The organism is Mesorhizobium sp. WSM4884, assembly GCF_029625675.1.
GTDB lineage: Bacteria > Pseudomonadota > Alphaproteobacteria > Rhizobiales > Rhizobiaceae > Mesorhizobium.
This window is the reverse complement of record NZ_JARTVO010000008.1, coordinates 212,142-267,658: the sequence shown is the minus strand read 5'-3', so window position 1 is coordinate 267,658 and position 55,517 is coordinate 212,142. Positions and strand designations below refer to the sequence as shown.

Sequence of the window (55,517 nt, the reverse complement as noted above, 5' to 3'; positions counted from 1 at the left end):
ACTGAAGGGAGCTGCCTGATGTGCCTCGCCATGCCCGCCCGCGTGGTGGAACTCCTGGACAACGACATGGCGGTCGTCGCCTTCGACACGGTGAGGAAGCGCATCTCGCTCGCGCTGGTCGAGGATGTGGCGATCGGCGATTTCGTGCTCGTCCATGTCGGCTACGCGCTGCACAAAGTAAGCATCGAGGAGGCGGAGCGCACGTTGAGGATGATGGCGGAAGCCGGTGTGCTGGAGGAGGAGCTGGAGGAGATTTCGGCATGAAATTTGTCGACGAATATCGCGATCAGGAACTCGCGCGCACCGTTGCGGCCGCGATCGCGGCCGAGGCCGACCCGGAAAGGAACTACCATTTCATGGAGTTCTGCGGCGGCCACACGCATGCGATCTTCCGCTACGGCGTGCAGGACCTGATGCCCGAAAACGTGCATTTCGTGCACGGCCCCGGCTGTCCGGTCTGCGTGCTGCCGGTCTCCCGGCTCGACGATGCGGTCGAGCTTGCCGAACGGCACGGCGTGATCCTCTGCACCTATGGCGACATGATGCGCGTGCCGGGCACCAAGCAGCGGAGCCTTATCCGGGCGAAGGCCGACGGGGCCGACGTGCGCATGGTCTATTCGACCCTCGACGCGCTCAAGATCGCACGCGAGAATCCGGGCCGGCAGGTCGTCTTCTTCGCCATCGGCTTCGAGACCACCACGCCGCCGACCGCGGTTGCGCTCAAGGCGGCCGAGGCCGAAGGGCTCAGGAATTTCAGCGTCTTCTGCAACCATGTGCTGACCCCGTCGGCGATCAGCCACATCCTGGAGTCGCCCGAGGTACGCGACCTCGGCATCGTCAAGATCGACGGCTTTCTCGGACCCTCGCACGTCTCTTCCGTGATCGGTTCGCAGCCCTACGAATTCTTCGCGGAAGAGTTCCAGAAGCCGGTCGTTATCGCCGGCTTCGAGCCGCTCGACGTGATGCAGTCGGTGCTGATGCTGATCCGCCAGGTCAACGAGGGCCGGCACGAGGTCGAGAACGAATACACCCGCGTCGTAACCGAAGAAGGCAACGTCAAGGCGCAGGCGCTGGTGAGCGAGGTCTTCGAGTTGCGCAAGAGCTTCGCCTGGCGCGGATTGGGCACGGTGCCCTACAGCGCGCTCCGCATCCGCGACGCCTATGCCGATTTCGACGCCGAGAAGCGGTTCGAGCTGTCGGTCAAGGCTTCGCGCGAGGCGAAGTCCTGCGAATGCCCGTCGATCCTGCGCGGCGTCAAGAAACCGACCGACTGCAAGCTGTTCGGCACGACCTGCACGCCGCAGAGCCCGATCGGCTCCTGCATGGTCTCATCGGAAGGCGCCTGCGCGGCTTACTGGACTTACGGCCGCTTCCGCGACCAGCAGCCCGCCAAGCTGGAGGCAGCCGAATGACTGCGGCCGATCCCAAACTCGCCGCAGACCTATCGCGCGTCCGCGGTTCGGTCGACATGACCCACGGCGCGGGCGGGCGCGCCATGGCCGAGCTCATCCGCGACGTGTTCCACAAGCATCTCGCCAACGACTATCTGGCGCAAGGCAATGACGGCGCGCTTCTGGGCAGCGTCTCCGGCCGGCTGGTGATGGCGGCCGACAGCCATGTCATTTCGCCGCTGTTCTTCCCGGGCGGCGACATCGGCGCGCTTTCCGTGCACGGCACCGTCAACGACGTCGCCATGATGGGCGCCAGGCCGCTCTGGCTCTCCGCTTCCTTCATCATGGAGGAAGGGTTTCCCCTCGCGGAACTGGAGAAGATCGTCGTCTCCATGGCACTTGCCGCGCGCCAGGCGGGCGTGCCGGTGGTCACCGGCGACACCAAGGTTGTGGAAAAGGGAAAGGGCGACGGCGTGTTCATCTCGACGACCGGTGTCGGCGTTCTTTCCGAAGCCACCGATATCAGCGGAAGCAACGCGCGGCCGGGCGACGCGATCATCGTCTCGGGCACGATGGGCGATCACGGCATCGCGATACTTTCCAGACGCGAGCATCTCGATTTCGAGACCGAGATTCTATCCGACACGCAGCCCCTCAACGATCTGGTTGCCGCGATGCTTGCGGCCGTGCCCGGCATCCGCGTGCTGCGCGATCCGACCCGGGGCGGGCTGTCGGCCACGCTCAACGAGATCGCGCACCAGTCGAAGGTCGGCATGGTGATCGGGGAAACGGCCGTGCCGGTGAAGCCGGAAGTCGCGGCGGCCTGCGAACTGCTCGGCCTCGATCCGCTCAACGTTGCCAACGAAGGCAAGCTGATTGCGATTTGCGGGGCGGACGACGCCGCAACCCTGCTTGCCGCCATGCGCAGCCATCCGAAAGGGCTCGACGCGGCGATCATTGGCGAGGTCGTCGCGGACGAGCACGCGCTGGTCACTATGCGCACCCGGCTCGGCGGCATGCGCGTCGTCGATTGGATAGCCGGCGAACAGCTTCCCAGGATATGCTGAGATGCGAATCTTGCTCCTCGTCACCGCCTTCAATGCGCTGAGCCAGAGGCTCTTCGTCGAACTTGGCGAGCAAGGCCACGAGGTGTCGGTCGAGATCGACGTCAACGATTCCCGCACGATCGAGGCGGTCGAGCTTTTCGAACCCGACCTCGTCGTTGCGCCCTACCTGAAGCGTGCAATCCCCGCTCGGGTTCACGAGAACCGCACCTGCATGATCGTGCACCCCGGTATCGTCGGCGACCGCGGGCCATCGGCGCTCGACTGGGCAATGACGAATGGCGAGACGGAATGGGGCGTGACGGTTCTCGAGGCGGTGCGGGAGATGGATGCCGGGCCGGTCTGGGCGAGCGCGGCCTTTCCGATGCGACGGGCAACGAAATCGAGCCTTTACCGTAACGAGGCGACGGCAGCGGCGGTCACGGCGGTGCTGGAAGCCGTGGAGCGTTTGCGGACGGGTGGAAAGCCCGTGCCTGCGGAGGAGCTTGGCGTCCCGCATCGCGGGCGCTGGCAGGACGCGATCAGGCAGGCTGACCGGCAGATCGACTGGATGCGCGACACGACGGCAACCGTCATCGGCAAGATCGCGGCGGCCGACGGGATACCGGGCGTCCGGGACGAGCTCTTCGGGGAGCCGGCTTTCCTTTTCGACGCCAGACAGGCGTTCGGGCTGCCTGTCGCGGAGCCGGGTGCCGTGATCGCCAGAAGCGGTCCCGCGATCGCCCGCGCCACGACGGACGGCGCGGTATGGATCGGCCATGTGCGCCGTCCAGGTTCCGCCAATCCGTTCAAGCTGCCGGCGACCCTGGCGTTCGCCCCCGAGGCCGTGCCATTGCCGGAACGGCCCCTGAATTCCAGCGGCGGCTATCAGGACATCGCCTATGAGGAGCACAGTGCGGTCGGATTCCTACATTTCCCCTTCCACAACGGCGCGATGGGCACCGATGCTTGCGAGCGACTGCTCGATGCCTACCGCAAGGCGGCCGAACGGCCGACGAAGGTGATCGTGCTCTGCGGCGGGCCCGAGTTCTGGTCGAACGGTCTCGATCTCAATCGCATCGAGGCGGCGACGAGCCCGGCGGACGAGTCCTACGCCAACATCTGCGCCATCGACGACCTGTCCGAGGCGATCATCAGGACGACGAGCCACGTGACCGTTTCTGCGCTCGGCGGCAATGCCGGTGCCGGGGGCGTTTTCCTGGCGCGCGGCGCGGATCATGTCTGGTTGCGCTCGGGCGTGATCCTCAACCCGCACTACAAGGACATGGGCAATCTCTACGGCTCGGAATTCTGGACCTATCTCCTGCCGCGCCATTGCGGTGCCGACAATGCCCGCAGGATCGCCGCCGCCCGGTTGCCAATGGGCGCGCGCGAAGCGCTGAGTCTCGGACTCGCCGACCGTATTCTGCCTGGCTCGCGCGACAGGTTCACGGCCGAGGTCAAGGCACTCGCCGCCGGGCTGGCGGACAGGCTCGACTTCCCGCGGTTGCTTGCCGAAAAGCAGGCACGCCGGGCCGTCGACGAGGCGGCAAAGCCGCTCTCGGCATATCGCGAGGAGGAGTTGGCCAGGATGCGCCGAAACTTCTACGGGTTCGATCCGAGCTATCACGTTGCCCGGCACAATTTCGTGAACAAGGTGCCGAAATCCCGCACGCCGGTCACCATCGCCCGCCACCGCGACCTCGCCTGGGCTTCCAGCGCGCCGGGCAGGAGGAGGGTGTCGTGACCGAGCTTCCCCCCATTCTGATCGTCGACGACGAGGTGCGTTCGCTGGAGTCGCTGCGCCGCATTCTGGGCGAGGATTTCGACGTCCATGTCGCAAGCGACATCAAGACGGCGACGTCGATCCTGGAGAGCGAGTGGATCCAGTTGATCCTTTGTGATCAGCGTATGCCCGGCACATCCGGCATCGAATTCCTCAAGCAGGTGCGCACCCGCTGGCCCGACGTGGTGCGTATGATCATCTCCGGCTATACCGACGCCCATGACATCATCGACGGCATCAACGAGGCCGGCATCTATCAGTACATCACCAAGCCCTGGCATCCTGAAAACCTGATCCTGACGCTGAAGAACGCGGTCAAACTCTATGTCTTGCAGCGCGAGAACGAGCTTCTGGCCGTCGAGATGCGAATGGCGCCGTCATCCGCCTCCAAGGTCGTTTCGGACCGCCGCAGCGCGCTCCGGCGGGACTACAATTTCGACGACGGCATCATCCGCTCCCCGTCGAGCCCTATAAACACGGTCTGCGATGCGCTGAAACAGGTCGCGCCCTTCGATATTCCGGTCGTTCTGATAGGCGCTTCCGGCACCGGAAAGGAACTCGCCGCCCGCGCCCTGCACTACGGCTCGCTGCGTTGGAACAAGCCCTTCGTCGTCGAAAACTGCGGCGCTCTGCCCGACCAGCTCCTGGAAAGCGAGCTGTTCGGCCACAAGCGCGGTGCCTTCACCGGTGCCGTCGAGGACCATATCGGCCTGTTCGAGCGCGCCAGCGGCGGCACCGTCTTTCTCGATGAGATCGGCGAGGTTTCGCCGGCCTTTCAGGTCAAATTGCTGCGTGTCCTGCAGGAAGGCGAAATCCGCCCGGTCGGCAGCGGCAAGACGCGCAAAGTGGATGTTCGGGTCGTGGCGGCGACCAACCGCGACCTCGAGGACGAGGTGCGCCACGGGCGTTTCCGTGCCGACTTGTTCTACAGGCTGGCAGGCACCGTCATCAGGTTGCCGGCCCTGCGCGATCGGCCGATGGATATCGAAATCCTGTCGGCGGCGATCCTGGAGGGCGCGCGACGCAAGCTCGGCAAGAACGTGCCGGGCATCTCGGCCGAGGCCATCGCCTGTTTCGAGAATTACTCCTGGCCTGGAAACGTGCGCGAGCTGCAGAACGAAATCCAGCACATGCTGGTCATGGGTCGGGAAGGCCAGGAGCTTGGCGCCGAACTCGTGTCCCGTCACATCCTGACGGCCGTCCCGCAAGTCGAGGACGCGGACAGAGACGACATTGCGGGGCTCACCGGAACGTTGCGCGACCGTATCAACGAGATGGAGCTGCGCATCATCCGCGAGACACTTATCCGCCATCGCTGGAACAAGTCGAAAGCAGCGGAGGAGCTAGGATTGTCCCGGGTCGGATTGCGCGGCAAGCTGGAGCGACTGGGGCTGGAGAATGTGAAGCCCTTGCCGGCTCGGCGCGCGGCCGGCTCAGTCCGGTGAGGCGCGCCCATGGAGCTCATAAGGGTACCGAAACCGCAGATGGCAAAGCCCGCGTCAGGGAAATTCCACGAGTCCTTGCCGATGCAGGCGGAAGTGCCCGCGCTCGGCCTGGCGCCGGCCGGCGAGGAAGCCTGGATCGAGGTCATCCGCAAGATGGACGCGGTCTACAAGGATCTGGTCGAATCGCAGACGTTGCTGGAGCGTCAGCACGCCGCCCTCGAGGAGGCGCAGCAATTCATCGATTCGGTGCTGGGCTCGATGACCGACGTGCTTGTGGCCTGCGATGCGAGGGGGCGCATCCAGCAGGTCAACCCGGCGATGGTCCAGTTGTCGGGTGTCGCCGAGAAGAGCCTGATGGGCTCGGCGATTCTTGATCTGTTCGAGGATGAGGACGGTGCCGTTGCCGCCCGGCTCGCCGGTTGTTTCCGCGAGGCGCGCCCGATCTCCGACCTCGAAGTGCACATGCGCCAGCAGGGCGGCGGTGCGACGCCGCTGGCGCTGAACTGCTCGCCGCGGCTCGACCATCGGGGCAGGCTCGTCGGCATCGTCATCGTCGGAAGGCCGATCGGCGAACTTCGCCGCGCTTACCACCAGCTCGATCTAGCGCACCAGAGACTGACCAGGACGCAGCAGCAGCTCGTCGTCTCAGAGAAGATGGCGGCGCTCGGTCGCGTCGTTGCCGGGGTCGCCCATGAGCTCAACAATCCGATCAGCTTCGTCTTCGGGAACATGCACGCGCTGAAGCGCTACGGGGCGGCGATCGCCGCCTACCTCGACGCTGCCCGTGGCAGCGCCGACCCGCAGGCGCTCGAGGAGCTGCGCCGAAAGCTGAAGATCGATTCGATCGCAGCCGACATGAAGCCGCTGATCGACGGCACGCTCGAAGGCGCGGAGCGTGTGCGCGCGATCGTTCAGGATTTGCGTCGTTTTTCCAGCAGCCAGCGCGAGGGGCTGGAGGTCTTCGATGTCACCCGCACCATCCGCACTGCCGTCGACTGGGTCGTCAGGGCAGAGCGCGTCAAACCCGCCGTCGTCTTCGACATGCCGGGTGAGCTCGATGCCTGCGCGCGCAAGGGGCATCTGCATCAGGTCATCGTCAATCTCGTCCACAACGCCGCGGACGTCCTTCAGAACCGCCCCCACCCCCGGATCGAGATCTCCTGCCGCCGGGAAGGGGAGGATGTCGTCATCAAAGTTCGCGACAACGGGACCGGCATTCCGCAAACGCATATGGACCAGATATTCGAACCGTTCTTCACCACAAAACCGATCGGCCAGGGAACGGGGCTGGGGCTCTATGTGAGCTACGGCCTCATGAAGGAGCAGGGCGGAGATCTGACAGCGGCAAATCATCCCGAAGGCGGCGCCGTGTTCACCGTCCGCCTTCCGGCGAATCCGGGCTGAGGGAACGATGACGAAGCGGCCGCTCAATCTTCTCTGGCTGCAGTCCGGCGGCTGCGGCGGCTGCACGCTGTCTTTGATCGGCGCGGAAGGGCCGGACCTGATCACGAGCCTCGCCACGGCCGGCATCGAAGTGCTGTGGCATCCCTCGCTCAGTGCCGAAACCGGGCGCGGCGTCATCGCGATCATGGAGCGCGTGACATCGGGAGAGGTTCCACTGGACATCCTCTGCCTCGAAGGCGCCGTCATGCGCGGACCTAACGGCACCGGCCGCTTCCACATGATGGCGGGGACCGGCCGGCCGGTGATGGACTGGATCGGCGAGCTCGCGGCGGTCGCCAGCCACGTGGTCGCGGTCGGTTCGTGCGCGGCCTTCGGCGGCATCACGGCCGCCGGCGCTAACCACGTCGATGCCTGCGGCCTCGCCTACGAGGGCACGGAACCCGGCGGGCTGCTCGGCCACGGTTTCCTGTCGAAATCCGGCCTGCCGGTCATCAATGTCGCGGGCTGTCCCATTCATCCCGACTGGCTGACGGAAACACTCCATCAGATCGCCGCAGGCCGGTTCGATCGCGGCCAGATCGACGAATGGGAGCGTCCCGTCAGCTACACCAACCATCTCGTTCATCACGGCTGCTCCCGCAACGAATTCTACGAGTTCAAGGCGAGCGCCGAGCGCCTGTGCGATCTCGGCTGCATGATGGAGAATCTCGGCTGCAAGGGCACTCAGGCGCGCGCCGATTGCAACATACGGCCGTGGAACGGTTCCGGCTCGTGCATCGACGGCGGCTATCCCTGCATCAACTGCACCTCGCCCGGTTTCGAGGAGCCCGGCCATTCCTTCACCGCGACGCCGAAGGTTTCAGGCATCCCGGTCGGGCTTCCGACGGATATGCCCAAGGCATGGTTCGTCGCGCTGGCGGCGCTGTCCAAGGCGGCGACCCCCGTCCGTCTCAAGACCAATGCCACCGCCGACCACGTCGCCGTGCCGCCGCACGACAAGCAGAAGAGGCGACCATGAGCCGGCTCGTCGTCGGACCGTTCAATCGCGTCGAGGGCGATCTCGAGGTCAAGCTCGATCTGAGCGGCGGAGTCGTCCGCTCGGCCGAGGTCGTTTCACCGCTCTATCGCGGCTTCGAGCAGATCCTGCGCGGCAAGCCGCCTGAAGACGCGCTCGTCTATGCGCCGCGCATCTGCGGCATCTGTTCGGTCTCGCAGTCAATCGCCGCCGCACGCGCGCTCGCCGAAGTGCAGGGCCTGAGCATCGCGGAGAACGGGAAGGTCGCCATCGATCTTATCCACGCGGCCGAGAATGTCGCCGATCACCTGACGCATTTCTATCTGTTTTTCATGCCGGATTTCGCCCGCGAGGCCTATGCGGGCGAGCCATGGCACCAGGCTGCCGCCGCGCGCTTCCGCGCGCTATCGGGAACCGCGGCCGAGGAGGTCCTGCCGGCGCGCGCGCAGTGGATGCACGTGATGGGCCTGTTGGCCGGCCATTGGCCACATACGCTCGGCATTCGGCCCGGCGGCTCCACCCGTGCCGTGACCGCCAACGAACAGGCGCGCCTGGCCGGTATCGTCGGCGCCTTCCGCCGGTTCCTCGAACGGACGCTTTTTTCCGACGCGCTGGAGCGGGTGGCGGCGCTGACCACCATCGACGAGCTCGCGGCCTGGCGCGAGGAAAAACCCGCGACCACCGGCGACTTCCGCCATTTCCTGACCATTTCGGAGGCTCTCGGCCTCGACAGGCTCGGCCGTGCCGGCAGCCTGTTCATGAGCTACGGCGCCTATCATGCCGCAGGCGGGCATTTGTTTCGCCGCGGCCTCTGGAGAGCAGGCCGCCAGGTGCCGCTCGACCTCTCGCTCATTGCCGAGGATACCGAGAATGCCTGGTACGCGCCGGCTGAACGCCCGCTGCCGCCGGCTTTGGGAGAGACCGTGCCGGGCGACGGCACGGGTAAGGGCTATAGTTGGTGCAAAGCGCCGCGCCTTGCCGACGAGGCTGTCGAAGTGGGGGCAATCGCCCGTCAGCTCGTGAACGGCCATCCGCTGATCAGCGACCTGGTCGGATCGGGCAGCGGCAATGTGCATGCCCGCGTCGTCGCCCGCGTGCTGGAGATCGCGCTCGTGGTGATCGCGATGGAGCGCTGGATACGTGATCTCAGACCCGGCGAAAGCTTCTGCGATCACGGCGCCACCGCGGCCGACAGCCAGGGCACGGGCCTGACGGAGGCCGCTCGCGGCGCGCTCGGCCATTGGCTGACGGTGCGCAATGGCCGGATCGCCAACTACCAGATCATTGCTCCGACGACCTGGAATTTTTCGCCGCGCGACCGTGACGGCAATCCGGGTCCGCTGGAGCTCGCGCTCGAAGGCGCGCCCGTGCGTCAAGGCGAGACCGAACCGGTCGCAGTCCAGCACATCGTGCGCTCGTTCGATCCGTGCATGGTCTGCACGGTGCATTGAGGCCGGGCGATGAGCGTGCCGCTCGCTGCTTTGCCAGCCGTCCGGGGTCGCCTGATCCGGGTCTCCGGCGTCGTGCAGGGGGTCGGCTTCCGGCCGACGGTCTGGCGCATAGCCACCGCCCTCGGACTCACCGGTCACGTGCGCAATGATGCGGCGGGTGTCGAGATTGCGTTGTGGTGCAGCGACGCGGAACTGGCCGCCTTCAGGCAAAGGCTGACCGCCGAATGCCCGCCATTGGCGCGCATCGACGCGATCCAGGCAGTCGATCTCGAAGGCGTGCCCCCGGCAGACGGCTTTGCCATCGCCGCGAGCGCGGGCGGGCAGGTGAGGACAAGCGCTGTCCCGGATGCCGCATGCTGTCCGCAATGCCTTGCCGAAATCCTCGATCCAGGCGACCGCCGCTACTTCTATCCGTTCGCCAACTGCACGCATTGCGGTCCGCGTCTCTCGATCATCGAGGCGATTCCATACGATCGCGCCTCGACCTCGATGAAAAGCTTCACCATGTGCGAGGAATGCCGGGCCGAGTACGAGAACCCGGCGGACCGGCGTTTCCATGCCCAGCCGATCGCCTGCCCCGCCTGCGGCCCGCGCATCTGGCTTGAAGACCAGACCGGTGTTGCAGCCGAAGGAGCATCGCAGGCCGTTATCCGGAGGGCGGCCGCCTTGATCGCGTCGGGGCACATCCTGGCCGTCAAAGGTGTCGGCGGCTTCCACCTCGCCTGTGACGCCACCGATGACGATGCCGTTGCACGGCTGCGCGGCCGCAAGCGGCGCGAGGCGAAGCCTTTCGCGCTGATGGCGCGCGACCTGCGGCAGATCGGGGAATTCGCCCGCATTTCCGCCGCGGAGCGCGAAGCGCTCGCCTCGCGCGCCGCGCCGATCGTGCTGCTGCGCAGCCGCGGGGACCGCGGCATCGCGGCAGGGGTTACCCTCGGCAATGACCGGCTTGGCTTCATGCTGCCCTATACCCCGCTCCACCACCTCCTGATGCGGGCGCTCGACAGGCCGATCGTCCTGACCTCGGCCAATCGTTCGGGCGAGCCGCAATGCACGGAAAACGACGAGGCGAAAAGCGAACTCGGCGGCATTGCCGATCATTGGCTGATGCACGACCGCGCTATCGTCAATCGACTGGATGACAGCGTCGTGCGGTGCGACAGGCATGGCGTTTCGGTACTGCGGCGTGCCCGCGGGCTGGCGCCGGAGGAAGTTGCCGTGCCGGACGGCTTCGATGGTTCGCGCCGGGTGCTTGCCGCCGGCGGCGACCTCAAGGCTGCCTTCTGCCTGGCGGGCAACGGCAAGGCGCTGCTTTCCCAGCATCTCGGCGACCTCGAGGAACCGAAGAGCGAGCAGGCCTGGCGAGATGCCGCTGCCCTCTACCGGAGTATCTTCGACGCTAGGCCGGACATCGTCGTCACCGACTTGCATCCGGGCTATCGCTCGACCCGCATCGGTCTCGAACTCGCGCGTGAGACCGGCGCTACGCTGGTCCAGATCCAGCACCATCACGCTCATCTCGCCTCTTGCATCGCTCAGCACGGCCGCGCGCTTGACGCGCCTTCGGTTCTGGGCGTGATCCTCGACGGTACGGGTTACGGTGAAGACGATACGATATGGGGCAGCGAGTTCCTGCTGGGAGACTACCGCCGTTACACGCGCCTCGCCCATTTCGACGCGGTCGCGATGCCCGGCGGCGACCGGGCGAGCCGGGAGCCCTGGCGCAACGCCTACGCGCATCTTCGCGCCGCCTTCGGCCCTGATTTTCTTGCCGGTCCGGCGGGTGGCTTGCCGTTTGCGCGGGCGCTCGCCGAAAGGCAGCCGAATGTTGTCGCGAAAATGATTGAAAGAGGCGTGAACACCCCGCTCGCGTCCTCCGCGGGACGGCTGTTCGACGCCTGTGCGGCGATCCTGGGAACCTGTTTCGAGCTGCAGTCCTATGAAGGGCAAGCAGGCATGGAGTTGGAGGCGCTGGCAAACCCGTTCATCGAGGCGGCCGAGGCTTGGGCGCTGCCTTCCGACAATGGATCGATCATTCGCTGGCGAGGTCTCTGGGAGGCGTTGCTGCGCGACATGGCCGCGGAGGTCGAGACTGGCCTGATCGCCGCGCGTTTTCATCGGACCTTGATCGCGGTCGTGTCCAGGACCACGCGCCGATTGGCCCGCGAGAACGAAGTCGACACGATTGCGCTTTCCGGTGGCGTCTTCCAGAACCGGATCATGCTTGAAGGCGTGTTCTCGGAACTCTCCGCCGCTGGGTTCGAGGTGCTTGCCCATGCGAATGTCCCGGCCAATGACGGGGGGCTGGCGCTCGGCCAAGCGATGATAGGCATGGCCGCCCTCGGCTAAGAAGTAGTGCTGTTGACGTTCCGCCTTGCGGCTGCGGATCATCCATGTCGATCAGGATCTGCGTAAGGAGTTCGCGACCGAACTTCGCGACGTCCAGAGCAAGCTATCCGTGTTCGTCGAGCGCAAGGTGTCGGCTGAAGATCAGCTCGATCTACGACGTGGCGCAGTCGCGCGGCGAGGCAAGCGTTGGCGCGCGTCCGACCTCGATTGGCAACCCTGAGCGCCGGTCGGCTTGGCAAACCGTGGACAGTCCGTCGAGCCGGTGCCGGAATGAAAACAGACCGGAGGAGCAACCCGGATGCGTGTTTGGCGTTGAGTGGCAGTTGCTGAATTCGCGCACGCAGCAAGCGGTGGCTGCGCCGCGAATGCTCTCCGGGAGCATAGTTCATGTCTCCACTGGTGCTTTTTGTGATCAAGAACCTCGCTATCGGGGCGATCATCGGGTTGACGGTAGCGTGCTGGCTGGTGGCGTTCGGTACCGTCGGCAGTCATATACCGTCAGGCAATGCCGCTTATCTGGCTGTTGGGATGATCGTCTATTCGATGGCCTCTTGCTTCGCGATGGGATTTCTGGCCACAGCCTTGATGTTTCTGGAATAGGCCATTCGCTCAGCCGAGGAGTTGAGAGGCAGGAAAGCGGCTGTTGGCCCGGGGACGATGGTGCCTTCCCAGGACGATGAGCCTGCGGCGCCCGGGGCGCAGCGATACTGATGGATGCATGTTCGCCCATCCGATCCTCGTCAAGCGCACCAGCCCTGCCGCCCATGGAAGCGGGCTATCGCTCCTACCAACAAAAATACCAGCACCTCGCCCCGTTGGACGATGTTTGCCGGATCGCGATGAAATTCGCCCCGCGTGCGGCCGTCATGGCAAAAAAATAAGCAAATTCAGGCATTTGTGGGTGGAAGCGTGGAAGCTTCGGCGGAAGAGAATGTCGGGAAAAGGTGGAATGGTGCCAGGCTAAGCTCCAGCCCAGTGCAGCCCATTCAAACGCCTGACCGTTGACAAGCGTGCGCTCGCTCGTGTTCTATTTCGCATGCGCACATTTTCCGCGTAGCAAATCGCGTCCGGCAAGGCCGGACAAGGGCAGCATGGCCTCGCCGCGTCTCATGGGAACATGGGGTGCGTGTGGGGCCTTTCCTTTTTGAGGGCCGGGTGAAGACGTTCAGGGTAGGCATCCTCTATTCGACCACCGGTCCCTACGGGGCGATCGGCCGCGACTGCCGCGCCGGCGCCGAATTCGCCATCGAGGAACTTGAGAAAGCCGGCGGCCCTCTCCGTATCGAGCCGGTCTTCGGCGATCCCGCCGGCCAGCCGGAGCGTTATCTCGATCTGATCCGCAGCATGCTGCGCGACGATGGCTGCCGCAATGTGATCGGCACCATCACCTCCTTGTCGCGCAAGGACGTCATACCGCTGGTGGAGAAATATGACGGGCTGCTTTGGTATATTTGCCCCTACGAAGGCTTCGAGGCGAACGAGAACGTCATCTACACCGGTGCCTGTCCCAATCAGCATCTCATACCGCTGTTCGACTACATGCTGCCCCGCTACGGCAAGCGGATCTATCTCGCCGGCGCCAACTATGTCTGGGGCTGGGAGATGAACCGGCTGGCGCGCGAGCTTCTGCTGCGCGTCGGCGGCGAGGTGCTCGGTGAGCGCTATCTGCCGATCGAGGAGGCCGATGTCGGCCTGCTGATCGCCGATCTGGAGCGTCACCGGCCCGACTTCATCCTCAACAACATGATCGGCCCGTCGAGCTACGCCTTCCTTGCCGCCGTGCGCCGGTTGGCCGACCGCGATCCCGCCTTCGCGCCGGAACGCTGCCCGGTGTTAAGCTGCGATCTGACGGAATGCGAGTTGGGCGAGATCGAGCCGGGGGTGGCCGTCGGCCAGCTCTCGGCAGCTTCTTATTTCGAGAGCCTGTCGTCGCGCGAGAATCTTGCCTTCAAGCGAAGCGTCGCTTCCCGTTTCGGCGCCGGGCGGCGCGTCTCCAGTTTCTTTGCGGGCGCCTATGCCGCAGTGAAGCTCTGCGCGGAAGCGGTGACCGATGCCGAGCGCGACGACCCCGCCAGCATGCGCGGCTTCCTGCATGCCCGGCCGCGGCAGACCGTGCTCGGATCGCTGGCGATCGACCCGCGCACCAATCATGCGGCCCTGCCTTTCCATCTCGGCCGCATCAATGAGCAGTCCGGCTTCGATGTCATCGCCTCGCGTGGCGCGATCGTCGCCGACCCCTATCTTGTCGGCACGCTGGCCAGCCAGCACGCTCCGCATCTGAGGGCCGTGCAATGACGCGGACGCCGAATTTCGTCTCCTGGCGCGCCGCGATCCTGCATCGCGCTGACGACAACATCGACCGGCTGACGCGCCAGCTCGAGCGTCTCGGCGTCACCGCGCATGTGCAGTGGAAGCCGCTCGATCTCTCCGAAACGCCGGCCGAGATCGTGCTCGTCGACGCCGACCAGGGCTGGGACGACCTTCTGCCATGGAACGGCGACGCCGCGCCCGTTCCGGTGGTGGCGCTACTTGGTTCTGAAGCGCCGGGCCGCATCGGCTGGGCGCTCGGCAAGGGCGCCGGCGCGCTCATCGCCAAGCCGGTCGTCGCCTCCTCCGTCTACCCGGCGCTGGTGCTCGCCACGCACGCCCACCACGAGCGCACCACCGTGAGGGCGCGCATTGCCGGCTTGGAGGAGCGTCTGCGGCTGAGGCCAATTGTCTACGATGCGATGCGCAGCATCATGGCCGCGCAGGGCGGTGATGAGGCCGGTGCCTATCGCGTCCTGTGTCGCCTCGCCATGCGGCGCCGGCTCACCGTCGAGCACGTCGCCGCATCCATCGTCGCCGGGCATGAGCCCGTGCCGCGGGCGATGTAAGCTCCGGCATGCGGGTGCTGCGCGAACTTGTAAGACGGCCTTCCGCCTTGTTCGGGCTGATCGTGGTCGTAATCGTTTTGCTGGCGGCGATCTTCGCACCATGGGTCGCGCACTTCTCGCCGGACGAGCAGCTTGCCGATGGCCTGTCGCTGGAGGGCGCGCCGCTGCCGCCCGGCGGCGACCACTTGTTCGGCACCGACACGCTAGGTCGCGACCTCTTCGCCCGCGTGCTGTTCGGCGCCCGCACGTCGCTCATCATCGGTCTCGTCGCCAACGGCGTCGCCGTCGCGATCGGACTCCTCGTCGGGCTGCTCGCCGGCTATCTGCGCGGCGCCGCCGGCAATCTGTTGATGCGCTTCACGGATCTGATGATGGCTTTTCCGGCTCTGCTGCTGGCGATCGCGCTGGCCGCGCTCTTGAAGCCCAGCCTATGGATCGTCGCCATGGTGATCGCCCTGGTGAACTGGGTGCAGGTCGCCCGCATCGTTTACACCGAGACACGCAGCCTGGTGGAACGTGACTTCATCCTCGCCGAGCGTTCGCTGGGCGCCGGCAACGGCCGCATCATCCTTTTCCACATCCTTCCGCACCTGATGCCGACAGCGATCGTCTGGGGCACGCTCGGCATCGCCACCACGGTTCTGCTCGAGGCGACGTTGTCCTTCCTCGGGATCGGCGTGCAGCCGCCACAGCCCTCCTGGGGCAACATCATCTTTGAAAGCCAGAGCTATTTCCAGGATGCGCCCTGGCTGGTGTTCATCCCCGGCGCGATCATCCTCGCCACGGCGTTGTCCTTCAACCTGATCGGCGACGCACTGCGCGACATCCTCGACCCGACGCAGCGCGGGAGGCTGTGACGATGGCCTTCTTTCTCGCCCGCCGCCTCGTCCAGGCCATTCTGATCCTGCTTGGCGTCGCCGCCATTACCTTCCTGCTGCTTTATTGCCTGCCGGCGGACCCCGCCGTCCTGATCGCCGGTCGCTCCGCGACACCGCAGATGGTGGCCGCCATCCGGCATGAACTCGGCCTCGACCAGCCTTTGGTCATGCAATTCCTGCACTATGTCGGCGCCCTGCTGCACGGCGATCTCGGCCGATCCTACACCCAGAAAACGGAGGTGCTGCCGCTGATCCTGGCGCGCTTGCCGGCGACGCTAGTTCTCATGGCCGCCGGCATCGTCGTCGAGGTCGCGCTCGGTCTGACCTTCGGCATCATCGCGGCGGTCCGGCGCGGCGGGTTCGCCGACCGTGCAATCATGATGCTTTCCTTCGTCGGCGTCTCGTCGCCGCAATTCGTCGTTGCGCTGCTGCTTCTCTACGTTTTTGCCGCCACGCTCGGGTGGTTCCCGATGTCCGGCTTCGGCACGGCGCGGCATGTCGTGTTGCCGGCGCTCACGCTCGGCGTGCTCGGCGCCGGATGGTACGCGCGCATGGTGCGTTCCGCCATGATCGAGGTGCTGCGCCAGGATTATGTGCGCACGGCCCACGCCAAGGGCCTTAGCGGCCGCCGCGTTGTGCTGCGCCACGCGCTGCCCAACGCGCTTCTGCCGATCATCGCCATGGTCGGCATCGATATCGGCCAGTTCATGGGCGGCGTGGTGGTGGTCGAAGCAGTCTATGGCTGGCCCGGCATCGGCCAGCTCGCCTGGCAGGCTATCCAGCAAGTCGACGTGCCAATCATCATGGGCGTCACCCTGGTGTCGGCGCTGGCCATCGTGCTCGGCAACCTCTTCGCCGACTTCGTTGCCCCGTTCGTCGATCCCCGCATCCGCAGCCAATAACCAACAAAACCGACAGAGGAGTGAACTCATGAACAAATTCTTCAAACAGATGAGCCTGGCGGCTCTGCTCGCCACCTCGGCCATGGTGCCCGCGAAGTTCGCCTTCGCCGACACGCCGATCAATGGCGGCGACATCGTTGTCACCTACAAGGACGACATCGCCACTCTCGATCCGGCCATCGGCTACGATTGGCAGAACTGGTCAATGATCAACGCCCTGTTCTCACGTCTGGTCGACTACAAGCCGGGCACGACGGAACTGGGGCCCTCGCTTGCCGACAGTTACGACATCTCCGACGACGGCAAGGTCTACACGTTCAAGCTGCATCCCGGCGTCAAGTTCACCAACGGCCGCGAGGTGACGGCGGCAGACGTCAAGTGGTCCATCGAGCGCGCCGTCAATCCGAAGACGCAAGGGCCGGGCGCCGGCTTCTTCCACTCGATCGTCGGCGCCGACAAGATGACCGCCGGCACCGCCGACACGATGGACGGCATCACTGCCGTCGACGACCACACGGTCAAGTTCACCTTGTCGCAGCCCGACGCGACGTTTCTCAACGTGCTGGCGCTCAACTTCGCTTCCGTCGTGCCGAAGGAAGCTGTGGAAGCCGCCAATGGCGACTTCGGCAAGCACCCGGTTGGCAGCGGCGCCTTCACGCTGAAGGAATGGACGATCGGTCAGCGCCTCGTCTTCCAGAGGAACCCCGACTACTTCATCAAGGAACGGCCACATGTCGACTCCTTCACGGTCGAGGTCGGCCAGGAGCCGCTGGTGGCGTTGCTGCGCCTGCAGAAGGGCGAGGTCGACATCGCCGGCGACGGCATCCCGCCGGCGAAATACCTGGAGATGAAGAAGTCGCCCGACTATGCGGGCATGATCGTCGACCGACAGCAGCTCGAGACCAGCTATGTCACTTTGAACACCCAGGTGAAGCCCTTCGACGATGCCAAAGTGCGGCAGGCCGTCAACATGGCCATCAACAAGGATCGCATCGTGCGCATCATCAACGGCCGCGCCACGCCTGCCAGCCAGGTGCTGCCGCCGCTGATGCCGGGCTATGACCAGAACTACAAGGGCTACGCCTACGATCCCGAAAAGGCGAAGGCGCTGCTCGCCGAAGCCGGACTGAAGGATGGCTTCTCGACGCAGATCTATACGTCCAACACCGATCCGCAGCCGCGCATCACGCAAGCGATCCAGCAGGATCTGGCGGCGATCGGCATCAAAGCCGAGATCAAGGCGGTGGCCAATCCGAACGTGATTGCCGCCGGCGGCACGCAGGGGCAGGCGCCGATGGTCTGGTCCGGTGGGCTCGGCTGGATCGCCGACTTCCCGGACCCCTCCGACTTCTATGGCCCGATCCTCGGCTGCGGCAGCGCGGTGGCCGGCGGGTGGAACTGGTCGTGGTACTGCAACAAGGACATCGACGCCCGCGGCCAGGCCGCGGACGCCATGCCGATGCCAGCCAAGGCCGAGGAGCGCAACAAGGCCTGGGCGCAGATATTCACCGACATCCAGACCAATGACGCGCCCTGGATTCCGGTCTTCAACGAACGCCGCGTGGTGGCCAAGTCCAAGCGTATGGGCGGACCGGACGAGATCTACATCGATCCGACCCGCGTCATCGACTACGAAGCGATCTATGTGAACAAATAGACCGTCTCATTTCCCGGCGGCGTGTGTTCGGCCCGCCGCCCGAACGTTCAATGATGCCGCCTAAACGGGAGGGCGGCTTGCCAAAAACAAACGAGAAGCAACCATGTGCGTGAAGTGCGACTACACCATCCATCGCGCCAGCCACCATTTCGGCTGGAACCGCGACTTCGAGCCGGCGCTGACCGCCAGGCCGGGTTCGACGATCCATTTCGAATGCCTCGATTCCTCCGGCGGACAGTTCGACGCGAACTCCACCGTGGCGGATGTCTCGACCATGGATTTCGGCAAGGTCAATCCGGTGACTGGACCCGTCTATGTCGAAGGCGCAAGGCCGGGCGATGCGCTGAAGATCACACTGCGCCATTTCGAACCGTCGGGCCTCGGCTGGACCGCCAACATCCCGGGCTTCGGCCTGCTCGCCGATCAGTTCAAGGAGCCGGCCCTGCACATCTGGAAGTATGATGCCGCCTCGATGACGCCGGCGCTCTATGGCCCGGGCGGGCGCGTGCCGCTGAAACCCTTCGCCGGCACGATCGGCGTGGCGCCGGCCGAGCCCGGCCTGCATTCGGTGGTTCCGCCGCGACGTGTCGGCGGCAATCTCGACATTCGCGACCTTGCGGCCGGCACCACGCTTTATCTGCCGGTCGAGGTCGAGGGAGCGCTGTTTTCGATCGGCGACACCCACGCCGCGCAGGGCGACGGCGAGGTCTGCGGCACGGCCATCGAGAGCCGCATGGACGTCGAGGCGACGATCGAGCTCGTCAAGGGCGCGCGGCTGGAAAGCCCGCGCTTCACCACGCCGGGGCCTGTGACCCGCCATCTCGACGAGGCCGGCTATGAGGTCACCACCGGCGTGGGGCCAGACCTGATGACCGCGGCCCGCGAAAGCGTCATGCGCATGGTCGATCTGCTCGCCGCCGACCATGGCTTGAAGCCCGTCGACGCCTACATGCTCTGCTCGGTTTGCGGCGACTTGCGCATCAGCGAGATCGTCGACATGCCAAACTGGGTCGTCTCGTTCTATTTCCCAAGGATCGTCTTCAATTGATGGCAGACGATTTGAGATCTGGCGATTCCCGACTGGAGCAAGATGCCGTCCTGACCGTCGACAATTTGTCGGTGGACGCGCTGACGCCGCAGGGTGCAAGGCGCGTCATCGACGGCATCAGCTTTGCGTTGGCGCCGGGCGAGACGCTGTGCCTCGCCGGCGAGTCCGGCTCCGGCAAGTCCGTGACGGCGCTTTCGATCATGCGCCTCTTGCCACGCGCCTCGCTGCGCATCGCCGGCGGCGACATCAGGCTCGAGCGCCAGTCACTTCCGCGCCTGCCGGAGCGCGCCATGCGCGACGTGCGCGGCGGTGAGATCGCGATGATCTTTCAGGAGCCGATGACGTCGCTCAACCCGGTCCACAGTATCGGCGCGCAATTGACCGAAGCGATCCGGATCCATCAGGGTGCGGAAGGCGCGAGCGTCGAAAAACGTGCCCGCGACATGCTGGACGTCGTGCACATCAGCGATCCGGCGCGGCGCATGAAGCAGTACCCACACGAGCTCTCCGGCGGCATGCGCCAGCGTGTCATGATCGCCATGGCCCTGTCGTGCCGGCCGAAAGTGCTTCTGGCTGACGAGCCGACGACCGCGCTCGACGTGACGGTGCAGGCGCAAATCCTGAAACTGATGCGCGAGCTGAAGCGGGAGTTCGGCACCGCCATCATCCTTATTACCCACGACATGGGCGTCGTGGCCGAGATGGCCGATAGAGTGGCCGTCATGCGCGACGGGCGGATCGTCGAGGCAGCGTCCGTGCTCGACATCTTCGAGCAGCCCAAAGTCGGCTACACGCGCGAACTGCTCGCCGCCGTGCCTCGTCTTGGCGCATTCGCGGCGACTGACACGCCGCCCAGGGTCACAGCCACCGTTCGGCCACCGGCACCAAACGGCGCCGCTCCGGTGCTTTCGGTGAAGAACCTTGTCGTCGACTACGGCGCTTCCTCCAACCTTTTTCGCCGCCGCGCCTCGGAGGCACCGGCGGTGCAGGACGTTTCCTTCGACATAATGCCGGGCCGGACGCTCGGCCTCGTCGGCGAAAGCGGGTCGGGCAAGTCCACCACCGGCAAGGCGGTGCTCGGCCTTGTCCCGTTCTCCGGCTCGGTGACCACCGGTGGCACGCCCATCCGGGGCCTCTCCGCTGCCGCGATGAGACCGGTGCGCCGCGCCGCGCAAATGATCTTCCAGGACCCTTATGCGTCGCTCGACCCGCGCATGACGGTCGGCGCGGCGATCGCGGAGCCGCTCGTCATTCATGGTATCGGCGCCAGGGACGAACGGCGCGAACGCGTGGCCTCGCTTCTCGGGCGCGTGGGGCTCGCCGCCGATCATGCCTCGCGCTATCCGCACGAATTTTCCGGCGGCCAACGCCAGCGCGTCTGCATCGCCCGGGCCTTGGCGCTCGAACCGAAGCTCATCGTCGCCGACGAGAGCGTTGCCGCGCTTGACGTGTCGGTCCGCGCCCGTGTGCTCGACCTGATGCTGGAGCTGCAGGAAACGCTCGGGCTTGCCTATCTGTTCATCTCGCACGACATGGCGGTGGTCGAGCGCATGAGCCATGAAGTCGCCGTCATGCGCGCCGGCCGCATCGTCGAAGCCGGCCCACGCCGCTCCGTGCTGTCGTCACCGCGCGAGGCATATACGCGCGAATTGATCGCCGCGGTGCCCATTCCCGACCCGCGCGTCGCGAACCCGCAGAGATAGCGTTACCTCGACTAGAGCAATTCCAGGAAAAGTGTGTAACGGTTTTCCTGGAATTGCGTCAAAACAAAGAGATAGAGCGGTTCCCGTTTCCGTGAAACGGGGAAACGCTCTAGGGGATGTCTTGCCTCCTCAACCTGGTCTCCGACATACTGGCGACGTTCAAGCTGCGCTACCCGCTTGATCGTCGAGGTCATCGAGACCCGCCGCAGGCAGCGCTCACGCAAATCCTTTCGAACGCGCGATGCTGTGTCGAGATTCAAGTCAGGCCGGCCTCGCCTGAATATCAATCGGTCTGGATCCAGACCGCCTTTGTTTCCAGATATTCATGCAGATGCTCGATGCCGCCTTCGCGACCGTAGCCGGACATCTTCATGCCGCCGAAAGGCACGGCCGGGTCGATCGCGTGGTACATGTTGACCCAGACCGAGCCCGCCTTGACGCGGCGCGCAAGCTTGTGCGCGGTGCCGAGATTGGTGGTGAAGATGCCGGCCGCGAGGCCGTAAGGCGTTGCATTGGCCCGCGCGACGACTTCATCCAGCGTGTCGAAAGGCATCGCCGAAATGACCGGTCCGAAGATTTCTTCCCGCGCGATGGTCATCCCGTCCGACACCGCGCCGAAGACGGTCGGCGCGATGAAGTTGCCGCCGTCATACAGTGCGCCCGTCAGCCGTGAGCCACCGGCGACCAGTTCAGCACCCTCGTCGCTGCCGGCCCTGATGTAACCCTCCACCTTGCCCGCCTGCCTTGCATTGATGAGCGGGCCGATTTCGGTTTCCGCCTCGATGCCGTGACCGATGCGCAGCTTGCCGGCAAACTCGGCGATCCGGCGGACGAACTCGTCGTGGATCTCGCGGGCCACGAACAGCCGCGAACCGGCGATGCAGATTTGGCCCGAATGCACGAACACCGCCATCGCCGCGACCGGAACAGCCTTGTCGATATCGGCGTCGCGGCAGACGATGATCGGCGACTTGCCGCCGAGCTCGAGCGAGACGCGCTTGAGGTTGGTGACACCCGCTCGCGCGATGGCCTGCCCGGTGAGCGTCGAGCCGGTAAAAACGATCTTGTTGACGTCGGGATGCTCCGCCAGTCGGGCACCCGCCTCCGCGCCCGTTCCGGTGACCACGTTGACCACGCCGTCGGGCACGCCCGCTTCCTGCATCAGCCGCGCGATCAATAGCGGCGTCAGCGACGCATCCTCCGAGGGCTTCAGGACGACGGTGCAGCCGGTGGCCAAAGCCGGCGCGATCTTCCAGATCGAGGCGGCGGTCGGCGCGTTCCAGGGAATGATCGCGCCGACCACGCCGACGGGCTCGCGGCGGGTGAAGGTGACGATCTCGCCCGGAATGGAATTGTCGATCGCCTCGCCATGCAGCGCGGTCGCCATGCCGCCATAGAAGCGCAGCATGCCGATGACCCGGCGCCGGTTGGCCAGCGTGCGCGTGATTGGCAGCCCCATGTCGAGCGTGTCGGAGACGCTGAGCTCTTCCCAATGCTTCTCGAACAGGTCTGCGATCCGCAGAAGCACGCATTGGCGCTCGTAAGGGGAGAATTTGGACCAGGGGCCTTCGAAGGCCGCCCGCGCGGCAGCCACCGCCGCATCGATATCGGCGGCCGAACCGCGCGGCACCGTGGCCAGCACTTCGCCCGTCGCCGGGTTCAACGCCTGCATCTCCTGGCCGGACTGCGCCGCGACCCACTTGCCGCCGATGAGCATCGGCCGGAACTCGCCCTGATAAAGCGTCGTGGCCTTCGCCCTCGGGTCGAAGTTCAGCGTCATCGTCTCCTCCTGGCAAATTCGCGGCGACTATTACTCCCGGTACGGGCGACCTCAAACAAGGAAATCTAAAAGGGCGTTCAGATAATCGGACTGTGCAACGCGCGCGTCTTCCCCGATGGTTCCGGCGCGACATGCCTGGACCCGGCGCTGGGCGCGCTGACTGAATTCCGGTTTCTGCGCGAGAGGCTGAGCGGGCTGCAATGCGTCAGGCGTTGCCGCAGTGACTGCCTCCGCTTTCGGCGCGGCCGTGACGTCGAAACCGTCAGTGCCTTCGGAATTGGCTCTGACGGGCTGCGGTTCGCAGGTCAGACGGAAACCGATAGACCGCCAGCATGTCCGTTGACGTAACCGGCAGCGTTGGAGGCGAGAAACACCACGGCTCCGCCGAGCTCCTCAGGCTCGGCCCCGCGGCCCACAGGGGTTCGTGCCTCAACCCGTTTGGTGTAATCCATCCTTGCCAGGCTGATTCGTGGCCTCAACCAAAACCGCCGCGCCTGTTCAACCTGATCGGCCGCATGGTCGACCTGTCTCAGCTTCTTAGCCAGTCGGTGTGGAGCAACGAAAGCCGTGCCGCGTGGTAGACGGCGCTTCGCTTCGGCCATCCGAGCCGAGAGGTTCAAACAGCACGGTAACGGCGCCTCTATGTCGGCGACACGACCTTCTGCAATCGCCTTTTGGCTGCTTTCGCGTGCTGTTGTTCGGTCCTAATACGGCTGCAAATGGCGAGGCTGATCGCGAGCCCGCATCTCTCGCGGAGCATCGTCTTTGCTTGTTTAAGAGAAAGTTCTGCTCGCTTCACACGTTGCCTGGCGACGGCCTGCTCCAAAATTACAAGTTCAACCATACTCCCGCGTCCTCGCGGTTAGTCATCCCTTCAAAAGGAAAACAGCGGCCTATTCCTTTGGTTCCGCTGACGGAATGCCGCGGACAGAATCGACAGGTCGTGGTTCGGGGGCGCTTGGCGATCCGACAAACGGCCCGTATGAGTTCCGACGCACTGCTGAACGTCCTACCGGCACACGAAAAGCCCGCCACGAAACGGAGCCCGGGCGGGCTTTGATGAAGGAGCTATCCACGAAAACCACTGCTATCTGTTCAACGTGCGACCTGGGGCACGGTTCCCTGCAATGGTTGCAAGATCAAATGCTTCGCAGAGAAGGAGATGGAGATCGGCGTCAAGCGCGAGACGGGGAAGCCGGCCATGGTGCTGATGGCCGACAACGGCCGCTACGTCGGCGGCGCCTTCGTCACTTTCAAGGCAGACAAGCGACGGGCCCTTTCGGACCGCGTACAGGGCAAGATAGGGCGCTCCACCGCCGAAAGAGCTCGCGAAGGAGAAAGCCGAGTGGCTCAAAGCTGGCCTCGTCGGCCGGGTGAGGAAAAGCTTCGCCACGCCTCATTCAGGGATTTTCGGGAAAGCTAGCTAGCTGGAACCCCTCCGGCCGCCAAATGTTCCTTGTTGATCAGAACGACGACAGGGATGGAACATGGCGGCCCCACGCGCAGTTTGGAAGGGTTTCCTCAAGGTCGGGTCGGTCTCTTGCGGCGTCAAGCTCGTAGGGGCGACGAGTGAGGCCGGAAAGGTCCACTTCAAGATCCTCAACCGGGAGGATGGTCTGCCGGTCAAGAGCGCCTACGTGGATGAAGAGACCGGTGATGTCGTCCCTTCGGAAGATCAGATCAAAGGCTATGAAGCTGACAAGGGCGATTTCATCGAGATCGAGCCCGACGAGATCAAGAAGCTGAAGCTGACTTCGCAACACACGCTTGAGGTGGAAGGGTTTGTCGCTATCGATGACATCGACACGCGCTACCTCGAAAAGCCCTACTACGTCATTCCGGCGGATGGAGCTGCGGTCGAGGCCTTCATGGTGCTCCGCGAGGCAATGAAGATGAAGCGCGTCGCCGCTCGGTCTTGTGTTGTACTCTATCGGCGTGGCCGAGAGGTCGTGATCCAGCCATTCGGCAAGGGCATGCTGTTGACCGAGCTGCGCACCCACAACGAGATGGTTTCCGAGCGCAGCGTTTTCGACGACCTGAAAAGCCCGACATACGATAAGGATCTGCTTGAGATCGCCGAGCTGCTGATCGACAAGAAGGTGACCAAATTCGACCCGTCGAAGTTTGAGGACACCTACGAAGATGCGCTGATTGCAATGATCGATGCAAAGCGCAAGGGCAAGAAGCCGCCAAAGCCGGTGCCTCAGCCAAAAGAAAACGTCGTCGATCTCGCTTCGGTGCTTCGCAAGAGCCTCGAGAAGGAAGGCGTCAAGCGACAACCCAAAGCAAAGGCCAGCCGCAAATCGGCGTAATCGCCTGTTGCCGTCAGACAGTCATGGTTGCGCTGGTGGTGGTCCACGGGCTAGCGTCGCTTGAACTCGTTTGGATTAGCGCTGGAGACTCCGGCCTCCTTTTCTTCAAGCTTTTCCTGCAATTGGAGCGCAAGCCGGAAGACGCGATCAGGAATCGACGTCCAGTCGTTGACAGCCTGCTCGACCTCCATCTCGACGTCCAGAAGCTCAGGATTCGGCGGCGAACTCGCCGAATTCCACAGCAATTGCGCCATACGGTGCCGCTGCATGGCGTGAAGCTGTTCCAACAGTTTTAGAAATTGCAAAGCCTCGGCCGTCGGCAGGCTCCTGGAACATAGTCGGGCTATGACATTGTGCTGACGTCTGACATGCCGCTCGCCATGTCGAACGTGCCGTCGTGCCATGCTGATTTGGTCATCGCGTGTCATCGGCGGAGAGAACGCTGAAGAGCGCACGTCGTTCCTCACTCGGCACGAGGAGTGATCGCACCTGCTTCTGGCCGGAACGGCGACATTGCGCTTGATGGGCGTGCCCTCTCATCGAATTCGAAATTTCGGAAAGGTCGGCGTCGCGGTTCACTTGCCTATGGCGCGAAATGCGAGAACGGTCCCCAGAACCGCCCCGGCCGCACTCTGCCGAACGAAACCTTTGGAACGAAAGCCCATTCCGGGAATTGGGATTCCGGGAATTGGGATTTTGTCTCAACCTAATGGAGGTTACCATGGGACGCGGTATATTGCTCTGGCTGCTTGGAGTTCCGATCCCGATCATCATCCTGCTTATGCTGTTCGCGCGATAGGAGCTTCAGATGAACTCCGCAGTTTCTGAGGTCGCAGTTTCCGACCTTGCTGAATCTTCCTCCTCTGCCGTGAGCTGGGGTCCGATCATTGCGGGCGCCTTTGCGGCTTCAACACTAACAATCATCTTGATGCTGACCGGCTCAGGGCTGGGCCTGACGATGGTTTCTCCCTGGACAGGCAGTAGCGCCTCACCCACCACCTTCGCGGTATCAGCCGCCGTCTGGCTTGTCGTGGTCCAATGGTTGTCGGCCGGCCTTGGCGGCTACCTCACAGGCCGATTGCGGACGAAGTGGGTTGGTATCCACGACGATGAGGTCACGTTTCGGGATACCGCGCATGGCTTCCTTGGCTGGGCGCTCGCAACGTTGCTTGTGGCCAGCGTTTTTGGCTCGGCCTTGTCGGCCACGATCGGCGCCGGTGTGCAGGTTGCCTCGAACATAGCCTCCGGGGCTGCCGCCAGCGCCACGTCGGCTGCGGCGAATTCTACTGGCGGCGCGGCGACAGACGGCAACGTACTTGGCTATTTCGTCGACACACTGTTCCGGCCGAATGATATGAACACGGCCGGGCAAAACGACGCTGGGGCGACGGCGCAGGCGACACGCATCCTGGCAGCCAGTGCTGCGAAGGGAGAAGTGTCGGCAGACGACAAGGCTTATCTTGCGAAACTCGTCGCTTCCCGCACCGGGCTCTCGGAAGCCGATGCCGCTAAGCGTGTGGACACCGTTATTACAGGAGTCGATGACGCCAAGAACAAGGCCAAGGCGGCTGCCGACACAGCCAGGAAAGCAAGTGCGACCTTCGCCCTAGTGGGCGCACTTTCGATGGTCGTCGGCGCTTTTATTGCCAGTGTTGCCGCAGCGCTTGGCGGTAGGCAGCGCGATGAGGACGAGGCTCTCTTCGTGCGCGGCTGACGATGGCATGCATTTGCCTCTTCAATCTCCGCGACAGCAGCGAGGGGAAAGCATTGCGCAGTATGGCATGGCGGAAGCTGATATTCTCCCACGTGCTTGCACTGGCGCTTGCTTCCTGCTCATCGTCGGATACCGTCGAACAGCAATCGAAGCTTGCCGCCTCGACGGCGGAGGCGGCGCTATTGGTGACCGATGCCTGGCTTTCCGGCGCCGCACCGTCGCACTACGCATCGGCGGCTCTGCAATCCTTTGCCGGCACGCTCGATGACGCCGGCCGGCAAGTTCAATCAGCCCCCTCATCCGATAACGCGAGGCGGGACGCGCTGAAGGCTGCGGTCGGCCGGCTGTCGAACGCAGCAGCCAGGGCCGGGCGCGCGGTCAAGGCTGAACAGCAGACCCAAGCCAGACAGGCGCGGCAGGATCTTCGCACCGCGCAAGCGGATCTCGCCACGTCCTATCGCCAATATTTTGCGCAGCAGCAATGAAGAAGCTGCTGGAAATCTCGCTCGGTGTCGTGACCAGCGTCGGCGGCTTCCTGGAGGTCGGCTCGATGGCGACGGCGGCCCAGGCCGGCGCCTTGTTCGGCTTCCAGCTGATATGGTCGGTCGTGCTCGGCACGATCTGCATCATCTTCCTGGTCGAGATGGCCGGTCGCTTCGCCGCTGTGAGCCATCACACCATCGTCGACGGCATTCGCGAACGTTTCGGCTTCCATGCTTTCATTTGGCCGCTGCTCGCAGTCTTGCTGGTCAACTTCCTGGTACTTTCCGCCGAGATAGGCGGCGTTGCAATTGCCGCCGAGCTTGCCACCGGGATCAGCTTTCAATGGTGGGCGCTGCCGGTGGCGTTCGTGGCTTGGCTGCTGCTGTGGAAAGGCACGTTCGGTCTCATCGAGAAAGGCGTATCGATGCTTGGCCTGGTCACGCTCTGCTTCGTCGTCGGCGCGGTGATGCTCCAGCCCGAATGGAAACAGGTGGCTCTTGGTGCGGTGCCCAGTTTGCCGCAGCACGATACGGCAAACTACTGGTTCATGGCCGTCAGCATCCTCGGCGCTTCCATCTCGCCTTACCTTTTCATGTTCTATTCCTCGGGCGCGATCGAGGATCAATGGGACAAGAGCTATCTCGGCACCAATCGGGCGATTGCCGGTCTCGGCATGAGCTTTGGAGGAACGATTTCCGTGGCCGTGCTGATCGTGGCCGCGCTTGTGCTCGGCGCCCGTGGCGTGAACCAGGTGAACGATTACAACCAACTCCCGCTGATGCTGATTCAGACATTCGGCTTCTGGGGTTTTGTGCTTTTCGTCGCCTCGCTGGGCATCGCCTGTTTTGGAGCCGCTCTCGAAGTGGGGCTGCAGCAGGCCTATCTGGTCGCGCAGGGTTTCGGCTGGACATGGGGCGAGAACCTGAGGCCGCGGGACGATCCCGGTTTCAGCCTCGTCTACACACTTACGCTCTTCCTTGCCGCCGTTCCGATAGCCCTTGGTGTCGACCCGCTGAGGCTCACCATCTTCTCGATGGCGCTGACCGCGGCCAGTCTTCCGCTGACGGTGGTTCCTTTTCTCTTCCTGCTCAATGACGAACGCTACGTCGACCAGCACCGCAACGGCGTTGTTTCAAATGCTGCCGTCATCTTCGTCATCGCTCTCGGCTTCGTGTTGGCCGTTGTTACCATTCCCCTGCAGATATTCGGAGGCACCTGATGCAGCTGCTGCGAGATATCTTGGACAAGCAGGTGGTCGACCGCGAGCAGGTCAAGATCGGCAAGGTGGATGGACTGGTTGCCGAGCTGAGGCAGGGCAAGCCGCCGAGGGTCATTGCGGTCGAGCTTGGCTCGATTGCCCTGGCCCGAAGGCTTGGCACGCGACTTGGCCGATGGACGACGCGCCTCGCGAAAAGGCTCAGCGGGAAGCGGCAGGCACGGCCGCATCGGATCGCCTGGAACAAGGTGCGCGATGTCGGCGTCGATATCGAATTCGATATCGACGTGCGTAGGACGAAGATCCTTGCCTGGCAGCACTGGCTGCGCGATCACGTCGTCGACCGCATCCCGGGAGCCTGAGGATGGCGAATGTGAACCTCGAACATCTGGCCGGCCGGCGCGTGTGCTCGGAAAGCGGCAAGACCATCGGCTATCTCGAGGAGATCATCGCCGAGCAGGACGGTGACGAGCTCGTTGTCACCGAATTCCATGTCGGCATTTTCGCGGCGTTCGAACGCCTATCCGCATCGACCGTCGGCACCGCGTTGCTCGATGTCTTCGGGCTGCGCCGCCGCGAAGGTCTCTATCGCATACCTTGGGACAAGCTCGACATTTCCGATCCGGCGCGGCCGCGGCTGCTCTGTTCGGATGACGAGCTTTCCGGCTTCGAGGGCGCCGATCGACGTAAGTAGCTACTTACAAAAAAACCATCGCCGGAGGGAACATAGCGGCTGGCTCGAAGTTGGACAGGCAAGGAGGAACCTGCGCCATGAACAATGTTATCTATCTCATCGGTCTCATCGTCGTTGTGCTCGCGGTGCTCTCCTTCCTCGGCTTTCACTAGGAGGCGTTATGCAGCGCGAGAACGATCAGGGCCGTGAGCCGGCCGACTTCGCCAACGCGAAGAACGAAATTTCCGATCGGCACCAGAAGGAAACCCAAAGCGCTCGCGAGGCGCTCCACGATGCGCGCGACGAGGTGGTTCACAGGAGCGGGCAGTACGCGGCCGACGCCCAGCAGGCGCTAGCGGAAAAAGCCGAGGAGACCCAACGCGATGTAGGATCGAGCTTGAAGGCACTCGGCGGCGCCTTGCGTGTCGCAAGCGATCATCTGGCCAATAAGGATCAAAACGCGGCTTCGAAATTCATGCTGGATGCCGCTAGCGGGCTGGAAGAGCTATCGTCGTCGTTGAGAGAGAAGCCGTTCAGGCAGGTTCTCGAGGACGTTCAATCCTTCGGCCACAAGAATCCCGGCATGCTGATTGCCGGTTCGGTGCTGGCAGGACTTGCGCTCGGACGGTTCATGAAGGCCAGCCCACCCAAGGGGCACAGGTCGGCTGAGCCGGGGAATGCCGGGCGAACCGGTGTGAAAGCAAGCGAATCCCGGGGCAACACGCGTCCCAATTGGGGCTCCGACGGCGGTGTTCCCGGTCAGGCAGCGGAGCTGGAAAGATGAGTACTCAGGACAATCCAAGCCTCGGCACGCTGGTAAGTGATCTGGCCCATCAGGTGAGCACGCTCGTGCAGACGGAAGCCAGGCTCCTGCGGGCGGAGATTTCGGAGAGCGTGACCAAGGCCGAAGCTGGTGCCATTGAGGTTTTGGGCGGCGCCATATGCCTGCTCGCCGCGCTGCTCGTTCTGTTGCAGGCGCTGGTAATTGCCCTGGCACGACTAGGGCTGGGCGCCGGATGGTCCGCTTTGCTCGTCGGGGTAGTCGTGGCTGTGCTGGGGGTCGTCCTGTTGCGGACAGGGATGGCAAGCATGGCTCCCTCCGAACTGGCGCCGGACCGCACGCAAGAACAGTTGAAGCGGGACGCGAATGTGATCAAGGAACAGGCGAGATGACCGACAAATCCGCAGCCGAACTCGAACGCGAAGCCGAGGCCACACGCGCAAGAGTGGTGGCGACTGCCGAATCTATTCGCGACAGGATGACGGCTGGTCAGTTGTTCGACGAGTTCACGGGGCTTTTTGCCGCCAGCGGGGGCTCGGAGATGGTCCGCAACCTCAAGGCCCAGGTGCGGGATAATCCCCTGCCGCTAACCGTGATCGGCGTTGGCTTGGCATGGTTGATGCTTGGGCGTGGCACTTCGGCGGCAACTCTCGCCCCCGGCTATGCAACGCATGGCGGCTCCGGCCGGCATGACGGCGTATCCGCCGCTGGAATGAGCGCGATGGCTTCCGACACCGCGGCCTCTGTTGGTGACGCGGCCGGCGAGGCAGCCGGGAGCGGTTCAGGAATGGTCAGCGGTGCGGCCGGTACGATGTCGGATATGGCTAGCAGTGCAGCCGGTACCGTGTCCGACATGGCAGGCGGTGCAGCGGAGACGCTGACGAATTCGGCGGCAGCGGCGGCCGATATCGCAGCGACAGCCAGACGCTCCGCATATAATCTGATGGAGGATCGGCCCCTTGCGGTGGCGGCTGTCAGCCTTGCTGTAGGAGCGGCGATCGGCGCGATGCTGCCTCACACGCAAATCGAGGACGAGCAGTTGGGTGGCTATGGCGACAAGCTTCGCGACAGAGCCGAGGACGCGCTCGAAACGGGCGTTGACCAAGTGAAGCAGGCTGCAGCCGAAGCCCACCTGATAGCCGACAATGAAGCCGGACGGCAAGCGACGAGCGAAGGCACGCTGGCTGACAAAGTCAGCTCCTCCGACGAGGCTAGCCGCTGAGCGTCAGGAAGTCACAAGCCTATTTCTGAAGCCACAGACGAGCCGGCGATGGGGCGGCCGCCCGGCTCCTCCCGCTTCACGATCCATGTCGGGAGGTCCGGTCTATGCGCACCGTCATGCGGACCCCATGGAAACTATTTTTTTGGAACATCGCCTCCCACCCGACCGTTTGGTGCCATACCACCCGCAATCAATCAGGAGCGCAGGCCATGCCAACACCTAGCGGCGGCGCCGGCGTATTCGATTGACGAGCTGACAATCGACGACGGAAGGCCGGCTCGAGAAGCCTCCTTCGGCTACTGGCATGTCGAGCCGTACTGGCAATGAGTTCTCTTCGTGGCCCGGGCGCAAGCAAGGCGAGTGTTGACTCGTAAGAAGCGTATAGACGCTCCCGGCAAGCCTGCACTCGACCAGGAAGGAAGCAGAACCCTGCCTAAGGCAGGCGGCGATGTTCCTCATCCTTCCGGTAAGGACAGCGTTCGCAACCAAGATCACGACCGTGCGCCACTCGACAGTGGACACCTGCTGCCGGACGACGAGGAAGAACTCCTCAGGTCGCAAAACCCGTCAAAACGCGATATCGACGAGCCGTAACCGGTGCGTTCAGGCTCCCTTCGAATGTGCCGGCAGGAGGTGGCCGCCCCCGACGATCAAATGACAGGCGCCTCATGTTCAAACGCAGTCCAGCATCGCAATATGTCTACCGAGACGAAAGGTAACGTCGTTGCGTCCCGCGTACCAGCGGGCGAACCAATCCACGCCCACGAGCGATCGGTGATCGGCTGCGTCGCGCGTTCTATCGCCGGCCTCGACGGGTTTGCATCGTGTCCAAGTGCCGTTAAAGACAGGAGGAAGCAATGACCGGACGCACAACCCACGACCAGCAGAAGCGTATCCTTGAGAATCGTGAGAACACGAAGAACGCGCCCAAGGAATTCGACGCTAAGGCCGAGCTCAAGCGGTCGGCCGCGGAGCGCGAGGCCCGGAGGAAGGGGGCAAACCTCAGAGACGACACGCCTGACCTGGTTGATCCAGATGATCGCAACATCCTTGGTGGGAAAAATCAAGAAAGTCAGCACAACAAGAATCGGAACTCCAAGTAGGACCGCTTTCGGCAGAAGCCCTAGAGGAATTCGGCGGCAGTTCTGGCGAACGCTTTACCACTCTAGGCGCGTGCGGCCGTGCCTTCGCTGGCGACCTTAGCCTTCGTACACTTGTTACGGAATTCTTGAACTTCCGTATTCGTAAGATGCTCGATGCCGATGAAGTCGTTTTTCGCACGGCCCGATCGAATAAGCTCATCCAGTTTGGCCTGAATGGCTGCGCCGTCGCGGTTCTGGGTGTTTTGGATGAGAAACACCATAAGGAAAGTGACGATGGTGGTTCCGGTGTTGATGATCAGCTGCCACGTCTCGGAATAGTGAAAGATCGGACCTGTAATGGCCCAGAGGGTCACCGAAACCAGGCACAGCGCGAAGGCCCAGGCATGCCCTGCGGCATGAGCGACGATTTCCGCCAGCCGATTGAACCCTCTTCCATGCGGAGCTCCGATCAAAAGGCCTGTTTTCCGCGAAGGAATTCCGCAATGGCAATGGTATGGGCGAATTTCGGCGGCCCGAACAAAGTACCGGGAATTCTTCGGCTCTGACGAGCCAACAGAGTGGGAACATATGGACGCTATCGGCAGTTCCCGCCTTCGCCTGGGACGGTTCCTGAGTTTGCCCGCGTCTCCAGTGCTGATGTCGCAACGTGGTCAAAGGGGCCTTGGTCCGCCCCAGACCCGAATGCATCGGACCCTCTGACTTGGGTCCCATGGCTTCTAAGAGGCGAACAGACACCTAATATCGCGCGGCCAATCGTTGCCACCGGCCGGCGCATTGGTCCAGCCTGCCTGTCCATAGCCGAACTCCCGCCAAAGCGAGCCGGGCTTTTCCAAACGATCCAGTACCTGAAGAATGCGGTCCGCGGTTGATGCCGACCGGAAGCGTCGAACTGATCCTATTTACTCCAACGACCTTCATATTTGAACTCGGGAGCTGCCTTCAGCTGATCTTTGGTGACGTCCATTGTGGCCGTCCACTTCTTGTCGTTGTCGGAGTAGTTGATCGTAACGGCTGATGGGGCGACGATCACGTAGTGATCCCCGATGCCGAGAAAGCCGCCGACCGAAATTATGTACCCAGCAAGGGCACCATTAGAGATGAGCAGATCCTTGATCTCCCCGACAGTTTCATTTGCTTTGTTGACGATGTTCAAACCGATCAGATTGTAGCTGATCATGTCCGTGGGTTTAGCGGTAACATACGTTCCCGTCGTCGTGGTGGCAGCCGCCTGTGCCATTGCAGGGGTCGCCAGCGCAGAGATGGCAGCCAGGGCGATTGGAAGTTTGCGCATTAACGCCTCCTATTGAACGCCCAAACCCAAAGACTGAACTGGATCAGGAAGGAAGGGTTCCGCACAGACTGAAAGCAGGGCTGCTTGTGGCTTGCAGCCTTGAGCAGCGATTGTCAGTGGGCTCGCTTGGTTCTTCGAAACCACGCATGGAACGGTGGGCGTCCGGGTTCGCTTAGCCTAACCTCCAGCCTCGTGGTTGTTCCATGCTTCCCGATAAGGCCGCCGTCTTGCGGAACCGTCATTCCGACTTGCCATCGCATGCCGGCGAGGGCACCAAAGGATCGCGGCCCCGGTCGGGAGACCGGGGCCGCATTGCAAACTTGGCCTTAGGCATGCCAACTGAACGTATACCAAGCGCCTCACGCGGCCGCCTGCAGGGCCCGCTCGTTCGCACCGCTTTCGCCGAGTTTGGTAAGCGTCTCGTCGGTGGCTGATTCTTCCTTGAGGGTCTGGCGCAGCAAGGGCAGGGCGTCTTTCAAGCCCAGTTGCTCCGCCCAGGCGATCAGCGTGCCATAGCGTGCTATTTCATAATGCTCGACCGACTGGGCGGCAGCCACAAGGCCTGCGTCGAGTGCCGGCTCGTCCTTGTATTCCTCGAGGATTTCCGATCCCTCTTCGATGATGCCGTCGATCGCTGGACAGGTCTTGCCCCGTGCTGGTTTACCCATCATTTCGAAAACCTGCTCGAGCCGGTCGACCTGGCCCTCTGTCTCGGTGCGGTGCTTTTCGAAGGCCGCACTCACTTCTTCCGACTGCGCTGCCTTGGCCATCTTCGGCAGCGTCTTCAGAATTTTCTTTTCCGCGTAATAAATGTCCTTCAGACCGTCTACGAACAGGCTTTCCAGGCCGTTCGCCGCGCCGGACGAACTTTTCTTCACCATCGACGTCTCCTTCGGTTGGGTCCGCTGTTCAAAAAGAACAGCCTCGACCCATTGTTTCAGCGAATTCAGGGAAGACTTCGATCTCCCTGAGCAAGCAAAACCGACAGGATCAAGCGATGTTCCCGACGAAATGTTTTGTGACCTTCGCTTTCGACAAACCAGCACGGCCGGTTCAGGGCCTGCGTCATCCCCGCGGTCCGTTACGACCGCGTGACCAGAGCTGGTCGAACATGCTGAGCGCGGCACTCGGTCCGGCGGGCTCCAGCAGCCCCTGCTCAGCGGCCGCTTTCTTGAAGGCTGCAAAGGCAATGGCGGGACGGCAAATTCCATTGGCCGCGTCTTCCACCAGACGAACTGCCTTCAGGTAGGCTGGCGCCTCCTTGTTTTTCCATGCCCCGCCAAGCGCTTTCTTGGCGTCGGCGAGCGAGGAAACAACCATCGCGCCGCCGTGGACGAAGCGGATGGTGAGCGGGAGGAATCTGCTCATGTCCCGTCACCAGCCGAACCATTCGCTCGTACCCAAGTGAGGCCGACGAAGGGCGCCGCTATCAGGGCGGCCATCGCCAGAACGAGAAGGGATTTGTTCGTTAGAGTGGATTTCATGTGCCATCGCATGGTCGAGATCGCCTTAAACGAAATTGTTGCGGCCCGGTTGCATGCGATCAACCTACGGCGGGTTCGAGGGACGACCCGGGCGGCGGAAAACCGAAAACCGCGGGCCTTGCGCGCCAATGCCAACCTTTTCTCTTCGCCCGCGTTGTCCAAGGAGAGAATCGAAGGAGAAAGCCATGCCGACGAGACCCGCCAGAGCGACGAAATCCGCTACGCCGATGGCATCCACCTCCCTGGCCAAAACGGCCACCGAGCGCGCGGCTAGCCGGCAACGGAGCGTGCAGCGCAAGGTCGATGCAGCCGACCGCGCCAAGCCGGAGGGCAAATCCAAATCGCAGGGCGCCATGCAGGCCGGCGCGCGCAAATATCCGGTGCCGCCTTTTCCGAAGCAGCATCATCCGAAGCCGGGCGAGGAATGGGCGATCGACCCGGCGCCACTCTATGACGCGCCGTTCTGGCGGGGCTCCGACAAGCTCGCCGGCAAGGTGGCGCTGATCACCGGCGGCGATTCCGGCATCGGCCGCGCGGTGGCCGTGCTCTTCGCGCGCGAAGGCGCCGATGTCGCCATCGTCTACCTCAGCGAGGATCGCGACGCCAAGGTGACGAAGCAAGCGGTCGAGGCCGAAGGCAGGCGCTGCATCATTCTTCGCGGCGACGTCGCCAGACGAAACTTTTGTCGCAAGGTGGTTGAGCAGACGGTTAAGACCTTCGGCAGGATCGACGTGCTGGTCAACAACGCCGCCTTCCAGGTGCATTCGGCCGATTTCGCCGACCTCACCGAGCAACATTTCGACACCACGCTGAAGACCAATCTCTACGGCTATTTCCACATGGCGCAGGAAGCGGTGCCGCACATGAAGCCGGGCTCGGCGATCGTCAACACCGGCTCCGTCACCGGCATCGAGGGCTCGAAGGAGCTGGTCGACTATTCGATGACCAAGGGCGGCATCCACGCCTTCACCCGGGCGCTCTCCGGCAGCCTCATCGGCAGGGGCATCCGCGTCAACGCGGTGGCGCCCGGCCCGGTATGGACGCCGCTCAACCCGTCGGAGAAGGAGGCCGAGGACGTTTCGCGGTTCGGCGCCCAGACGCCGATGAAGCGGCCCGCCCAGCCGGAGGAGATCGCACCGGCCTATGTGTTTCTAGCCTCGCCGCAATGCTCCAGCTACATCACCGGCGAAATCCTGCCGATCATCGGGGGCTACTGAGCATCACGCGGGAAAGACGAAGAGGGTCCGCGGCCTCGCGGACCCTCTCCAGCAGCATTCAGTCGCGGCTGCGTGAAGTCGACGCTCGTTCGTGACAGGAACGCAATCACGCCGCCGTTGCCCTGCGCGACATTCCCGTAAGCTGGCCGGTCGCCGCCTGACCTATGGCGGCAGGCACGCTGACGGTACTGCTGCTGTGGGCCCATTTTTTGGCTCAGATCTTTCTCTTCGGTGCCGAAGTCATGCGCTCAGAACCGGTTACGAAGCCGAACGTCGGAAAAGACGAGGAGGCGATGGACAGGCAATTGGGCCGGGTGAGCGAAACAATACGCTCTGTCGAGTGTTCTGTCCCTAACGAGGCGGCGGAGGGTCTTCATGCGGGAGTCAATGATGAGTGCCAACGGACTCGAGGTTTTCGACAAAACAGTGCAGATCACCAACATCTGGCTAAACGAGATCATGGACGGTCTAGGCCCGGATCGGAAGCTCGCGTGGCACGCGCTTGGCGCGGTACTGCGCACCCTGCGCGACAGGCTGCCGGCGGACCTGGCGGCAAATCTAGGCGCCGAATTGCCGCTACTGATCCGTGGTGCGTACTACGATCAATATCAGCCATCGAACTTGCCGAACCGTGATCGCTCCGTCGAGGAATTTCTCAATCCCATAGCGGAGGGGCTGAAAATCGGGCGGCAAGTGGACGCCGGCGATGCGACCAAGCTGGTTTTCAAAGCGCTTGCCCACCATATCGACCTTGGCCAGTCGGCGAAGGTACGTGGCGCACTACCCAAAGAGGTACAGGCGCTGTGGCCGGACAGCGTCGGCGCATAGGTAACCTGGCGATGGGTATCTAGCGTTTTGACCACGAGCGAAATGACCAAGTCGTTGGCGTCAACCGACGATTGAACAAGACTGGAATCGCTGCAGCCACATGGATGCACGGGACGCGCTGCGCTTCTATCTGGCAACGGAGCATTCACGCTGCTCGCGGTCAGCCTCAATTTCTTTGGTTTCAATCCGATGCAGGCCCTGGTCTGGACCGGCATCGTGCAAGGCTTTGCCACCCCTCCGCTTATGCTTGATTCTTTAGATGACGAATGATCGCAGGATCATGGGCGACCGCGTCGATAGCCGGAGCACGAATGTCCTCGGGAGCACTACGACGGCGGTAATCTTTGCGGCCTCGAGCGGCTTGGTAGCGAGTTGGTATCTCTAGTTCGTGGCAAAGGCGTTGGAGCAAGTTCGTTTCCAACAGGAACGATCATCAATGTCACGCATTTTCCCTAATCAATGTTCCTCAACTCTATCTGCTGGGGTCGAACCGTGTTACCCAATGGTCATGCCGCGCCGGATTGCCGACCGGGTGAAATCTCCGTCGTTGACCTCATCCCTGCCTTGCGTGCCTTTGCTCGTACCTTTTGCCGTGTGCCCGACGATGCGGACGATCTGGTGCAGGAAACCTTGACTAAAGGGCTTGCCAATCTGGACAAGTTCGAGCCGGGTACGCGTTTGAAGTCCTGGCTTTTTACCATCATGCGCAACACGCACTACACGCGGGTCAGGGCTGCGGCGAGGGAAGCACCAGGGCTACTTGATTGTGCCTCCAGCCGACCGATTTCGGAAGCCTCCCAGGACTGGTCCATTCGAAGCAAGGAGGTTTATCGAGCGATCCAGAAGCTTCCCGCGCATCAGCGTGAGGTATTGATGCTGATCGGTGTGCTGGGCGTCAGCTATGAAGAAACGGCTGAGGTATGCGACTGTGCGATCGGAACCGTGAAGAGCCGCCTCAACCGTGCACGTGCACGGGTTCTGGAACTTCTGCATGAAAGCTCATCGCAAGCGCTGGTCGAAAGGCATGACCATTTGGTGGAAGACCGCTGGGATCGAGGGGCCGACAAGCTTCGATAAGCGCAGTTGTCAGCTCTCTAGTTTGCAGCGGCGCTTCTGAATCAGCGCATTCTGCAACTCGATGGCGAGCTTGGTGAGGCGATCAGGAACTTTCTCCTGCTCGATGGCTTTCAGCAGCGACGCAATCTCCTGGTCCAGGTTTTCCTGGGCACCGAAATCGCGCTGGCTCGGACGAGACATGGCATTCTCTTAGCAAACAGTATCCCTTAATTCACTTGAGACCATAGACGGCCGGAGTTTGCAAGGCGCTCCCAGCCGCCGGTCAGCTTCGGCTCCGCACAGGCTGTGGGCGAAGCGGAAAACCTTTACCTGATCCCTTTGCGAGCCTGCCGGATCCTAAGAGATGAGAGCCACTGCGAGCTCAATCTTTTGGGAGCCGGTTTGCCGCGTTGTCCTGGTATTGGTCGGACTTGATGCGATTGCTGTCGAGGCCGCGCTCTTTCGTGTGTTGCTTCTTATCCCGGTTCGACAGCACGTCGTTTTCGCCAACCCTGTCTTTCGGAAGCTCGGTCTTTGCTCCCGTCCCGGAACCCTTGCCCTGACTGCCGCGACCCATATGTTTCTTGCCACCGGATGCCATCTTCTTCTCCTGGGCGTGTCAGCCTCTCGAGCGTGGTTTGGCATCCCAACTTCGGTATCCCGGTTATGTTCCGCCGGAACGGCGAACAAGAAACGCCGTGCCGTCCCAGCGACGGAAAGGCTTCTCGCCATCGACGATGACGTCCATGACGCATGTGTGGGCGAGACGCCGGATATCGGAGGAATCGAGGGCCGATGACATCCGATACGAGTAGTTGAGAATTATTGCCATTCCTCCCGGCCGCAATACGCGTGCCATTTCGCTGAAGTGCCGCTCGGCGACACCGGCGAGCATCAGATAGGGGAAACTGTCTACCGCCAGCACACCATCAAAGCGGCCGGCGGCAAATTCGCCAAGGTCGAGGCCTGAGGTCCGGCGGAACTTCACGTTGACGAGGCCCGCGCACCGCCGGCGCGCAATCGCGAGCATCTTGGAGGAGATGTCGATGCCGACAATATGTTTTGCCCTCGTGTGGAGCGCGCATTCGAACCGGCCTATGCCACAACCGATGTCGAGTATCGCCTTGCCTGTGCCCAAAAAGCCTCGTTGCTCAAGCCAAGAGGCGATCTCGGCCGTCGCAGCTGAAAGCCTTTCCTCATCGCCGAGGGACGAGAGCTGGACGCTTGCAGCTGGCGAAATGACGGCCGCCTGATCAAAGCCACTGGCCAGCCGGCTGACAGTCATCTCACGCGTTTCGTCGTCACTGCGGTCATGACTCACGGAAGCTGCCGTCAATCGCAGACTGTCAAAGACATCTCCCTTGCGAGACAGAAGCACAGCTACCTCCTCGAGCCAGCCTCTCCGGCAGAGGGCCGATGAACGCATGTCCAGTGCGATATCAGCCAGCTCTGCCGCCTCGATACCCGTCCGCAGGTAGAGAGCTAATCTGGCAATTGCGACTTCGGCGGAGATGTCGCTCGCCATGCAATTCTCGAGAACGCGCCGCACGGTCCTCTCTTGTTCTGCGACTGTCATGGTGACGCGCTCCGGCTCCAGACCCTTTGTGTCGTCCATTGATCCACTGCTCCCCAGCCATATTTGTAGCTCTCCCGGCCGCGCAGAAAATCGAACTCCCGTGCCCCCTCTCGAACGGCTTCGGTAATGGCCGTGCCGATTAGGATCGCGCCAGGGCTCTCCGCGGCATAGGCCGGGTCGAAACCACCGAGATACGCATAGGCGCGACAGCGGTGATGGAACCCGTAGTACGCACCAACGACAGTGTCGCCGATCTCGATCAGCCAGCATCTCGCCAGACCATTCGCGGCGAGGCGAGGCAGTGCCATCCTATGGAAATCCTGTGCGATGTGCGTGAGCACACCTTGTCCGGCCCAACGGGCGTTGTGCAGCCGGACCAATTGATCCATGAATGTCCGTGGATCGGCCTCGTATCGCTCAATGGCTACTCGTCCTCGCCGTTGCGCGGCTCTTTCGGCGCGGCGCAGTTGGCGCCGTCGCCGCGAAGGTATCGGGCGTGCAAGTGTCTCACCGCGGGCAAGCGAGAGCACCGGACAAGCGGCATGGTTCGGGAATCGGTTCTCAGCGACGTTCGGCAGATTAAAGCGGAGGGAAGCAGCCTCAGCCGGCAGGTCCGGAAGGACCCATTTCGACCATTCCAGCGAGAGTGCCGCCTCGGCGATAACATAGCTTACCTCTGCTTCTCGACCGGGCGCGCATAAAATATCGAGATAGTCACTCAGCGAGATTCCGACCGGCAGCAGCAGCCAGCCGGAGGCACGCGGTTCGCGATAGAGGGGCGCCAGACCGACGAGATCGTTTCTGCTCCAGATGGCGATCGCGGAGAGATCACCCGGCGAGAATGTCCGCCACCACGGCAATAGCCAAGCGGGTGACTGGAAAGGCGTCGCGGAGGTGCTTCGGGACCAAAGTGGCCACCAATGCGGCTCGAGATCATCGAACGCGGCTTGGTCTCGGATCACATCGGCGCGCAGGCCGCTCACTGGGCTGCCCTCAACCCGGCGCCGGAAGCGCCGAGCTTTGCCAGCGCCCGATAGGCATCCATATAGGCCGCAACCATGCGATCAAGCGCAAACCGGCGCTGCGCGTCTGCCCGACACCTCTCGTTGTCAAGGTTGGCCGAGTTATTGATGGCTGCCGCCATCTCATCGATGTCGTTGACGAGAAATCCGGTCGTGCCGTGCTCGACGACATTGGGTAAAGCCCCGTTCGGAAAGGCGACGACTGGGGTGCCGCAGGCGAGCGCCTCCATGGCGACGAGCGAGCTCGTTTCCGCTGCAAGGCTCGGAATGAGCAGGCACCGGGCTGAATTGAGAAGCCGCCGCTTGGCAGAAAATCCGAGCGGTCCCAGGAAGCGCCGTCGCCTGTCGAGGCGCGGCCTCACTTCGTCGGTGAAATACTGGACATGCGTGGCGTAGGGATATATTTGGCCGCCGATGGCAAGCGGCGCTCTGGCGCGCTTGGCAGCTTCAATCGCCAGATGGATGCCCTTTTCCGGGCAAACTCGGCTCAGCACAAGCGCGAAATCGCGACGCAATCGCGGCTTATACAGCGCATCAATGTCGACGCCATTTGGAATGGGAGCAATCAGCCTGGAACCAGCCGGCGCGGTTCTTTGCTGCGCGTCTGATACCGCATGCAGCCACAGGTCTTCACGGGTCGGCATCAGGACTTCTTGCCGGTACCAGGCGAGCGGCAGGTGTAGTGTCACGAGTGTCGGACCGTCGTCAGGTAGGTAGGCGTCGAAATCGATGCCGTGCAGGTGCACCACGTCAATCGGCCAGCGCGCCCGGGCGGCAGCGATAGCAGCGCGATGCGCGCGCTGGGCGCGGCCCTTTGCCGTCTCGTCGAGCGCACCTGTTTCGGCAGGCGTCTCCACCAGGGTGCCGGCTGCGCTGGAACCTGTGCAGGCGACGACGATGGAGCGATGACCTTGCTGCACCAGCGCGCGATCCAGGCAAGACAGCACCTGCTCAGCACCACCGACCGCATCGAGGCCGACGGGCGCAAGCGGATAAGCGACATTGAGCACGGTGAGCGTCATGGCTGATCAAGCCGAAGCCCCTGATGCGCGGCAGCCGCTGCGCTCAGCCACGTTGCTGGGTCGAATCCCAACGGCAGCGATTGATAGTAGAGCCTCCCGTTATTAGGCAGCGCGCGGAAGTCGTAGGCGGGTGCCAGCCGAAAGCGCTCGGTCGAACTGAAGAATGGCGCCAGCGTCAACTGCTGCGTCTTGTGGCAGGCCAGCATGGCTTGCTTTCGCCGAAAGGCAGGTTCGGTCAGGCAAACCTCGAGGGCATCTGCCCCGATACTGGTGACGAAATTCTGGAAAATCGGGCCGTCTTCCCCGGCGGCATAGAACGCCATTTCAATGATGGCAGGTGTCGGGTACCGGTCGCGGCGCAGCAAGTGGCAGGCCGCGTGCACTGCAAAGGCGGTGGCGTCGTGATCGGGATGCCCTCCTTCGAAGGGGTGCGTGCAGACAAAGCTGATTTCGCCAGCGGCAAAGAGGCAGGCCAGCTCCTGCGCCAGGTGGGCGAGATGCATGGCCGCTTCGGTATCGGGATAGTCGAGGGAGACCAGGTTCGCTGACGACAAGCCCGCGATAGACAACGCGGCCTCCAATTCCGCGCGACGGGCATAAGCGTAGTCTTGCCGCGTCTCGAAGCCACAGGCTCTTGCGTCAACAAGATTGCGCGGCGCACCGTCCGTTACGTGCACGATCCGACATCCAGACAGCCTGGCAAGATGGCCGCCGATTCCGATTGCTTCGTCATCTGGATGCGCCACCACAATCATTATGCCGGAACCCGGAGCGATGTCCTTGCAGGTTAGCAAGGTAGCGAATTCGGCCAGCGCATTTGATGGGTGACCGGCGGACGACATGATAATCTCACGCGGCCGAGGCCCGCCGCGCCGGCATGGTGGCATCGCGCACGGCAGGCGCATAACGGCGGATCATCGTGGCACAGAACTCGGCGAATTCTTCGGGCATCTGTGGTGGGCTGGTGTGATGAGGCTGCAGGCCGCGATGTTCGGGCGTGAAGCAAAAAGTGACGGTGACGTCGAATTCGGCGAGCGCTTCCATCTGGCGGTCGAACCAGTCGAGCGCGTTCGGTCTGAAGCTGTCGGCCCAGGAAAGGCCGGTGCGCAGATTGGTGACGCCCAGGCGCTTCATCCAGGCGACCGCGTCGTCCAGCCGGTGGTCTTCGAAATGGAACCACTGGACCAACCCCATCTCTGGAGTGTGGCGCAGGAATTCATCGAGAGCCGGCTTGGGCGTGCCATCCTCGCGCAGCAGACCCATGTAGAAATGACGGTAGTAAGAGGAGCCTTCCACCTCACGATGCCGCGTCGTCGCTCCCCACGCGTGAGGCAAGTCATAAAGGCTATACCATTGCACGCGGGGCGCGTTGCCGCGCAGCAACTCCGCCGTCCGGCGCAGACCCCAGACCTGAATCTCCTCGGCGCCGAAACTCGACACGCCGGCTTCGCTGATCCAGATCGGCAGATCGGTGACTTCGGCGATCTCGCCAAGCTTTTGCGGCCATTCATGCATCTGCCAAAGATTCCAGTCGAGCGGGAAGCCATGCACGGCGACGGCGTCCACGTGATCGAGTACCCCAAACCCCTTCATCAGGGACATGAAGCCGGCATCTATAGGCGAGATACCGCCAAGGACGCGGGTGATTGCCGGGTTTTCGAGACCGATCGCATCGGCTGCCTGGATCGCCATGCTGGCGAAGCGACTCCAGTCCGGATCGAGCTCGGGATCCCAGTGGGACTTGTTGTTGGGCTCGTTCCAGATCATGGCGGCTTCAATCATCGCTTCGTCCTTTCATCGCTTCGTCCTTTCGCGGGATAGACTGCACCTCCGCCCGCCGGCTCACCGGAGGCACGGCAGAAATAGACCTCGTCCTCCGGGTGAAGCAGGATCTCGAAGCCGGCGCTGCGCAGCATTGCCTCGATGCAGCCGCGGTTCGGGATCCACCAATTGGTCGGATCATCGGCATAGCGGTGCTCGACGAAGTGCAGCTTTGGGAATTCTGGCCGATCGAACAGCTCGTGCGTCCAGAAATGGTAGTTTTGTTCGAGCGCGGGGACCTCGCCGCTCCCGCGTTGCATCGATTGGAAAATCATCAGGTCTGGCGCGACGTGCTGGCGGATCAGGTCCAGCGCCAGCAACGGGTGGCGCAGGTGATAGAAGACGCCCATGAATAGTACGATATCGAAACTCTCGCCGAGAGCGGCGACATCGTAGACCGACAGCTCACGGAATTCGATGTCGCAATCCGCGATTTCGGCGGCGAAGCGCGCCTGCGTCAGATAAGCTGGGTCGAAATCGATCCCGAGCACGCGATCGGCGCCTCGTCTCTTCATTTCGATCGAATAGAAGCCGGCATTGCAGCCGATATCGAGCACGGACTTGCCCGAGAGATCCGCCGGGATCGCGTCCGCGAACTTCTGCCATTTGATCAACGGATAGTTGCCCAGGAAATGGTCGGGCGCTGTCTGCACGCCCGCCAGCTCCATGTTGTGGAACCAGGGGCCAAGCGCATCGATGCGACGGCGTATCTCCGCGTCGGAATGCGGCATGATCAGCCTCCTTCGCCTGGCAAGGATGGTACTTGCGAGCGGCTCGACGGCATGAATATCGGCGCGCCTTCGTCGTCCGAGGCGTCGTTGTTTTCGAGCAGCCGGAGCGCCGTCCGGTAGCCGTTGAATGTCCCGACATCGACGTAGGCCGACCCCGCCTTGACGCCCCAGGCCTCACCTCCGGCGGCAAGATAAGCATTGACCAGCGTTCCAAAGTATTCGTCGCGGCCGTCCCGTTCGCGCCAGAGCGTGGCAAGCCGGTGAAAGATGCGAGCCGGCATCTTGAATGCTCCCCAGATCCAGTTCGTGGCTGCATCCCGCTGTTTGACCTGGATCTGCTCGACACGGCCATGCTGATCGATGACCACGGCGTCGAAAAGCTGCGGCTGCTCTACAGGAAACAGGAGGAAGGACAGCTGGTTATCCGGAAGATGGCAGAAGCCGTCCTCGGGGAACCAGATCGTGTCTGGGAGACCGATCAGCACCGTCTCGTCCGGGGCAACGATCGGCGCGGCACGGAAGATCGCATCGCAAAGGCCGACTGGAGACGGCTGCGCTACGAAGATGGCGGCTGCCCTGTCATAGCCGGCGGCATAATATTCGAGGATGTCCGACTTGCCCGAGCCAATGATGAAGCAGACCCTGTCGACGCCGTTGCGCACCATCCTGCGCACCAGATATTCGCTGACGGCGCAGGGACGTTCGGTTTGCCCGTCCATTCGGCTACCCACCGGCAGCAGTTCCTTGGAAAAGCCAAGCGGTTGAATGCGGCTGCCTCGTCCGGCGGCAGGCACGATACCTAACATCAGACGGCTTCCTTCACAGGTTCGCTCGCTTGCGCCTGAACTGCCTCGTTCAGGATCCGGTTCAGTTCCGCGGCGCGGCGCGTCGATGTGTGTTCATCGAGGACGCGCTCGCGGGCTTGGCGGCGTAGCGCCCCGAGCTCTGCATCCGACAAACCGAGCGCAGCGACCACGTCGTCGGTAGAATGGGCAAGCACGATTTCGGTGCCGGGCTTGAAGAAGCTGTCGATGCCCGGCCAGTCATCGGAAATGATCGCTGCGCCGCAGGCTGCGGCTTCGAACAGTCGGCCGGAGGGACACCAGCCTTTGCACGCCATCGCTTCGCGGGTGACGTTCAGGGTCAGGCGCGACGAGCAGAAGAAGGCGGGATGGTCAGCAGGTGGCAGATGCCTGACAAAGAAGATGTTGTCGCTCCACGGGAAATCCTGCGGGTATTGCGCCCCGCCGATTACGAAGCGGCAACCCGGCATCCGGATAGCTGGCGCGACCAGCAATGTTTCGACGCCAGCCTGACGATCTTCGGCATAGGTTCCGAGATAGGAGAGATCGCCGGCGAACTCGGGCTTGGGCTGTGCCGGCCGGTGGCGGTCGGGGTCAACATGGCCGTAGAGCGGCATGACGAGACGCGCGCCCAGCATGGTCTTGAGTGCATCGAGCGCCGGGCCACCCGTGTAGCTCAGCACCAGATCAAAATCGCGAAGGCCCTCAGAGTCGAAATAGGATGGCTGGTCGCCTTGTTCGATGCGTGCCAGCGTCACCGCGGTGTCGAGATCGTAAAACACTTTCAGCCCGCGGCAGCTCTCTTGCGCAAGGCGTGAGGCTTCAACAGCGTCCGGGCAGTAGGAGGTAACGATCACAACGTCAGCCTCGCCGACCGCGATAGCCGCGGTCGGGGCAATGTCATTCCAGTCTGGATAGAGCACGACATCGCCGCCGTCGAGGTGGTGGATATCCCTTGCGCCGGCGTAATATGGCGTATCGTGTTCGAAGAAACTGATGCACCAGCCGAGTGGTGCCAACGCGCGTATCAGTCCGCGCCAGAGCGTGGCATGCCCGTTTCCCCAGGAGGAGGTGACAGTGAGGCCGAAGATCACCATCCGCACCGGACAGCTCCCGTCACGCGATTTCGTTCAGGCGAATGAGCTTTGAACCCCAGTCGCCATGGACAATGGTGGTGATCGAGGCCGGCTCGATGTCGAAACGGAAACAGTCGCCGAGCTGAAGACCAAGAACTTTGCACACCGCGGCCTTGATGACGTCCGCATGGCTGATCAGCGCAACGCATCGGTTTGGGTTTTGTTGGCGAAGCGCATCCATCAGCCCGATGACCCGCTGCTGCGTATCCTGCATGGTCTCGCCGTTCGGTGTGCGCGCATTTTGCCGTTGGTCGTTCCACATTCGCCAGGCGGCATCGCCATTCAATTCTTCGAACGTTTTGCCGGACCACGCCCCGTAGTCGATCTCATCCAATTCCTGACGGATCGAGATCTGCTCGATGCTACACGCGACCGCGATAGGTTTCGCGGTTTCCAAGGTGCGCTTGCGTGGGCTGCTCAAGATCCCGGCGAGCGGCTCTTTCGCCATGCGGCCCGCGAGTTGCAGCGCCTGTGATTCACCGGCGCGGCCGAGATTGACATCGAGCAGGCGGCCGGGCAGGGAGCGGCCGACATCATCGTGCTCGGCATGCCGGATAAGAAAGAAGATCGTGGTCATTCGGCGGCATCGAGCATCGGCTCGTCCCTGCCGGCGATGAAGGCGAGCGTGCGCAGGCGGGCCTCGGCGTCGGTGAACTGCTCCGGCGGCGACTTCATGAAATAACTGCAAGGCCCCGTGAGCGCCCCCGCAATGCCGCGATCGAGGGCAAGTTTGGCGCAGCGCACGGCATCGATCACCACGCCTGCCGAGTTGGGCGAGTCCCACACTTCCAGCTTGAGCTCGGCATTCAGCGGCACACCGCCAAAAGTCGTACCTTCGACGCGGATGTAGGCCCATTTGCGATCGGTGAGCCAAGGTACATGGTCGCTGGGTCCGACATGGATGTTGTCCGGTTCGAGCGGAACATCGATCTGGCTGGTGACCGATTGCGTCTTGGAAATCTTCTTGGATTCCAGCCGCTCCCGCTCCAGCATGTTGAGGAAATCTGTGTTGCCGCCGAAATTGAGCTGGTAGGTGCGGTCGATACGCACCCCGCGCTCCCGGAACAGATTGGCGAGCAGCCGGTGAATAATGGTGGCGCCCACCTGGCTTTTGATGTCGTCGCCGACGAGGGGGAGCCCACGCTCCTCGAAACGCCGCCGCCATTCGGGCCGCGAGGCAATGAAGACCGGTATACAGTTGATGAAAGCGCAACCGGCTCCCAGCGCGCATTCGGCATAGAAACGGGTCGCCGCTTCAGAGCCGACCGGCAGGTACGAAACCAGTACCTCGGTTCCGCTTTCTCGGAGGCTCGCGGTCACATCGGCGACGGGTTCATCAGCTTCCTCGATTTCATCGCGCAGGTATTTGCCGATGCCGTCGAGCGTCGGGCCTCGTTCCACACGTACGCCAATCGGAGCCACATCGGCAAACCGGAAGGTGTTGTTCGGGGCGCTATAGATCGCTTCGGATACATCGCGCCCTACCTTGCTCTTTGCGATGTCAAAGGCGCAGACGACCTCGATGTCCTCGACATGATAGCCGCCGAGATCGGCATGCATCAGCCCCGGTATCGGCTCGTTGCTTTTTGCCTCGCGATAGTAGGTGAGGCCTTGCACAAGGGAGGATGCGCAATTGCCAACGCCGACGATGCCGATGCGAACTTTTTTGGATGTCACGAAACCGCCGCCTCTGCTGTTGGAGGTAAGTTCCTCGCCGCCGAACTAGGATCGGCCAGGAATGTTCCTTGCCGTCTGAAAAATTGTGCTGGTCGCCGGTCAACACTCCCGATGGCGCGCTAATGTCGAACTTGAGAAGGGGAGCGGCTTCTGAAATGCGGGAATGGAACCTCGCCCATCCTGCGAAGTTAAAGCGCGAGGGCGATTGTCATGTCCGCAAATATCGGCCTTCTGGCCGGTTGCGCGTTTTGGCTTCTTGCCAAGGGCGGCAACTGGGTCGCAGCCGAGGAACTCGGCCATCAACGGGCGCAGATCGTCAAGCCTCCGATCGCGCCGATAGCTCTGACTGCCCCCCAGCTTCAGGGCCCCACTGCATCTCAAGACCCGTCCGCCGGTGGGTTATTTCTGTTCCTGCGCAACGGCTGCGGCGCATGCCACACCATAAGAGGCACCGAGGCTGACGGGACGATTGGCCCGGACCTGTCCCACGTCGGATCGCGAAGGGCGATCGGTGCCGGCGTTCTGCCCAATACCGATGAAGCCATCGCGAGATTCATCGCTCGACCCGATCTGTTGAAGCCAGGCGTGAAAATGCCGGCATTCGATATGCTACCGCAAACCGAAATCCAGACGATCGCGCGATACCTGAAGGCCTTGCAGTGATGCCTGGGTCTCGACCCCGTTCCTCGTCCAAGCCGTCCAATGCTGCCTCGGGTCAAGATGCCGTTAACCGGGTGAAGGATCAGCCGACGATGATCCGCCTGAAGCATGTCGTGTTCGGCGCCATCGGTCTGCCTGTCGTTATATTGCTTGGAGCGTGGATCGGCTTTTTCAACGTCGGTGCCAGCAGCGGCCATTGGAAAGTGACGGCCTGGTTCCTTCAACTCGCCATGCGCTCGGCCGTGCGCACCTATGCATTGGCGGTGGATGCTCCGAAGACTCTTGACCGGCGCGCGCTCCCGGCGGCAGCCGGGCATTTTGCGCGAGGCTGCGCGATCTGCCACGGCGCACCTGGCGAGCTCCGCTCGCCGGCGGTGCTGCGGATGCTTCCGCAACCGCCGGACCTTGCGCTCGCGGTTGGAGACTGGACAGACGCCCAACTTTTTCGGATCGTCAAGCATGGAATACGTTTCACCGGCATGCCCGCCTGGCCGGCCCGTGACCGCGATGATGAAGTCTGGGCAATGGTTGCCTTCCTGCGGGAACTTCCGAAGCTTGATGCGAATGAATTTCGGGCGCTTGCCTTTGATGCCGGAGACGCAATCGGCGAGGATCGGCCGCTTGCCACTCCAGATGCCCTCGCCGACTGCACGCGCTGCCACGGAAACGACGGCGGGGGCAGGGGCGATCTCGTGCCCGCGCTGGCCGGGCAGAAGGAAGCTTACCTGCTCGGCAGCCTAGAGGCCTTTGCCAGAGGCGATCGCGCGAGTGGCTTCATGGCTTTGCCGGTGACGGGGGTCGCTTCTGCCGAGATGGCCACGCTTGCCCGGCATTTTGCTGCGCAGCCACCGATTCCGGGGGACCGCGATCAGATGCCGGCGGAACTGATCGACAAGGGGAGGAAAATCGCGACAGCCGGAATTCCGGAGCGGAACGTACCTGCCTGTTCCGGCTGTCACATCGGCTCTGACAAAAATCCAGCCTATCCGCGCCTTGATGGTCAGCATGCCCCATATCTCGAACGGCAACTGAAGCTGTTCCGGTCCGAGAGCCGAGGCGGCACGCGCTTCTGGCGTATCATGGCGACCGCGGCCCAACGCCTCACGGACGACGATATACGGGCGGTATCGGCCTTTTTCTCCAGGCGTTCCGAAGGTCATCAATGACCACGATGGGCCGTTCGTGGAACCGAGAGCGGAGAAGGCCGATGCTGCGGGGCAGGTCGAGGTCAGCCCCAAGGAACTTTATTCCTTGCTGCCAGTTCCCAAAGCGCGCCGACGGCCGTGTAAAGCGGAGAGCCGGCTGAAGCATCCTCCTCTAGGTGAAGCACGCTGAATGGATTCCTGGCAGGCTCATGAGATGCAGAATTTCGGGGCGGGCGATCGCCCCAGGCATCTGCTGAACCTATGGCGCATAGATGCCGCAAAACAGAAGCACGCCACCGACCAGGCAGAAGGCGAGGAATGTCGCAAGGTAAAATCCGGGCTCACGGAAAACCCTCATGTCGTCTCTGAGACTCACGGCTCCGCTTCCTCGGCCTCGGATCAACCCAACAACACGGAACGGAACCGGAGAGTTCCGGATGCCGTGTTTCCTCCGTTTCCGAAAGTCTCCCAAAGGGGAGCGACGGCGTTACGAGGTCTCGTCGGCACTGCCTGCTCCGTTGCCGTCTCGGGCTGCACCGGCATGCAGTCGGTCCTCGATCCGCATGGCGGACAGGCCGACGCCCTGGCTGTTTTGTTCTGGACCTTCACGGCGGTGCTCGGTGTCGTCTGGCTCTTCACCATGGCCGGGCTGCTGCTCGCGCTGGCGCGCAGGCGCGGCAGTCGCGGCGAGTCTGCGGAAGCCCATCCACCAATCAAACCAGCTATGAAAATCGCCTTTGCCGCGATGCTGGCATCGAGCACCCTCATCCTCTCAGGGTTGGCCGTGCTCAGCTTCGGCGGACAGAAGACGATTTTCGGGAGTGGGGCTGGGACCGCGCTGAAAATCTCGGTCGTAGGACACCAGTGGTGGTGGCAAGTCCGCTACGAGGGGAACGAAGGTTTCGAGACGGCAAACGAGATTCATATTCCGGTTGGCGCCCCCGTCGACATCAAACTCGCCACCGCGGATGTCATCCACTCTTTCTGGATACCAAGCCTCGCCGGCAAGCTCGATCTCATTCCTGGCAAAAGCAACGAACTCAGGATCGAAGCGGATAAGCCAGGCATATATCGCGGCCAATGTGCCGAATTCTGCGGTCAGCAGCATGCGCATATGGCGATCTTCGTGGTGGCAATGGAGCCGCACGAGTTCGAACGCTGGCGCATTGGTCAAGCGGCGCCAGCCAAGTCGATGGCTCATCTTGCGAAGCAACGCGTCGTTGCCTCGGCCGGGTCGGCTCGGTCCGCGACCCTGTCGGAGAGCTCGCAATGAGCTTGGCGGTCAAAGAACGCCACGAGACCCGCGACACCGACCTGGGTGACGAGGAACTGCGCGCAAGGTTGAACACGACTTGGGCCACGCCGCGCGGTCTGATCGGCATTCTCTCGACCGTCGATCACAAGATCATCGGCATCCGCTACGCCGTGACGGCCTTCGCCTTTCTTTTGGCCGGCGGCATTCTGGCGATCATCATGCGGCTGCAGCTCGCCCGGCCAGACAGCCACCTCGTCGGCGCCGAGCTCTACAACCAGCTTTTCACCATGCATGGCACGACGATGATGTTCCTGTTCGGCGTGCCGGTCGGCGAGGCTTTTGCAGTCTACCTGGTGCCGCTCATGGTCGGCACCCGCAACATCGCCTTCCCGCGCCTCAATGCCTTCTCCTATTATGTCTATCTGTTCGGCGGCCTGATGTTGTGGGGCGGTTTCGCTTTGAGCATCCGCCCGGATGTCGGCTGGTTCTCTTATGTGCCCCTTGCGAACTTGGATTTCACTCCAGGCAAGGGACCTGACTACTGGGCGCAGATGATCACCTTTACCGAAGTCGCCGCGCTTGCGGTATCGGTGGAGATCGTCGTCACAGTCCTGAAGCAGCGTGCGCCGGGCATGACACTCGACCGCATCCCACTCTTCGTGTGGACCATGCTTGTCCATTCTTTCATCATCATTTTCGCCATGCCGGCGGTCATGCTCGCTTCATCGATGCTGATCATGGACCGGCTGGTCAGCACGCAGTTTTTCAATGCTGATGCAGGCGGCGATCCGCTGCTGTGGCAGCATCTTTTCTGGTTCTTCGGCCACCCCGAAGTCTACATCATCTTCCTGCCTGGAACCGCTTTCGTTTCGGCGATCGTCGCAACATTCTCCAGGCGGCCGGTCTTCGGCTATCTGCCGATGGTGCTGTCGCTGATTGCAATCGGCTTCCTGTCCTTTGGCTTGTGGGTTCACCACATGTTCGTAACCGGCTTACCCGAGATAGGCGCCGCATTCTTCACCGCATCCAGCATGGCGATCGCCATTCCGAACGGTGTCCAGATATTCTGTTGGATCGCGACGCTGTGGGACGGCAAGCCGGTGCTCAAGACGCCGCTGATCTTCGTGCTCGGTTTCTTCTTCATCTTTGTCGCGGGCGGGCTCTCGGGTGTCATGCTGGCGTCGGTACCAATCGATACGCAGGTGCACGATACCTATTTCGTCGTCGCCCATTTCCACTATGTGCTGATCGGCGGCACTGTCTTTCCGCTTGTCGCGGCGATCTACTACTGGTTCCCGAAAGTAACCGGCCGGCTGATGGATGAGCGGCTCGGCAAATGGCAGTTCACCCTTGCCTTCATCGGCTTCAATACCGCCTTTTTTCCAATGCACCTGCTCGGCCTGCATGGCATGCCGCGCAGGGTCTATACCTATCCCGCGGAGATGGGCTGGGGCGGGCTCAACCTGCTCGCCAGCGCTGGTGCGCTGTTGTTCTTCGTAAGCTTCCTGCTGATGCTCTGGAACATGGTCGTCAGCGCCCGTTCGGGTGCCTCTGCCGGCGATAATCCCTGGGGCGCCGACACGCTGGAATGGGCGGCCAACTCGCCACCCCAGCCGCAGAACTTCGACCGCATCCCCTGCATCACAAGCTGCTCGCCGTTGTGGGATCGGGGCGACGAAAAGTCGGTGGTCGGTGGCCTCAAGGTCGATGAGCGTGAACTCATCGTGACGAGCATCACCGAGGCTCGGCCTGACATTCGCGAGGAATCGCCGGCGCCCTCGATCTGGCCCTTTCTGGCGGCGTTCGCCACCGCCGTCGCCTTCATCGGTTCGATCTACACGCCTTGGGCGGTCACCTGGGGCTCACCGGTCGTCGCCATTGTCCTGGTCGCCTGGTTCTGGCCGAAAACCACCGAGGAGAACGTTTAGATGGCCCGCACCGTCATCGACGTCTCCGGTCTGCCGACCTATGCTTTCGGGTCTCGCGTCACGCCCTGGTGGGGGACCTTCTCGTTCTGTTTGCTGGAGGGAACTGGCTTCGCCCTCGGCATCGGCGGCTATCTTTATCTGGCCGTCACCAACACGCATTGGGCGAAGGACGCGGTTCCTTTGAACCCATTCTGGTCCGGGCTTTTCACGGTCGTTCTTGTCCTCAGTGCGCTGCCGAATTTCCTGATAAGACGAGCAGCGATGCGGGAGAGCTTGCGCTCGGTCCGTCTGCTGCTGCTGGTCATGAGCGCGGTCGGGTTGGTGCTTGTTGGGCTCCGTATCATGGAATTCTCGGCCTTGCCGGTACGCTGGAGCGACAATGCGTACGGTTCCTTTGTCTGGCTCCTTCTCGGCTTGCACGGGGTGCATGTGCTGACCGACGTCGCCGACACCCTCGTGCTGGCCGTGCTGATGTTCACGCAGCATGGGAGGGGCAAACGTTTCAGCGATGCCGAAGACAATGCTTTTTACTGGTATTTTGTCGTGCTGTCGTGGCTGCCGCTTTATGGAATCGTCTATTGGGTGCCGAGGCTCTGATGCAGGTGGTCCTCCACATCCGTAAGCCGCAATTGGTCAGAGCGGTTGCTTCGGCACTATGCATGGCGCCGGCAGTCGCGCTCGCGCATGGCGCGGGTGAAACACCGAGCGGCTGGCCGGTCTCCGGTATGGCCTTCATCCCGCTCTGCCTTGCATTGCTACTATACATCTGTGGCGTAGTGCGGCTTTGGCGGCAGGCAGGAATGGGGCGCGGCGTCGCGTGGTGGCAATTGGCCTGCTTCGCGACGGGTTGGGCTGCGCTTGCCGCGGCCCTCATGTCGCCGCTGCATGAACTGGGCGAGCGGCTCTTTTCAGCGCATATGATCGAGCACGAGGCGCTGATGGTCGCCGCGGCTCCTCCACTTGTCCTGTCGCGACCGCTCGGCGCCATGTTGTGGGCGTTCCCGCCTGCCATTCGGCGGCGCCTGGCGCGCGGGGCGCGATGGCCCGTTGCGCGAACGACATGGCGAGGCCTGACCGAGCCTGCCTCCGCAACGATTCTGCACGGCCTTGCCATCTGGTCATGGCACATGCCGTTCCTTTTCGATGCCGCGCTTGGAAGCGAGCCGATGCACTGGCTGCAGCATTTCAGTTTCCTGGCAAGTGCGCTGCTCTTCTGGTGGGCTTTGCTGAATGGCCGTACGCGCAGGAGAGGCTACGGCGCATCGGTCTTCTATCTGTTCTTCACCTCCATGCATTGCGGGCTGCTTGGCGCGATTCTGGCCCTGTCAAAAAATGACATATTTGTTCCGAGGAACTCGGTGGCGTCACAATGGAATCTGACCGGCCTCGAAGACCAGCAGCTTGGTGGCTTGATCATGTGGGTGGGAGCCTCCGCCGTCTACCTGGCGGCCGCATTGATCCTGGCGGCTTTTTGGATCGGAAGCGGATCGTCCGCCATGAAGAAGGTAGCTGGTACCGTGAATTCAATGCGAAATTGATGCAAAGGCACCTGTCATCCGGAAGCGCTGCAGGCAGGCAGGACGGGCCTCGTCTTCGGCAGAGATGCCGATCGGTGCGGCCGGCCTATCCAGGTCTCAAATCCTGCCCATGAGAGCCAGGATCACCAGGATGACAAGTATGACGCCGACGAGGCCTGAAGGCCCGTAGCCCCAACCTGACGAATACGGCCAAGCCGGGATCGCGCCGATCAGCACCAAGATAAGAATGATGATGAGGATTGTACTGAGACCCATATCGGTCCTCCTTTCTTGGTTTGCGCAATGCCGTCCGGTGGTCGCAGCACCTGGGCCCTCACGGCTCAGTCCAGCCTGCGCAGCATGTCAGCTTCCTGCTCGAGGATGCTGGCGACTTCTTCGCGTTGGAGATGCGTCATCATCAGGCTGACGCAGCATTCGAGGTACGTGATGGAGGCTCGTCGCAGGAAAGCGGCGGTTTCCGCGTCCGCCATCTGCTCGATGTCCTTGGCCGATCGCTTCGACTGCACGGCTACGTTCTCCTAACTGGTTGTCAGGTCCAATCAGGACCTTGGTCGGATGTTCCGCCCGGGCGAAAACAACGCTCGCCGGATCAGCGTCTTTGGAGCTGAACGATGCCGATCCGCGCGCGGCCGGCTTGGCGTTCGATGCGAGCGGCGGCACCGTCGCCTTGTCGTCAAGATCGGCGAAGTAAACGACTGTCTGCAGCAGGCCCTGCCTGAGCGGCACCTTTGGCGTCCACCCAAGAAGTGCCTTCGCACGGGCTATATCGGGCCGCCGCCGGCGAGGATCGTCTTCCGGTAAAGGTAGGAATTTCAAAGGCGATTGGGTGCCGGTCAGTTCTCTCACTACACCGGCCAATTCCAGAACGGTAAATTCCCCCGGGTTGCCGAGATTGAGCGGTTGGCGCGGATTGGGCTCGATGGCCATGAGCCGCAGAAGCCCTTCGACAAGGTCGGTCACGTAACAGAAGGATCGCGTCTGTCGGCCGTCGCCGAATATGGTCAGCGGCCTCCTTTCCAGTGCCTGCATGACCAGGTTCGAGACGATGCGGCCGTCGGCAGGGTCCATTCTGGGGCCATAAGTGTTGAAGATGCG

62 protein-coding genes and 1 pseudogene (2 of these 63 cut by a window edge) are annotated in these 55,517 nt (G+C 62.7%); 41 read left to right on the top strand and 22 right to left on the bottom strand.

Annotated features, from left to right (window positions below):
* The 19 genes from hypB to P9236_RS15625 all read left to right on the top strand — a co-directional run.
* A protein-coding gene (gene hypB / locus P9236_RS15715) for a hydrogenase nickel incorporation protein HypB (RefSeq protein ID WP_278075538.1) crosses the window boundary here: on the top strand, positions 1-19 show its final stretch. Its footprint begins 890 nt before the window's first position; only the last 19 of its 909 coding nucleotides appear in the window; its start codon lies beyond the left edge, outside the window; the stop codon is at positions 17-19.
* Positions 19-264: a HypC/HybG/HupF family hydrogenase formation chaperone gene (locus P9236_RS15710; RefSeq protein WP_278075537.1), complete on the top strand. Its 246-nt coding sequence runs from the start codon at positions 19-21 to the stop codon at positions 262-264. Before hypB ends, P9236_RS15710 begins: the two co-directional genes overlap by 1 nt.
* Positions 261-1,412 carry a hydrogenase formation protein HypD gene (gene hypD / locus P9236_RS15705; RefSeq protein WP_278075536.1) on the top strand — a complete coding sequence of 384 codons (1,152 nt, stop codon included), beginning with the start codon at positions 261-263 and terminating at the stop codon, positions 1,410-1,412. Before P9236_RS15710 ends, hypD begins: the two co-directional genes overlap by 4 nt.
* Positions 1,409-2,458, top strand: coding sequence for a hydrogenase expression/formation protein HypE (gene hypE, locus P9236_RS15700; protein ID WP_278075535.1), 1,050 nt, complete (start codon positions 1,409-1,411; stop codon positions 2,456-2,458). The genes hypD and hypE overlap by 4 nt, the downstream gene beginning before the upstream one ends.
* Before the next feature lies 1 nt (position 2,459).
* On the top strand, positions 2,460-4,181 hold the full coding sequence (locus tag P9236_RS15695; RefSeq protein ID WP_278075534.1) for a hydrogenase maturation protein: 1,722 nt from the start codon (positions 2,460-2,462) through the stop codon (positions 4,179-4,181).
* Positions 4,178-5,665 (top strand): sigma-54 dependent transcriptional regulator, encoded by a 1,488-nt coding sequence (locus P9236_RS15690; RefSeq protein WP_278075533.1) that lies wholly within the window; start codon positions 4,178-4,180, stop codon positions 5,663-5,665. The genes P9236_RS15695 and P9236_RS15690 overlap by 4 nt, the downstream gene beginning before the upstream one ends.
* A 39-nt stretch (positions 5,666-5,704) precedes the next feature.
* Positions 5,705-7,069, top strand: coding sequence for an ATP-binding protein (locus tag P9236_RS15685; protein ID WP_278075532.1), 1,365 nt, complete (start codon positions 5,705-5,707; stop codon positions 7,067-7,069).
* Between the two features lie 7 nt (positions 7,070-7,076).
* The gene (locus P9236_RS15680; protein ID WP_278075531.1) at positions 7,077-8,087 is read left to right on the top strand and encodes a HupU protein; all 1,011 of its coding nucleotides are present in this window, start codon (positions 7,077-7,079) and stop codon (positions 8,085-8,087) included.
* Positions 8,084-9,535: a nickel-dependent hydrogenase large subunit gene (locus P9236_RS15675; RefSeq protein ID WP_278075530.1), complete on the top strand. Its 1,452-nt coding sequence runs from the start codon at positions 8,084-8,086 to the stop codon at positions 9,533-9,535. Before P9236_RS15680 ends, P9236_RS15675 begins: the two co-directional genes overlap by 4 nt.
* Positions 9,536-9,544: 9 nt before the next feature.
* Positions 9,545-11,884: a carbamoyltransferase HypF gene (gene hypF, locus P9236_RS15670; protein ID WP_278075529.1), complete on the top strand. Its 2,340-nt coding sequence runs from the start codon at positions 9,545-9,547 to the stop codon at positions 11,882-11,884.
* A gap of 25 nt (positions 11,885-11,909) precedes the next feature.
* A complete protein-coding gene (locus tag P9236_RS15665) occupies positions 11,910-12,104 on the top strand; it encodes a hypothetical protein (RefSeq protein WP_278075528.1) in 195 nt (64 codons plus the stop codon).
* A gap of 167 nt (positions 12,105-12,271) precedes the next feature.
* A complete protein-coding gene (locus tag P9236_RS15660) occupies positions 12,272-12,484 on the top strand; it encodes a hypothetical protein (RefSeq protein WP_278075527.1) in 213 nt (70 codons plus the stop codon).
* Between the two features lie 555 nt (positions 12,485-13,039).
* A complete protein-coding gene (locus P9236_RS15655; RefSeq protein ID WP_278075526.1) occupies positions 13,040-14,179 on the top strand; it encodes a transporter substrate-binding domain-containing protein in 1,140 nt (379 codons plus the stop codon).
* Positions 14,176-14,760, top strand: a complete 585-nt coding sequence (locus P9236_RS15650) for an ANTAR domain-containing protein (RefSeq protein WP_278075525.1) — start codon at positions 14,176-14,178, stop codon at positions 14,758-14,760. Before P9236_RS15655 ends, P9236_RS15650 begins: the two co-directional genes overlap by 4 nt.
* An 8-nt stretch (positions 14,761-14,768) precedes the next feature.
* Positions 14,769-15,617 (top strand): ABC transporter permease, encoded by an 849-nt coding sequence (locus P9236_RS15645; RefSeq protein WP_278075524.1) that lies wholly within the window; start codon positions 14,769-14,771, stop codon positions 15,615-15,617.
* A 2-nt stretch (positions 15,618-15,619) separates the two neighbouring features.
* Complete coding sequence (locus P9236_RS15640) at positions 15,620-16,540, top strand: ABC transporter permease (protein WP_278075523.1); 921 nt, start codon at positions 15,620-15,622, stop codon at positions 16,538-16,540.
* A gap of 82 nt (positions 16,541-16,622) precedes the next feature.
* Positions 16,623-18,197, top strand: coding sequence for an ABC transporter substrate-binding protein (locus P9236_RS15635; RefSeq protein WP_278075594.1), 1,575 nt, complete (start codon positions 16,623-16,625; stop codon positions 18,195-18,197).
* A gap of 103 nt (positions 18,198-18,300) precedes the next feature.
* Positions 18,301-19,245: an acetamidase/formamidase family protein gene (locus P9236_RS15630; RefSeq protein ID WP_278075522.1), complete on the top strand. Its 945-nt coding sequence runs from the start codon at positions 18,301-18,303 to the stop codon at positions 19,243-19,245.
* Complete coding sequence (locus tag P9236_RS15625) at positions 19,245-20,948, top strand: ABC transporter ATP-binding protein (RefSeq protein WP_278075521.1); 1,704 nt, start codon at positions 19,245-19,247, stop codon at positions 20,946-20,948. The genes P9236_RS15630 and P9236_RS15625 overlap by 1 nt, the downstream gene beginning before the upstream one ends.
* An 11-nt stretch (positions 20,949-20,959) precedes the next feature.
* Here the strand turns inward: P9236_RS15625 and P9236_RS15620 are convergent, their stop codons facing one another.
* The 3 genes from P9236_RS15620 to P9236_RS15610 form a co-directional block, all read right to left on the bottom strand.
* The gene (locus P9236_RS15620; protein WP_278075520.1) at positions 20,960-21,208 is read right to left on the bottom strand and encodes a hypothetical protein; all 249 of its coding nucleotides are present in this window, start codon (positions 21,206-21,208) and stop codon (positions 20,960-20,962) included.
* A gap of 23 nt (positions 21,209-21,231) precedes the next feature.
* Positions 21,232-22,728, bottom strand: coding sequence for an aldehyde dehydrogenase family protein (locus P9236_RS15615; RefSeq protein ID WP_278075519.1), 1,497 nt, complete (start codon positions 22,726-22,728; stop codon positions 21,232-21,234).
* 305 nt (positions 22,729-23,033) lie between these two features.
* A complete protein-coding gene (locus P9236_RS15610) occupies positions 23,034-23,180 on the bottom strand; it encodes an SDR family oxidoreductase (protein ID WP_278075593.1) in 147 nt (48 codons plus the stop codon).
* 749 nt (positions 23,181-23,929) lie between these two features.
* Between P9236_RS15610 and P9236_RS15605 the strand changes: the two genes are divergently transcribed.
* Positions 23,930-24,151 carry a hypothetical protein gene (locus P9236_RS15605; protein ID WP_278075518.1) on the top strand — a complete coding sequence of 74 codons (222 nt, stop codon included), beginning with the start codon at positions 23,930-23,932 and terminating at the stop codon, positions 24,149-24,151.
* 64 nt (positions 24,152-24,215) lie between these two features.
* A complete protein-coding gene (locus P9236_RS15600; RefSeq protein WP_278075517.1) occupies positions 24,216-25,040 on the top strand; it encodes a Ku protein in 825 nt (274 codons plus the stop codon).
* A 50-nt stretch (positions 25,041-25,090) separates the two neighbouring features.
* Here the strand turns inward: P9236_RS15600 and P9236_RS15595 are convergent, their stop codons facing one another.
* On the bottom strand, positions 25,091-25,444 hold the full coding sequence (locus P9236_RS15595; protein WP_278075516.1) for a hypothetical protein: 354 nt from the start codon (positions 25,442-25,444) through the stop codon (positions 25,091-25,093).
* A 404-nt stretch (positions 25,445-25,848) separates the two neighbouring features.
* Here P9236_RS15595 and P9236_RS15590 point away from each other — a divergent pair, with 404 nt between their 5' ends.
* From P9236_RS15590 to P9236_RS15545, 10 genes are all read left to right on the top strand, one after another.
* Complete coding sequence (locus P9236_RS15590; protein ID WP_278075515.1) at positions 25,849-26,754, top strand: hypothetical protein; 906 nt, start codon at positions 25,849-25,851, stop codon at positions 26,752-26,754.
* Between the two features lie 92 nt (positions 26,755-26,846).
* Positions 26,847-27,239: a hypothetical protein gene (locus P9236_RS15585; RefSeq protein ID WP_278075514.1), complete on the top strand. Its 393-nt coding sequence runs from the start codon at positions 26,847-26,849 to the stop codon at positions 27,237-27,239.
* Positions 27,236-28,456: a divalent metal cation transporter gene (locus P9236_RS15580; protein ID WP_278075513.1), complete on the top strand. Its 1,221-nt coding sequence runs from the start codon at positions 27,236-27,238 to the stop codon at positions 28,454-28,456. The genes P9236_RS15585 and P9236_RS15580 overlap by 4 nt, the downstream gene beginning before the upstream one ends.
* Positions 28,456-28,815: a hypothetical protein gene (locus P9236_RS15575; RefSeq protein ID WP_278075512.1), complete on the top strand. Its 360-nt coding sequence runs from the start codon at positions 28,456-28,458 to the stop codon at positions 28,813-28,815. The genes P9236_RS15580 and P9236_RS15575 overlap by 1 nt, the downstream gene beginning before the upstream one ends.
* A gap of 2 nt (positions 28,816-28,817) precedes the next feature.
* Complete coding sequence (locus P9236_RS15570; RefSeq protein ID WP_278075511.1) at positions 28,818-29,147, top strand: hypothetical protein; 330 nt, start codon at positions 28,818-28,820, stop codon at positions 29,145-29,147.
* A 160-nt stretch (positions 29,148-29,307) separates the two neighbouring features.
* Complete coding sequence (locus tag P9236_RS15565) at positions 29,308-29,910, top strand: hypothetical protein (protein ID WP_278075510.1); 603 nt, start codon at positions 29,308-29,310, stop codon at positions 29,908-29,910.
* Positions 29,907-30,299, top strand: coding sequence for a phage holin family protein (locus P9236_RS15560; RefSeq protein ID WP_278075509.1), 393 nt, complete (start codon positions 29,907-29,909; stop codon positions 30,297-30,299). The genes P9236_RS15565 and P9236_RS15560 overlap by 4 nt, the downstream gene beginning before the upstream one ends.
* Positions 30,296-31,129 carry a hypothetical protein gene (locus P9236_RS15555; RefSeq protein WP_278075508.1) on the top strand — a complete coding sequence of 278 codons (834 nt, stop codon included), beginning with the start codon at positions 30,296-30,298 and terminating at the stop codon, positions 31,127-31,129. Before P9236_RS15560 ends, P9236_RS15555 begins: the two co-directional genes overlap by 4 nt.
* Positions 31,130-31,492: 363 nt before the next feature.
* Complete coding sequence (locus P9236_RS15550) at positions 31,493-31,723, top strand: hypothetical protein (RefSeq protein WP_278075507.1); 231 nt, start codon at positions 31,493-31,495, stop codon at positions 31,721-31,723.
* 263 nt (positions 31,724-31,986) lie between these two features.
* Positions 31,987-32,232 carry a hypothetical protein gene (locus P9236_RS15545; protein WP_278075506.1) on the top strand — a complete coding sequence of 82 codons (246 nt, stop codon included), beginning with the start codon at positions 31,987-31,989 and terminating at the stop codon, positions 32,230-32,232.
* 62 nt (positions 32,233-32,294) lie between these two features.
* Here P9236_RS15545 and P9236_RS15540 read toward each other — a convergent pair whose 3' ends face one another.
* The 4 genes from P9236_RS15540 to P9236_RS15525 all read right to left on the bottom strand — a co-directional run bounded on the left by P9236_RS15540 (position 32,295) and on the right by P9236_RS15525 (position 34,891).
* Positions 32,295-32,684, bottom strand: coding sequence for a low affinity iron permease family protein (locus P9236_RS15540; RefSeq protein ID WP_278075505.1), 390 nt, complete (start codon positions 32,682-32,684; stop codon positions 32,295-32,297).
* Positions 32,685-33,127: 443 nt separating this feature from the next.
* Positions 33,128-33,523 carry a PRC-barrel domain-containing protein gene (locus P9236_RS15535; protein ID WP_278075504.1) on the bottom strand — a complete coding sequence of 132 codons (396 nt, stop codon included), beginning with the start codon at positions 33,521-33,523 and terminating at the stop codon, positions 33,128-33,130.
* Positions 33,524-33,882: 359 nt separating this feature from the next.
* Positions 33,883-34,404, bottom strand: coding sequence for a ferritin-like domain-containing protein (locus P9236_RS15530; RefSeq protein WP_278075503.1), 522 nt, complete (start codon positions 34,402-34,404; stop codon positions 33,883-33,885).
* 184 nt (positions 34,405-34,588) lie between these two features.
* Positions 34,589-34,891 (bottom strand): DUF982 domain-containing protein, encoded by a 303-nt coding sequence (locus tag P9236_RS15525; RefSeq protein ID WP_278075502.1) that lies wholly within the window; start codon positions 34,889-34,891, stop codon positions 34,589-34,591.
* A gap of 126 nt (positions 34,892-35,017) precedes the next feature.
* Here P9236_RS15525 and P9236_RS15520 point away from each other — a divergent pair, with 126 nt between their 5' ends.
* The 4 genes from P9236_RS15520 to P9236_RS15505 all read left to right on the top strand — a co-directional run bounded on the left by P9236_RS15520 (position 35,018) and on the right by P9236_RS15505 (position 38,129).
* Positions 35,018-35,281: a hypothetical protein gene (locus tag P9236_RS15520; RefSeq protein ID WP_278075501.1), complete on the top strand. Its 264-nt coding sequence runs from the start codon at positions 35,018-35,020 to the stop codon at positions 35,279-35,281.
* Complete coding sequence (locus P9236_RS15515; protein WP_278075500.1) at positions 35,235-36,224, top strand: SDR family oxidoreductase; 990 nt, start codon at positions 35,235-35,237, stop codon at positions 36,222-36,224. The genes P9236_RS15520 and P9236_RS15515 overlap by 47 nt, the downstream gene beginning before the upstream one ends.
* 390 nt (positions 36,225-36,614) lie before the next feature.
* Positions 36,615-37,052 carry a DUF2267 domain-containing protein gene (locus P9236_RS15510; protein ID WP_278075499.1) on the top strand — a complete coding sequence of 146 codons (438 nt, stop codon included), beginning with the start codon at positions 36,615-36,617 and terminating at the stop codon, positions 37,050-37,052.
* Between the two features lie 492 nt (positions 37,053-37,544).
* Positions 37,545-38,129, top strand: a complete 585-nt coding sequence (locus tag P9236_RS15505) for a sigma-70 family RNA polymerase sigma factor (RefSeq protein WP_278075498.1) — start codon at positions 37,545-37,547, stop codon at positions 38,127-38,129.
* A 9-nt stretch (positions 38,130-38,138) separates the two neighbouring features.
* Here P9236_RS15505 and P9236_RS15500 read toward each other — a convergent pair whose 3' ends face one another.
* From P9236_RS15500 to P9236_RS15445, 12 genes are all read right to left on the bottom strand, one after another.
* A complete protein-coding gene (locus tag P9236_RS15500) occupies positions 38,139-38,309 on the bottom strand; it encodes a hypothetical protein (RefSeq protein ID WP_278075497.1) in 171 nt (56 codons plus the stop codon).
* A 181-nt stretch (positions 38,310-38,490) separates the two neighbouring features.
* Positions 38,491-38,709 carry a hypothetical protein gene (locus P9236_RS15495; protein WP_278075496.1) on the bottom strand — a complete coding sequence of 73 codons (219 nt, stop codon included), beginning with the start codon at positions 38,707-38,709 and terminating at the stop codon, positions 38,491-38,493.
* A 63-nt stretch (positions 38,710-38,772) separates the two neighbouring features.
* Positions 38,773-39,723, bottom strand: coding sequence for a class I SAM-dependent methyltransferase (locus tag P9236_RS15490; RefSeq protein WP_278075495.1), 951 nt, complete (start codon positions 39,721-39,723; stop codon positions 38,773-38,775).
* Complete coding sequence (locus P9236_RS15485; RefSeq protein WP_278075494.1) at positions 39,681-40,667, bottom strand: GNAT family N-acetyltransferase; 987 nt, start codon at positions 40,665-40,667, stop codon at positions 39,681-39,683. Before P9236_RS15485 ends, P9236_RS15490 begins: the two co-directional genes overlap by 43 nt.
* Positions 40,664-41,728 (bottom strand): glycosyltransferase, encoded by a 1,065-nt coding sequence (locus P9236_RS15480; RefSeq protein WP_278075493.1) that lies wholly within the window; start codon positions 41,726-41,728, stop codon positions 40,664-40,666. The genes P9236_RS15485 and P9236_RS15480 overlap by 4 nt, the downstream gene beginning before the upstream one ends.
* A complete protein-coding gene (locus P9236_RS15475) occupies positions 41,725-42,570 on the bottom strand; it encodes a PIG-L deacetylase family protein (protein ID WP_278075492.1) in 846 nt (281 codons plus the stop codon). The genes P9236_RS15480 and P9236_RS15475 overlap by 4 nt, the downstream gene beginning before the upstream one ends.
* Before the next feature lie 7 nt (positions 42,571-42,577).
* Positions 42,578-43,510, bottom strand: a complete 933-nt coding sequence (locus P9236_RS15470; RefSeq protein WP_278075491.1) for a beta-xylosidase — start codon at positions 43,508-43,510, stop codon at positions 42,578-42,580.
* Entirely contained in the window at positions 43,507-44,280 is a 774-nt protein-coding gene (locus P9236_RS15465) for a TIGR04290 family methyltransferase (protein ID WP_278075490.1), read from the bottom strand. The genes P9236_RS15470 and P9236_RS15465 overlap by 4 nt, the downstream gene beginning before the upstream one ends.
* A 2-nt stretch (positions 44,281-44,282) precedes the next feature.
* Positions 44,283-45,086 carry a nucleotidyltransferase family protein gene (locus tag P9236_RS15460; protein ID WP_278075489.1) on the bottom strand — a complete coding sequence of 268 codons (804 nt, stop codon included), beginning with the start codon at positions 45,084-45,086 and terminating at the stop codon, positions 44,283-44,285.
* A complete protein-coding gene (locus tag P9236_RS15455) occupies positions 45,086-46,186 on the bottom strand; it encodes a glycosyltransferase (RefSeq protein WP_278075488.1) in 1,101 nt (366 codons plus the stop codon). Before P9236_RS15455 ends, P9236_RS15460 begins: the two co-directional genes overlap by 1 nt.
* 13 nt (positions 46,187-46,199) lie before the next feature.
* A complete protein-coding gene (locus tag P9236_RS15450) occupies positions 46,200-46,796 on the bottom strand; it encodes a histidine phosphatase family protein (protein ID WP_278075487.1) in 597 nt (198 codons plus the stop codon).
* On the bottom strand, positions 46,793-47,896 hold the full coding sequence (locus P9236_RS15445; protein ID WP_278075486.1) for an inositol-3-phosphate synthase: 1,104 nt from the start codon (positions 47,894-47,896) through the stop codon (positions 46,793-46,795). The genes P9236_RS15450 and P9236_RS15445 overlap by 4 nt, the downstream gene beginning before the upstream one ends.
* Positions 47,897-48,106: 210 nt before the next feature.
* Between P9236_RS15445 and P9236_RS15440 the strand changes: the two genes are divergently transcribed.
* From P9236_RS15440 to P9236_RS15415, 6 genes are all read left to right on the top strand, one after another.
* The gene (locus P9236_RS15440) at positions 48,107-48,559 is read left to right on the top strand and encodes a c-type cytochrome (protein WP_278075485.1); all 453 of its coding nucleotides are present in this window, start codon (positions 48,107-48,109) and stop codon (positions 48,557-48,559) included.
* An 89-nt stretch (positions 48,560-48,648) separates the two neighbouring features.
* A complete protein-coding gene (locus P9236_RS15435; protein ID WP_278075484.1) occupies positions 48,649-49,722 on the top strand; it encodes a c-type cytochrome in 1,074 nt (357 codons plus the stop codon).
* A gap of 169 nt (positions 49,723-49,891) precedes the next feature.
* On the top strand, positions 49,892-50,974 hold the full coding sequence (coxB, locus tag P9236_RS15430; RefSeq protein ID WP_278075483.1) for a cytochrome c oxidase subunit II: 1,083 nt from the start codon (positions 49,892-49,894) through the stop codon (positions 50,972-50,974).
* Entirely contained in the window at positions 50,971-52,884 is a 1,914-nt protein-coding gene (gene ctaD / locus P9236_RS15425) for a cytochrome c oxidase subunit I (RefSeq protein WP_278075482.1), read from the top strand. Before coxB ends, ctaD begins: the two co-directional genes overlap by 4 nt.
* A complete protein-coding gene (locus tag P9236_RS15420) occupies positions 52,885-53,481 on the top strand; it encodes a cytochrome c oxidase subunit 3 (protein ID WP_278075481.1) in 597 nt (198 codons plus the stop codon).
* Complete coding sequence (locus P9236_RS15415) at positions 53,481-54,422, top strand: cytochrome c oxidase assembly protein (protein ID WP_278075480.1); 942 nt, start codon at positions 53,481-53,483, stop codon at positions 54,420-54,422. Before P9236_RS15420 ends, P9236_RS15415 begins: the two co-directional genes overlap by 1 nt.
* Positions 54,423-54,518: 96 nt before the next feature.
* Here P9236_RS15415 and P9236_RS15410 read toward each other — a convergent pair whose 3' ends face one another.
* Both P9236_RS15410 and P9236_RS15405 read right to left on the bottom strand, forming a co-directional pair.
* Positions 54,519-54,677 (bottom strand): DUF3309 domain-containing protein, encoded by a 159-nt coding sequence (locus tag P9236_RS15410; RefSeq protein ID WP_278075479.1) that lies wholly within the window; start codon positions 54,675-54,677, stop codon positions 54,519-54,521.
* A 426-nt stretch (positions 54,678-55,103) separates the two neighbouring features.
* Positions 55,104-55,517 (bottom strand): annotated as a pseudogene (locus P9236_RS15405) (UDP-glucuronic acid decarboxylase family protein) (its annotated part continues 540 nt past the right edge of the window); the annotation flags it as partial.

Coding starts and splice junctions, on each gene's coding strand:
- P9236_RS15710 (WP_278075537.1), top strand. CDS start 19: ATGTGCCTCGCCATGCCCGCCCGCGTGGTGGAACTCCTGGACAACGAC.
- hypD (WP_278075536.1), top strand. CDS start 261: ATGAAATTTGTCGACGAATATCGCGATCAGGAACTCGCGCGCACCGTT.
- hypE (WP_278075535.1), top strand. CDS start 1,409: ATGACTGCGGCCGATCCCAAACTCGCCGCAGACCTATCGCGCGTCCGC.
- P9236_RS15695 (WP_278075534.1), top strand. CDS start 2,460: ATGCGAATCTTGCTCCTCGTCACCGCCTTCAATGCGCTGAGCCAGAGG.
- P9236_RS15685 (WP_278075532.1), top strand. CDS start 5,705: ATGGCAAAGCCCGCGTCAGGGAAATTCCACGAGTCCTTGCCGATGCAG.
- P9236_RS15680 (WP_278075531.1), top strand. CDS start 7,077: ATGACGAAGCGGCCGCTCAATCTTCTCTGGCTGCAGTCCGGCGGCTGC.
- P9236_RS15675 (WP_278075530.1), top strand. CDS start 8,084: ATGAGCCGGCTCGTCGTCGGACCGTTCAATCGCGTCGAGGGCGATCTC.
- hypF (WP_278075529.1), top strand. CDS start 9,545: ATGAGCGTGCCGCTCGCTGCTTTGCCAGCCGTCCGGGGTCGCCTGATC.
- P9236_RS15660 (WP_278075527.1), top strand. CDS start 12,272: ATGTCTCCACTGGTGCTTTTTGTGATCAAGAACCTCGCTATCGGGGCG.
- P9236_RS15650 (WP_278075525.1), top strand. CDS start 14,176: ATGACGCGGACGCCGAATTTCGTCTCCTGGCGCGCCGCGATCCTGCAT.
- P9236_RS15645 (WP_278075524.1), top strand. CDS start 14,769: ATGCGGGTGCTGCGCGAACTTGTAAGACGGCCTTCCGCCTTGTTCGGG.
- P9236_RS15640 (WP_278075523.1), top strand. CDS start 15,620: ATGGCCTTCTTTCTCGCCCGCCGCCTCGTCCAGGCCATTCTGATCCTG.
- P9236_RS15635 (WP_278075594.1), top strand. CDS start 16,623: ATGGTGCCCGCGAAGTTCGCCTTCGCCGACACGCCGATCAATGGCGGC.
- P9236_RS15630 (WP_278075522.1), top strand. CDS start 18,301: ATGTGCGTGAAGTGCGACTACACCATCCATCGCGCCAGCCACCATTTC.
- P9236_RS15625 (WP_278075521.1), top strand. CDS start 19,245: ATGGCAGACGATTTGAGATCTGGCGATTCCCGACTGGAGCAAGATGCC.
- P9236_RS15615 (WP_278075519.1), bottom strand. CDS start 22,728: ATGACGCTGAACTTCGACCCGAGGGCGAAGGCCACGACGCTTTATCAG.
- P9236_RS15610 (WP_278075593.1), bottom strand. CDS start 23,180: ATGGATTACACCAAACGGGTTGAGGCACGAACCCCTGTGGGCCGCGGG.
- P9236_RS15605 (WP_278075518.1), top strand. CDS start 23,930: ATGGTGCTGATGGCCGACAACGGCCGCTACGTCGGCGGCGCCTTCGTC.
- P9236_RS15600 (WP_278075517.1), top strand. CDS start 24,216: ATGGCGGCCCCACGCGCAGTTTGGAAGGGTTTCCTCAAGGTCGGGTCG.
- P9236_RS15595 (WP_278075516.1), bottom strand. CDS start 25,444: ATGGCACGACGGCACGTTCGACATGGCGAGCGGCATGTCAGACGTCAG.
- P9236_RS15590 (WP_278075515.1), top strand. CDS start 25,849: ATGAACTCCGCAGTTTCTGAGGTCGCAGTTTCCGACCTTGCTGAATCT.
- P9236_RS15580 (WP_278075513.1), top strand. CDS start 27,236: ATGAAGAAGCTGCTGGAAATCTCGCTCGGTGTCGTGACCAGCGTCGGC.
- P9236_RS15575 (WP_278075512.1), top strand. CDS start 28,456: ATGCAGCTGCTGCGAGATATCTTGGACAAGCAGGTGGTCGACCGCGAG.
- P9236_RS15570 (WP_278075511.1), top strand. CDS start 28,818: ATGGCGAATGTGAACCTCGAACATCTGGCCGGCCGGCGCGTGTGCTCG.
- P9236_RS15565 (WP_278075510.1), top strand. CDS start 29,308: ATGCAGCGCGAGAACGATCAGGGCCGTGAGCCGGCCGACTTCGCCAAC.
- P9236_RS15560 (WP_278075509.1), top strand. CDS start 29,907: ATGAGTACTCAGGACAATCCAAGCCTCGGCACGCTGGTAAGTGATCTG.
- P9236_RS15555 (WP_278075508.1), top strand. CDS start 30,296: ATGACCGACAAATCCGCAGCCGAACTCGAACGCGAAGCCGAGGCCACA.
- P9236_RS15545 (WP_278075506.1), top strand. CDS start 31,987: ATGACCGGACGCACAACCCACGACCAGCAGAAGCGTATCCTTGAGAAT.
- P9236_RS15535 (WP_278075504.1), bottom strand. CDS start 33,523: ATGCGCAAACTTCCAATCGCCCTGGCTGCCATCTCTGCGCTGGCGACC.
- P9236_RS15530 (WP_278075503.1), bottom strand. CDS start 34,404: ATGGTGAAGAAAAGTTCGTCCGGCGCGGCGAACGGCCTGGAAAGCCTG.
- P9236_RS15525 (WP_278075502.1), bottom strand. CDS start 34,891: ATGAGCAGATTCCTCCCGCTCACCATCCGCTTCGTCCACGGCGGCGCG.
- P9236_RS15520 (WP_278075501.1), top strand. CDS start 35,018: ATGGTCGAGATCGCCTTAAACGAAATTGTTGCGGCCCGGTTGCATGCG.
- P9236_RS15515 (WP_278075500.1), top strand. CDS start 35,235: ATGGCATCCACCTCCCTGGCCAAAACGGCCACCGAGCGCGCGGCTAGC.
- P9236_RS15510 (WP_278075499.1), top strand. CDS start 36,615: ATGAGTGCCAACGGACTCGAGGTTTTCGACAAAACAGTGCAGATCACC.
- P9236_RS15500 (WP_278075497.1), bottom strand. CDS start 38,309: ATGTCTCGTCCGAGCCAGCGCGATTTCGGTGCCCAGGAAAACCTGGAC.
- P9236_RS15495 (WP_278075496.1), bottom strand. CDS start 38,709: ATGGCATCCGGTGGCAAGAAACATATGGGTCGCGGCAGTCAGGGCAAG.
- P9236_RS15490 (WP_278075495.1), bottom strand. CDS start 39,723: ATGGACGACACAAAGGGTCTGGAGCCGGAGCGCGTCACCATGACAGTC.
- P9236_RS15480 (WP_278075493.1), bottom strand. CDS start 41,728: ATGACGCTCACCGTGCTCAATGTCGCTTATCCGCTTGCGCCCGTCGGC.
- P9236_RS15475 (WP_278075492.1), bottom strand. CDS start 42,570: ATGTCGTCCGCCGGTCACCCATCAAATGCGCTGGCCGAATTCGCTACC.
- P9236_RS15470 (WP_278075491.1), bottom strand. CDS start 43,510: ATGATTGAAGCCGCCATGATCTGGAACGAGCCCAACAACAAGTCCCAC.
- P9236_RS15465 (WP_278075490.1), bottom strand. CDS start 44,280: ATGCCGCATTCCGACGCGGAGATACGCCGTCGCATCGATGCGCTTGGC.
- P9236_RS15460 (WP_278075489.1), bottom strand. CDS start 45,086: ATGTTAGGTATCGTGCCTGCCGCCGGACGAGGCAGCCGCATTCAACCG.
- P9236_RS15450 (WP_278075487.1), bottom strand. CDS start 46,796: ATGACCACGATCTTCTTTCTTATCCGGCATGCCGAGCACGATGATGTC.
- P9236_RS15440 (WP_278075485.1), top strand. CDS start 48,107: ATGTCCGCAAATATCGGCCTTCTGGCCGGTTGCGCGTTTTGGCTTCTT.
- P9236_RS15435 (WP_278075484.1), top strand. CDS start 48,649: ATGATCCGCCTGAAGCATGTCGTGTTCGGCGCCATCGGTCTGCCTGTC.
- coxB (WP_278075483.1), top strand. CDS start 49,892: ATGGATTCCTGGCAGGCTCATGAGATGCAGAATTTCGGGGCGGGCGAT.
- ctaD (WP_278075482.1), top strand. CDS start 50,971: ATGAGCTTGGCGGTCAAAGAACGCCACGAGACCCGCGACACCGACCTG.
- P9236_RS15420 (WP_278075481.1), top strand. CDS start 52,885: ATGGCCCGCACCGTCATCGACGTCTCCGGTCTGCCGACCTATGCTTTC.
- P9236_RS15415 (WP_278075480.1), top strand. CDS start 53,481: ATGCAGGTGGTCCTCCACATCCGTAAGCCGCAATTGGTCAGAGCGGTT.
- P9236_RS15410 (WP_278075479.1), bottom strand. CDS start 54,677: ATGGGTCTCAGTACAATCCTCATCATCATTCTTATCTTGGTGCTGATC.